This window comes from Flaviaesturariibacter aridisoli, assembly GCF_004343705.1.
Lineage (GTDB): Bacteria > Bacteroidota > Bacteroidia > Chitinophagales > Chitinophagaceae > Flavisolibacter > Flavisolibacter aridisoli.
Window position 1 is genome coordinate 1 of record NZ_SKFH01000029.1, and the last position, 56695, is coordinate 56695.

General features: G+C 59.7%; 53 protein-coding genes and 1 tRNA gene (1 of these 54 cut by a window edge). 24 read left to right on the top strand and 30 right to left on the bottom strand.

What is annotated here, in order from left to right:
* The first annotated feature begins 246 nt into the window (after positions 1–246).
* The 5 genes from E0486_RS19100 (at position 247) to E0486_RS14335 (ending at position 7603) form a co-directional block, all read left to right on the top strand.
* Complete coding sequence (locus tag E0486_RS19100) at positions 247–2034, top strand: polysaccharide lyase (RefSeq protein WP_131852971.1); 1788 nt, start codon at positions 247–249, stop codon at positions 2032–2034.
* Between the two features lie 251 nt (positions 2035–2285).
* Positions 2286–4094, top strand: coding sequence for a polysaccharide lyase (locus E0486_RS14320; RefSeq protein WP_131852973.1), 1809 nt, complete (start codon positions 2286–2288; stop codon positions 4092–4094).
* A 245-nt stretch (positions 4095–4339) separates the two neighbouring features.
* The gene (locus E0486_RS14325) at positions 4340–4852 is read left to right on the top strand and encodes a TOL_0243 family YfiR-like periplasmic protein (RefSeq protein ID WP_165917343.1); all 513 of its coding nucleotides are present in this window, start codon (positions 4340–4342) and stop codon (positions 4850–4852) included.
* Positions 4853–6784, top strand: a complete 1932-nt coding sequence (locus tag E0486_RS14330) for a sensor histidine kinase, YfiR-like protein-associated (RefSeq protein ID WP_131852977.1) — start codon at positions 4853–4855, stop codon at positions 6782–6784.
* Between the two features lie 27 nt (positions 6785–6811).
* Entirely contained in the window at positions 6812–7603 is a 792-nt protein-coding gene (locus E0486_RS14335; RefSeq protein WP_131852979.1) for an RMD1 family protein, read from the top strand.
* Positions 7604–7636: 33 nt separating this feature from the next.
* Here E0486_RS14335 and E0486_RS14340 read toward each other — a convergent pair whose 3' ends face one another.
* A complete protein-coding gene (locus tag E0486_RS14340) occupies positions 7637–8512 on the bottom strand; it encodes an alpha/beta fold hydrolase (protein ID WP_131852981.1) in 876 nt (291 codons plus the stop codon).
* Between the two features lie 145 nt (positions 8513–8657).
* Between E0486_RS14340 and E0486_RS14345 the strand changes: the two genes are divergently transcribed.
* Positions 8658–9089: a hypothetical protein gene (locus tag E0486_RS14345; RefSeq protein ID WP_131852983.1), complete on the top strand. Its 432-nt coding sequence runs from the start codon at positions 8658–8660 to the stop codon at positions 9087–9089.
* A gap of 67 nt (positions 9090–9156) precedes the next feature.
* Here E0486_RS14345 and E0486_RS14350 read toward each other — a convergent pair whose 3' ends face one another.
* Positions 9157–9567, bottom strand: coding sequence for an endonuclease domain-containing protein (locus E0486_RS14350; RefSeq protein ID WP_131852985.1), 411 nt, complete (start codon positions 9565–9567; stop codon positions 9157–9159).
* 165 nt (positions 9568–9732) lie between these two features.
* A complete protein-coding gene (locus E0486_RS14355; protein WP_165917344.1) occupies positions 9733–10488 on the bottom strand; it encodes a transporter in 756 nt (251 codons plus the stop codon).
* A 36-nt stretch (positions 10489–10524) separates the two neighbouring features.
* Here E0486_RS14355 and E0486_RS14360 point away from each other — a divergent pair, with 36 nt between their 5' ends.
* The gene (locus tag E0486_RS14360) at positions 10525–12018 is read left to right on the top strand and encodes an ArnT family glycosyltransferase (RefSeq protein WP_131852989.1); all 1494 of its coding nucleotides are present in this window, start codon (positions 10525–10527) and stop codon (positions 12016–12018) included.
* Between the two features lie 149 nt (positions 12019–12167).
* Here E0486_RS14360 and E0486_RS14365 read toward each other — a convergent pair whose 3' ends face one another.
* The 9 genes from E0486_RS14365 to E0486_RS18975 form a co-directional block, all read right to left on the bottom strand.
* On the bottom strand, positions 12168–12857 hold the full coding sequence (locus tag E0486_RS14365; RefSeq protein WP_131852991.1) for a hypothetical protein: 690 nt from the start codon (positions 12855–12857) through the stop codon (positions 12168–12170).
* 588 nt (positions 12858–13445) lie between these two features.
* Positions 13446–14342: a DMT family transporter gene (locus E0486_RS14370; RefSeq protein WP_131852993.1), complete on the bottom strand. Its 897-nt coding sequence runs from the start codon at positions 14340–14342 to the stop codon at positions 13446–13448.
* Positions 14343–14357: 15 nt separating this feature from the next.
* Entirely contained in the window at positions 14358–15071 is a 714-nt protein-coding gene (locus tag E0486_RS14375; protein WP_131852995.1) for a hypothetical protein, read from the bottom strand.
* A gap of 75 nt (positions 15072–15146) precedes the next feature.
* Entirely contained in the window at positions 15147–15755 is a 609-nt protein-coding gene (locus E0486_RS14380; protein ID WP_131852997.1) for a hypothetical protein, read from the bottom strand.
* A 47-nt stretch (positions 15756–15802) separates the two neighbouring features.
* Positions 15803–17407: a catalase gene (locus tag E0486_RS14385; RefSeq protein ID WP_131852999.1), complete on the bottom strand. Its 1605-nt coding sequence runs from the start codon at positions 17405–17407 to the stop codon at positions 15803–15805.
* 64 nt (positions 17408–17471) lie between these two features.
* Complete coding sequence (locus E0486_RS14390) at positions 17472–18329, bottom strand: alpha/beta fold hydrolase (protein WP_207906265.1); 858 nt, start codon at positions 18327–18329, stop codon at positions 17472–17474.
* Between the two features lie 41 nt (positions 18330–18370).
* Positions 18371–19387, bottom strand: coding sequence for a tetratricopeptide repeat protein (locus tag E0486_RS14395; RefSeq protein WP_165917345.1), 1017 nt, complete (start codon positions 19385–19387; stop codon positions 18371–18373).
* A gap of 94 nt (positions 19388–19481) precedes the next feature.
* Positions 19482–20063, bottom strand: coding sequence for a hypothetical protein (locus tag E0486_RS18970; RefSeq protein WP_165917346.1), 582 nt, complete (start codon positions 20061–20063; stop codon positions 19482–19484).
* A complete protein-coding gene (locus E0486_RS18975; protein WP_165917347.1) occupies positions 20047–20463 on the bottom strand; it encodes a hypothetical protein in 417 nt (138 codons plus the stop codon). Before E0486_RS18975 ends, E0486_RS18970 begins: the two co-directional genes overlap by 17 nt.
* Before the next feature lie 63 nt (positions 20464–20526).
* Here E0486_RS18975 and E0486_RS14400 point away from each other — a divergent pair, with 63 nt between their 5' ends.
* Positions 20527–22131, top strand: a complete 1605-nt coding sequence (locus E0486_RS14400) for an aldehyde dehydrogenase (NADP(+)) (RefSeq protein ID WP_165917348.1) — start codon at positions 20527–20529, stop codon at positions 22129–22131.
* Positions 22132–22343: 212 nt separating this feature from the next.
* Positions 22344–23960, top strand: coding sequence for a bacillithiol biosynthesis cysteine-adding enzyme BshC (gene bshC / locus E0486_RS14405; protein WP_131853005.1), 1617 nt, complete (start codon positions 22344–22346; stop codon positions 23958–23960).
* On the opposite strand, the gene purE is transcribed toward bshC, so the two are convergent.
* The 5 genes from purE to E0486_RS14430 all read right to left on the bottom strand — a co-directional run bounded on the left by purE (position 23914) and on the right by E0486_RS14430 (position 31405).
* Entirely contained in the window at positions 23914–24468 is a 555-nt protein-coding gene (gene purE, locus E0486_RS14410; protein WP_131853007.1) for a 5-(carboxyamino)imidazole ribonucleotide mutase, read from the bottom strand. The two genes, bshC and purE, sit on opposite strands and share 47 nt — an antisense overlap.
* 86 nt (positions 24469–24554) lie before the next feature.
* A complete protein-coding gene (locus E0486_RS14415) occupies positions 24555–25871 on the bottom strand; it encodes a TolC family protein (RefSeq protein ID WP_165917349.1) in 1317 nt (438 codons plus the stop codon).
* 5 nt (positions 25872–25876) lie between these two features.
* Entirely contained in the window at positions 25877–28990 is a 3114-nt protein-coding gene (locus tag E0486_RS14420) for an efflux RND transporter permease subunit (protein WP_131853011.1), read from the bottom strand.
* A 109-nt stretch (positions 28991–29099) separates the two neighbouring features.
* On the bottom strand, positions 29100–30173 hold the full coding sequence (locus E0486_RS14425; protein ID WP_131853013.1) for an efflux RND transporter periplasmic adaptor subunit: 1074 nt from the start codon (positions 30171–30173) through the stop codon (positions 29100–29102).
* Between the two features lie 107 nt (positions 30174–30280).
* Complete coding sequence (locus tag E0486_RS14430; protein ID WP_131853015.1) at positions 30281–31405, bottom strand: 5-(carboxyamino)imidazole ribonucleotide synthase; 1125 nt, start codon at positions 31403–31405, stop codon at positions 30281–30283.
* Positions 31406–31467: 62 nt separating this feature from the next.
* Here E0486_RS14430 and E0486_RS14435 point away from each other — a divergent pair, with 62 nt between their 5' ends.
* Positions 31468–32727: an erythromycin esterase family protein gene (locus E0486_RS14435; protein WP_131853017.1), complete on the top strand. Its 1260-nt coding sequence runs from the start codon at positions 31468–31470 to the stop codon at positions 32725–32727.
* Between the two features lie 242 nt (positions 32728–32969).
* On the opposite strand, the gene hppD is transcribed toward E0486_RS14435, so the two are convergent.
* Complete coding sequence (gene hppD, locus E0486_RS14440) at positions 32970–34103, bottom strand: 4-hydroxyphenylpyruvate dioxygenase (RefSeq protein ID WP_131853019.1); 1134 nt, start codon at positions 34101–34103, stop codon at positions 32970–32972.
* 111 nt (positions 34104–34214) lie between these two features.
* On the opposite strand from hppD, the gene E0486_RS14445 reads away from it, so the two are divergent.
* Entirely contained in the window at positions 34215–35396 is a 1182-nt protein-coding gene (locus E0486_RS14445; protein ID WP_243697447.1) for a L,D-transpeptidase family protein, read from the top strand.
* A 92-nt stretch (positions 35397–35488) separates the two neighbouring features.
* Here E0486_RS14445 and E0486_RS14450 read toward each other — a convergent pair whose 3' ends face one another.
* Positions 35489–36754, bottom strand: a complete 1266-nt coding sequence (locus E0486_RS14450; RefSeq protein ID WP_131853021.1) for an aspartate kinase — start codon at positions 36752–36754, stop codon at positions 35489–35491.
* 145 nt (positions 36755–36899) lie between these two features.
* Positions 36900–37193 carry a GNAT family N-acetyltransferase gene (locus tag E0486_RS14455; RefSeq protein WP_131853023.1) on the bottom strand — a complete coding sequence of 98 codons (294 nt, stop codon included), beginning with the start codon at positions 37191–37193 and terminating at the stop codon, positions 36900–36902.
* A 196-nt stretch (positions 37194–37389) separates the two neighbouring features.
* Here E0486_RS14455 and E0486_RS14460 point away from each other — a divergent pair, with 196 nt between their 5' ends.
* From E0486_RS14460 to trpA, 7 genes are all read left to right on the top strand, one after another.
* On the top strand, positions 37390–38814 hold the full coding sequence (locus E0486_RS14460; RefSeq protein ID WP_131853025.1) for an anthranilate synthase component I family protein: 1425 nt from the start codon (positions 37390–37392) through the stop codon (positions 38812–38814).
* 3 nt (positions 38815–38817) lie between these two features.
* Entirely contained in the window at positions 38818–39405 is a 588-nt protein-coding gene (locus tag E0486_RS14465; protein WP_131853027.1) for an anthranilate synthase component II, read from the top strand.
* Between the two features lie 44 nt (positions 39406–39449).
* Positions 39450–40442, top strand: a complete 993-nt coding sequence (trpD, locus tag E0486_RS14470; RefSeq protein ID WP_131853029.1) for an anthranilate phosphoribosyltransferase — start codon at positions 39450–39452, stop codon at positions 40440–40442.
* The gene (trpC, locus tag E0486_RS14475; RefSeq protein ID WP_131853031.1) at positions 40439–41236 is read left to right on the top strand and encodes an indole-3-glycerol phosphate synthase TrpC; all 798 of its coding nucleotides are present in this window, start codon (positions 40439–40441) and stop codon (positions 41234–41236) included. Before trpD ends, trpC begins: the two co-directional genes overlap by 4 nt.
* On the top strand, positions 41233–41883 hold the full coding sequence (locus tag E0486_RS14480) for a phosphoribosylanthranilate isomerase (protein ID WP_131853033.1): 651 nt from the start codon (positions 41233–41235) through the stop codon (positions 41881–41883). Before trpC ends, E0486_RS14480 begins: the two co-directional genes overlap by 4 nt.
* Positions 41884–41979: 96 nt before the next feature.
* A complete protein-coding gene (gene trpB / locus E0486_RS14485; protein ID WP_131853035.1) occupies positions 41980–43197 on the top strand; it encodes a tryptophan synthase subunit beta in 1218 nt (405 codons plus the stop codon).
* A 330-nt stretch (positions 43198–43527) separates the two neighbouring features.
* Entirely contained in the window at positions 43528–44325 is a 798-nt protein-coding gene (gene trpA, locus E0486_RS14490) for a tryptophan synthase subunit alpha (protein ID WP_243697448.1), read from the top strand.
* 166 nt (positions 44326–44491) lie between these two features.
* Here the strand turns inward: trpA and E0486_RS14495 are convergent.
* Positions 44492–44564: transfer RNA gene (locus E0486_RS14495), tRNA-Gly, on the bottom strand.
* A 128-nt stretch (positions 44565–44692) separates the two neighbouring features.
* Between E0486_RS14495 and hisH the strand changes: the two genes are divergently transcribed.
* The 5 genes from hisH (at position 44693) to E0486_RS14520 (ending at position 48645) form a co-directional block, all read left to right on the top strand.
* Positions 44693–45283 (top strand): imidazole glycerol phosphate synthase subunit HisH, encoded by a 591-nt coding sequence (hisH, locus tag E0486_RS14500; protein WP_131853037.1) that lies wholly within the window; start codon positions 44693–44695, stop codon positions 45281–45283.
* Positions 45283–46002, top strand: a complete 720-nt coding sequence (gene hisA / locus E0486_RS14505) for a 1-(5-phosphoribosyl)-5-[(5-phosphoribosylamino)methylideneamino]imidazole-4-carboxamide isomerase (RefSeq protein WP_131853039.1) — start codon at positions 45283–45285, stop codon at positions 46000–46002. The genes hisH and hisA overlap by 1 nt, the downstream gene beginning before the upstream one ends.
* A 224-nt stretch (positions 46003–46226) precedes the next feature.
* A complete protein-coding gene (hisF, locus tag E0486_RS14510; RefSeq protein WP_131853041.1) occupies positions 46227–46985 on the top strand; it encodes an imidazole glycerol phosphate synthase subunit HisF in 759 nt (252 codons plus the stop codon).
* A 111-nt stretch (positions 46986–47096) separates the two neighbouring features.
* Complete coding sequence (locus tag E0486_RS19105; RefSeq protein WP_207906266.1) at positions 47097–47885, top strand: DUF2452 domain-containing protein; 789 nt, start codon at positions 47097–47099, stop codon at positions 47883–47885.
* Between the two features lie 43 nt (positions 47886–47928).
* Entirely contained in the window at positions 47929–48645 is a 717-nt protein-coding gene (locus E0486_RS14520) for a pyridoxine 5'-phosphate synthase (protein WP_131853043.1), read from the top strand.
* Between the two features lie 51 nt (positions 48646–48696).
* On the opposite strand, the gene E0486_RS14525 is transcribed toward E0486_RS14520, so the two are convergent.
* The 6 genes from E0486_RS14525 to E0486_RS14550 all read right to left on the bottom strand — a co-directional run bounded on the left by E0486_RS14525 (position 48697) and on the right by E0486_RS14550 (position 53410).
* Positions 48697–49734 carry an MBL fold metallo-hydrolase gene (locus E0486_RS14525; RefSeq protein ID WP_131853045.1) on the bottom strand — a complete coding sequence of 346 codons (1038 nt, stop codon included), beginning with the start codon at positions 49732–49734 and terminating at the stop codon, positions 48697–48699.
* A 160-nt stretch (positions 49735–49894) separates the two neighbouring features.
* Positions 49895–50713: an SdiA-regulated domain-containing protein gene (locus E0486_RS14530; RefSeq protein WP_165917350.1), complete on the bottom strand. Its 819-nt coding sequence runs from the start codon at positions 50711–50713 to the stop codon at positions 49895–49897.
* Positions 50714–50763: 50 nt separating this feature from the next.
* Positions 50764–51903 (bottom strand): TlpA disulfide reductase family protein, encoded by a 1140-nt coding sequence (locus E0486_RS14535; protein WP_243697449.1) that lies wholly within the window; start codon positions 51901–51903, stop codon positions 50764–50766.
* A complete protein-coding gene (gene hisIE / locus E0486_RS14540) occupies positions 51903–52517 on the bottom strand; it encodes a bifunctional phosphoribosyl-AMP cyclohydrolase/phosphoribosyl-ATP diphosphatase HisIE (RefSeq protein ID WP_131853049.1) in 615 nt (204 codons plus the stop codon). The genes E0486_RS14535 and hisIE overlap by 1 nt, the downstream gene beginning before the upstream one ends.
* 51 nt (positions 52518–52568) lie before the next feature.
* Positions 52569–53084, bottom strand: coding sequence for a GNAT family N-acetyltransferase (locus tag E0486_RS14545; protein ID WP_131853051.1), 516 nt, complete (start codon positions 53082–53084; stop codon positions 52569–52571).
* A 98-nt stretch (positions 53085–53182) separates the two neighbouring features.
* Positions 53183–53410, bottom strand: coding sequence for a hypothetical protein (locus E0486_RS14550; protein ID WP_131853053.1), 228 nt, complete (start codon positions 53408–53410; stop codon positions 53183–53185).
* A gap of 138 nt (positions 53411–53548) precedes the next feature.
* Between E0486_RS14550 and E0486_RS14555 the strand changes: the two genes are divergently transcribed.
* Positions 53549–54010: a DUF4268 domain-containing protein gene (locus tag E0486_RS14555; RefSeq protein WP_131853093.1), complete on the top strand. Its 462-nt coding sequence runs from the start codon at positions 53549–53551 to the stop codon at positions 54008–54010.
* A gap of 125 nt (positions 54011–54135) precedes the next feature.
* On the opposite strand, the gene E0486_RS14560 is transcribed toward E0486_RS14555, so the two are convergent.
* The 3 genes from E0486_RS14560 to E0486_RS14570 form a co-directional block, all read right to left on the bottom strand.
* Entirely contained in the window at positions 54136–55086 is a 951-nt protein-coding gene (locus E0486_RS14560; RefSeq protein WP_207906268.1) for an NAD(P)/FAD-dependent oxidoreductase, read from the bottom strand.
* Positions 55087–55096: 10 nt separating this feature from the next.
* Positions 55097–56530: an MBL fold metallo-hydrolase RNA specificity domain-containing protein gene (locus E0486_RS14565; RefSeq protein ID WP_131853056.1), complete on the bottom strand. Its 1434-nt coding sequence runs from the start codon at positions 56528–56530 to the stop codon at positions 55097–55099.
* 148 nt (positions 56531–56678) lie between these two features.
* Positions 56679–56695, bottom strand: the end of a protein-coding gene (locus E0486_RS14570) for a hypothetical protein (protein WP_131853057.1). The gene runs 292 nt beyond the window's last position; only the last 17 of its 309 coding nucleotides appear in the window; the start codon falls outside the window, past its right edge — the gene reads right to left on this strand; the stop codon is at positions 56679–56681.

Consider the following 56695-nt stretch of genomic DNA (forward strand, 5'->3'; position numbering starts at 1 on the left):
CGGCTTTTTTTATGCGCATATGCATTGAAACCCTTACTGGGCGCGGGTTGTATCGTTCGTTCTTTTTCCAGGAATGCCCGGCTTCACCCCCGGTATTCCCCATTTGACCCCCGATACAACCCATCCCGTCTATTGTTGACACGGATCACGTTTTGGTGACTATACTTTTACCACATGCCGCAAGGCAGTAACCTAACCTATCACCATTAACCTTTATCTCCGATGAAACAACACCGCGTTTCTAGCATGGCCGTACTATGCCTGGCCCTCAGCTCCACGATCATCAGTTGCCAGAAAGAAGACCTCACGTCGCCCACGGCAACATCCACTCCGGGTACCGGAACAATTGACACAAGTACCGAACCCCTGGCCGCTGGTATGACCGCGACCAATTCGCTCGCCACTACGGCGACGACGACCCCGAACAGCGCCTTTTCGCTGCCGTATTATCGCAGCGTCAATTGGGACAGCCGCAGCAACGGAAATTTCGGTCTGGCGGAATCCAAAGTTGATCTCGGCCCGACAGCCTACTGGAATGTGACCGCCGCCTCGCAGTCGCAGACCTACAACAAAATGCTGCAGACGACCCTGCTGAAGAACACCCTCACCGCAGGTTCTGTGATTTCGAAAGTGGACATTCCCGATGCTCCCACGTACAGCATTTCCTACGACATGCAGTTTGCGCCTGATTTCGATTTCAGTCTTGGCGGGAAGATCGGCTTCGGTCTCCTGCTGGGTGACGGCAACACCGGCGGCGATCCGGGTTGGGACGGCAACGGCGGCTCCCTGCGCCTCGGCTGGGAAAAGAATTCGGCAGGTGCCATCGTGCTTCGTCCCGATGTGTACTACAAAGACCAGCCCGGCTCTTTCGGTAACAACTTCGGCAAGCAATACCCGGCAACCGGCTCGCTCCAGAAAGGTACCTGGTACAAAGTGACCATGAACATCAAGAGCAACACCGGCACGAGCACCAATGGTTCGGTACAGCTCCTGATCAACGGTACCACCGTGCTGGACCAGGCCATCCGCTGGACGACCAACGATGCCAAGCGCCTGATCAACAACATTTGCTTCGAGAACTTCCGCGGCGGATCTACCACGTCGTACCAGTCGACCACCGATGGTAAAGTGTTCTTCGACAACGTCGTTATCAGCTCGAACATTCCCAGCGCTACAGCTCCTGCCCCCGCACCGGCACCTGCTCCCGCACCGGCACCCGCTCCTGCTCCTGCTCCTGCCCCCGCACCGGCACCCGCTCCTGCGCCCGCACCGGCTCCGGCTCCCGCACCCACGACGGGCCTTTCCACCCGCATTGTGAACTGGGACAACCGTGCCAACGGTGCCTACGGTCTGACGCAAGCCGTTGCTGACTTCGGTGCCGCCAACTACTGGCAGCAAAACAGCTCCTCGCAAAGCCAGGTGTACAACGGCATGCTGAAGACCACGCTGCTGGCCAACTCGCTCACGTCGGGCGGTGTGCTTTCGCGCTCCAACATCAGCACCGGCTCGCAGTATGAACTTTCGTTCGACATGCAGTTCGGCTCCAACTTCGACTTCAGCTGGGGTGGTAAAGTAGGCTATGGCCTGTTCCTCGGCGACGGTAACACCGGTGGTGACCCGGGTTGGGACGGCAACGGCGGCTCCGTGCGTTTGATGTGGTACAAGAACACCAGCACCAGCCCTGTGATCCTGAAGCCTTACGTTTACTACAAAGACCAGCCCGGTACCTACGGCAACGACTTCGGCAAAGTGTACCCCGCCGGTGGCGCCTCAATCCAGAAAGGTACCTGGTACCATGTGAAGATGTTTGTAAAGAGCAATACCGGCTCCAACACCGACGGCCGCGTGCAGGTGGTGATCAACGGCACCACGGTATTGGACCAGGCCATCCGCTGGACGACCAACGATGCGAAGCGCCTGATCAACACGCTTTGCTTCGAAACCTTCCGCGGCGGCGCTGAAACCTACTGGCAGTCGTCCACCAACGGCGACATCCTGTTCGACAACGTGAAGCTGGTGAAACTGGCCAATTAGATTAGAATTCCTTAACATAAAAAGCCGCTGCAACCCGCAGCGGCTTTTTTCATGATATCGGTCGAACCCATATCCAGCGCAGGTTTCCGGGGAAACGCGCGTTTTTGAAAAGAGTTCGTCCCGTAAAAAGTCCTTTTGGTCCCGTAATGAGCCCGCCCTGTCTAAAGCCACCGGGAAACCGCTATCGGGCGGTGTAATTTAGTTGTGCCGCAAGGCTATAACCTAACCTTTCACCATTAACCTACCTTCCGATGAAACAACACCGCGTTTCGCGACTGGCCGTTCTTTGCCTGGCCATGAGCACCACTATCATCAGCTGCTCCAAGTCTGACCTTATCGATGGTGCACAGCCGGCTCCTTCTACGACGGACAACAGCGGCAACATCACGCCCGACAGCGGTGTGCTGGTTCAGGGTATGACCTCGGCCAATGCACTTGCGGCCGCTTCGGTTACTACTTCTACGTCGACGCTTCCCACCTTCGCACTTCCTTACGCACTGAGCGTAAACTGGAACAACCGTTCCAACGGCGATTATACACTGGCCCAGGCCAACGCCGATTTTGGCCCTACTGCTTATTGGCAGGGTGCGGCTGTACAAAGCCAGGCCTACACAGGCATGCTGCGCACGACGCTCCTCAAGAACACCCTCGCTTCGGGTGGTGTTTCCTCCCGGATGGATATCCCCGACGCCACGATGTATCGTCTTTCTTTCGACATGATGTTCGCTTCGGATTTTGACTTCAGCCTCGGTGGCAAGGCCGGTTTCGGCCTCCTCGTGGGCAATGGTAATATGGGTGCCACGTCGGGTGCCGACGGCAACGGTGGCTCGTTCCGCCTTACCTGGGGCAAGACGTCCGCCGGCGCGGTGGTGCTGAAGCCCAATGTATACTACAAAGATCAAACGGTAGCCGGGGGCAATGACTTCGGTAAGGTGTTCCCCGCCAGCGGCAGCATCCAGAAGAACGTTTGGTACAAAGTGAGCATGAACGTAACCAGCAACAGCGGCTCCAACACCAATGGTTCTCTGCAGCTGATCATCAACGGGGTAACCGTGCTGAACCAGGCCATCCGCTGGACCACCAACGATGCCAAGCGTTTTGTAAGCGCTGTGGTGCTCGAATCGTACCGCGATGGCGCCAACACGTCTTTCCAGTCGGCCACAGACGGGAATATCCTTTACGACAACGTTGTTGTGAAATCGCTTTCGACGGTTGGACCTACCGTGACGTCGACCACCTCCGGCTCCACTTCGTCGACTTCCCCTGCAGCCCCCCCGCCGGCCCCCGCACCGGCTCCTGCACCTACGCCTACAACTACCACGGGTATCTCCACCCGCACGGTAAACTGGGATGGCCGCGCCAACGGTGCCTACGGTCTGACGCAAGCCGTTGCTGACTTCGGCAACGCCAACTACTGGCAGCAAAACAGCTCCTCGCAGAGCCAGGTGTACAACGGCCTGCTGAAAACGACCCTGCTGGCCAATTCGCTCACATCGGGCGGTGTGCTGACGCGCTCCAACGTAGCCCCGGGTTCGCAGTATGAACTGTCGTTCGACATGCAGTTCGGCTCCAACTTCGACTTCAGCTGGGGTGGTAAAGTAGGCTATGGTCTGTTTATCGGCGAAGGCAACACCGGTGGCGACCCGGGCTGGGACGGCAACGGCGGCTCGGTGCGTTTGATGTGGTACAAGAACACCAGCACCAGCCCTGTGATCCTGAAGCCTTACGTTTACTACAAAGACCAGCCCGGTACCTACGGCAACGACTTCGGCAAGGCCTATCCTGCAGGTGGCGCCTCGATCCAGAAAGGTACCTGGTATCATGTAAAGATGCTCGTGAAAAGCAATACCGGCTCCAACACCGATGGCCGCGTGCAGATCCTCATCAACGGCACTACGGTATTGGACCAGGCCATCCGCTGGACGACCAACGATGCGAAGCGCCTGATCAACACGCTTTGCTTCGAAACCTTCCGCGGCGGCGCTGAAACCTACTGGCAGTCGTCCACCAACGGCGATATTTTCTTCGACAATGTAAAGCTGGTTCAGCTGGCGCTTTAATCAGCTCCACGGATTTTCTATCAAATAGGATTGACTTCTTTTCTGCATAGGTAACAGGCCGCGTCGCAAGACGCGGCTTTTTGCCGCAGCGCCGGGATTCCGGCAAGCCCTTCCGAGAATCCGTGCAGAGCCTTACTTTTACACTAAGCTCGGCGACGATGGCCATGCCGATTTCGGCGCGCAGCAACGGCTGCGTAATTAGGACGCAAAATGCTTTTCCGGATTTGATCGCGAAACAACATATGATGCGGATGCTTAAGGCGGGATGCTACGCCTTGCTGTTGCTGCTGCTGGCGCCGCCGGCGAAAGCACAGACGCGCGAATACCAGGTAAAGGCCCTGTTCCTCTATAATTTCGGGCAGTTCGTGGACTGGCCCGCGGACGCGCCGGGCGGCAATGCGCCCTTCGTGATCGGTGTGGTCGGCAATGATCCCTTCGGCCGCTTCCTCGACGACGTGGTGCGCGAGGAGCAATTCGAAGGCCGCCCGATCGTGGTGCAGCATTATGAACACCCGTCGGAGATCCGCAGCTGCCATATCCTTTTTGTTGGAAGCCATGTGCGCGAATCGTTGGCTGCCGTAGCCGGGCGGCCCGTGCTGACGGTGGGGGAGGGCGACGATTTTATAGAGGCCGGCGGAATGATCCAATTTTTTAACGAGCAAAACCGCATCCGCTTCCTCATACGGCCCTCTGCCGCAAAAGCTGTAAAATTGACCATCAGTTCCAAACTCCTGCGCCTCGCGAAAATCACCGATTAAATGGCCGCTCCGTATACACCCATACAACGAAAGCTGATGCGCGTCATCATGGGCACCTGCGGGTTGATGCTGGTGGTGACGTTTGCGTCCCTTTTTGTCTTTGAATACGTGAGCTACCGCAACATCGCCCGCCGGGAGCTGCAGGAGCTGGCGGAGGTAGTGGCGGCCAATACGGCCTCCTCACTGGCCTTTGATGTGCCCGAAGATGCCGCGCAGGTATTGGGAAGTCTGCGCAAGCAAAAAAGCCTGCAAGCCGCCTGGTTGTATAAAGCCAACGGAACTCTCTTCGCCGGACACGGTCTGAAAGACGGGCTTCCCGCCACCGACCCGGGCATACGCGTCTTCCGGTTCAACGGCCGGTACCTCGAATGCTTCGAGCCGGTGTCGGAAAACGGGCGTCGCCTGGGCACCCTCTACCTCCGCACCGACCTCTCGGTGATGTACAACCGCCTCGCTCTTTACGCCGCCTTCGCCCTGCTGACGACGGGCCTCGCCGCCCTGCTGGCCTTTTTGTTTTCCCGACGCCTGCAGCGCTCGATCTCCCGCCCGATCCTCGACCTGGCGACCACGGCAAGCACCGTGTCGGAGCAGAAGAATTACGCCGTCCGCGCCACCCACCAGGGCAACGACGAAGTGGGACAGTTGACGCATGCATTCAACGGGATGCTCGCCCAGATCGAGGAACAGAACGCCGAGATCAACCAGCTGAACCAAAACCTCGAGCAAAAGGTGGACGAGCGGACCGGGCAGCTACGGCAAAGCAACCGTACGCTGCAGGAGCAGCGGGATTTTATCGACAAGATCATCAACGCCTCTATCGACCTCATTGCGGTGTTCGACAACCAGCTCCGCTACCTGGTGGTCAACGATACGGCTTGCCGCAACTTCGGGCGTGCCCGCAGCGAGATGCTCGGCCGCAGCCTGCGGGAGGTGTTCCCGAACCTCGCCGATGCCCGCGTGGAGCAATTGCTGCAACGGGCGCTCCTCGGTGAGCTTATCCAGGACGACAGTTACCAGTCGCAGGTGTCGGACCGCGTGCTCCAGAATTTTTATATCCCGCTCGCCAACGATGCCGGCCAGGTGGACCGTGTGCTGCTCATCGGCCACGACATTACCGAGGTGATGCGCAGCCAGCGCCAGCTGCAAGCGCTTAACGCCGACCTGGAAAAGTCGAACCGCGACCTGGAGCAATTCGCCTACATCGCCTCGCACGACCTCCAGGAGCCGCTGCGCAAGATCCAGACCTTTGCCGACCTCAGCTTCCGCAACATCCAGCACCCGCAGATACTGGAGCGTTACCTGGGAAAGATCGGCTCCTCCGCGGCCCGGATGAGCAACCTGATCCGCGACGTGCTCAACTTCAGCCGGCTGTCGCGTGCCGGCAGCGACACCTGGGAGCCGGTGGATCTCAATGCCATCCTCGATGGCATCCGCAACGACCTGGAACTGCTGATCGAGGAAAAAGCCGCGGTCATAACGGCAGGCCCGCTGCCGGTGATCATGGGCAACCCGCTGCAGCTGGGCCAGTTGTTCCAGAACCTGCTCACCAACGCACTTAAATTTACCGAGCGTCAGCCCCGCATCTCCATAACCGCTACGACCATTGAGGCACCGGCGCCGAACCCGGCGGTGCACCTGCGGCCCGGCATCGCGTATGCGGAGCTGCGGTTTACCGACAATGGCATCGGCTTCGAGGCCGAATATGCCGACAAGATCTTCGCCGTCTTCCAGCGCCTGCATACGAGCAGCCAGTACGCCGGTACCGGCATCGGGCTCGCCCTGTGCAAAAAGATCGTGGAGAACCACGACGGTGCCATTGCCGTTGAGAGCCTGCTGGGCGCCGGCACCTCCTTCCTGGTCTACCTGCCGCTGAGCCCGGTTGCGGCAACGCCCAGCGCCCCGCCGGCGCAGGGGAAACAAAATGCAGGGTAGTGGTACAATTGTTTAGGCACTACGGGTATGCTATTGCAGGTTCAGGCATACCAGGTAGCCGACAGCATTGATATCAAAGGATTTCGCAGCTTGTTTACGGCCGATTTGCACTACAGCGATGCAGATGAGTTATTCTACCGCCTCGCGGGCAACGAATTCGTATACATATTCAAATATGGCGTCGTGTGCTTCCTGAACTGCGACGCGGTGCGGATCGGGCACCTGCTCCAGCTCGTTCGCGGACTGGCCAAGAATCCGCAGGACGAGCCGCTCAACGAAGATTTTATCGTGGAAACCCACGCTACCGAGAACCGGATCAGCTATAGCAAGATCGAGGTGATGCGTACGGATGTGGAAGTGCTGCGCCTGGTGATGCTCAATGTGTCGCAATCGGTGGCACTCGATTATTTTTCCGACCATACCTCGGCTTTGCTGCGCGAAACGAACCGGCATACGGCACACCTGGAGCAAAAAGGCCGGCTCTTCATTTCGGGCCGTAAGCTCCAACGCTTTATCGCCCGCACGCTGATGCTCCGCAACAACATCGTGGAAAACCTCTACATCTTCGATTCGCCGCCCGAAGTGTGGGAAGACGAGGAGCTCGGCCGCGTGGACGTGGGTCTCAAACGGACCTTCGACCTCCAGGAGCGCTCGCGCTACATCGTGGAAAGCCTGCAGATCGTCAAAGATAACCTCGACCTGTTCCGCGACATCATGAAATACCGCCACAGCAATACGCTGGAATGGATCGTCATCATCCTTATCGCCATCGAGGTGATGCCCTTCATCTGGTCGCTCATTACCGGCGGTGGTCATTAAAAAACGCCGCGGGTGGCGGCGCTTTTTTTCAGGTTACTTCGTTTGTCCTGATGCGGCAGTTAACGCTGGCTCGCCTTGTGCCACGAAGCGCAGCAGGTCGTCGTTGAGGCGGTCCTTGTGGGTGTAGAACAAGCCGTGGGGCGCGCCTTCATACACGATGTATTCGCTATTGTCGATCATCCTGGCCGTGCGCGCGCTGCTTGCATCGATGGGCACTGTTTTGTCGGCGTCGCCATGGATGATGAGGGTCGGCACCGTGATCGCCTTCAGGTCGGCGCGGAAGTCGGTATGCGCAAACGAGAGCGCGCACTGCACCGTAGACCGCTGCGAAGCGTGCGACGCCAACATGCGGTAGTAATCCAGCAGGGGCGTGCTCACGGGGTGGCTCAAAAGTCCCGCTCCGAAAAACTTCTTGCCGAATTCATCGAGGAAGGCGATGCGGTCGCTGCGGATGCCTTCGAGCATTTCGGCGAAAACGCTTTCGGGGACGCCATCGGGGTTATCGGCGCTGCGGCCCAGGTAAGGCGTCACGGCGCTGATCAGCACGAGGCGGCTGACGCGGTCGCTGCCGTAGCGGCCCAGGTAACGCACGGCTTCGCCGCCACCCATGGAAAAGCCCACGAGCGTGACGTCGCGAAGGTCCAGTTCCGTTAATACGGCGTGCAGGTCATCGGTGAGGCTATCATAGTCATAGCTGTCCCAGGGCTTGCTCGACTTACCGAAGCCGCGCCGATCGTATTTGACCACGCGCAGCCCGGCGTTGACCAGCGGGTCGAGCTGGTACTCCCACATTTCCTTGCTTAGGGGCCAGCCGTGCAGCAGCACTACGGGGCGGCCTTTGCCATAATCGCAATAGGAGAGCTGGATTTCTTCACCGGTCTGCTTGTCAGTTGTTTTCAGAAGTTTCATATTCGTATCGTTTAATGAACCTTTTTATTTCCGAAAAACCGTTCCGGTCGCAACTGTATAGACCGTAGCTTGGCGGCAGCCAAAAACCTTGTACAAACACGGATCCACGGAAGGGTCTGTGCGCGGTTTTTGCTACACTGATCCTATGAGGCATTCATTTTTATATCGCACGACGCTGCTGGCCCTGCTGATGGGCCTTGGATTTTCCTGTAAAAAAAGCGACGCGACCGAAGGTCCCGTCAACGTGGGCGGCTACCTTGAATCGGGTAACTGGCGTGTGAGCTCGTTTAGGGACAGCGGCCAGGATGAGACCGCCCACTTTTCGGGCTATACGTTCACCTTCGCGGCCAACGGCGCCGTGGTAGCGACCAATACCGTCACCACGGCCACCGGCTACTGGGGTTCGGGTATCGACGACGGCGTGTCTAAAGTGCACCTCTTTTTCCAGACCCCGCCCGACTTCCAGGACCTCAACGACGACTGGGACGTCCGCAACGCGTCCGTGACGCGCATCGAGCTCGCCGACAGCAGCGGCGGCGGGAGCGGCGTGGATGTGCTGGTGCTGGAGCGGGATTGACCCACCCCCGGCCCCTCCCGAAGGGAGGGGTGCCCCTGCGGTAGATTACTACTGTGTCGATATGTATTTAGGATTGTGGAGTGTGGGGGTTCAGGAGGTGTTTCGTTATTACCTGAAGGACCTGGTGCATTCTCTGTAGCACTTCTTCATTCCTAAATCGGATGACGCGAAAGCCCAGTGCTTCGAGGTCGTCGGCCCGCTCTTTATCGCGTTCCATTTGTTCCAGTGTCAGGTGATAATCGCCATCAACCTCAATAATCAGGCGCCTGTCCAGGCAAACGAAGTCAACGATATACCGGTCGATAATAAATTGCCGGCGGAATGCGCAGCCGCAGATCTTATTGCCTTTTAGTTTCTGCCAAAGCGCTCGTTCTGCCTTGGTTGGTCCTTGCCGATGTTGTTGGGCGAAGGATAATCTTCCGACAAATTGGCTCGCGCTTGCATGATAATAGCCATGACGCTTTTTTGGTGCTTCCATACCACCAAATAAGCGCGGCGCAATGGTACATCCCGGTGAAAAAGACCAGGCAAACGATGTTTTTTCAACCCTTGGAGCCGGTGTTTTCACCAATGAAAACGGTCACCTGGAAGTAGGAATACACCACGGAGGCACCCCTCCCCCTCGGGAGGGGCCGGGGGTGGGTCAGAGCTTCACCGAAAACCCCAGCGCCACGAAATTCACCGGTGCCGCGCTCGTGAGACCCGCGCCGGTGGAGAGGTCTACTTTTCCCTTTTTGCCGATGAAGTAGGAAAGGCCCGCATCCACGCTGTGCTCGGGGAGGGCGCCGCCCTGCACAAAGCCGTACACTTCGGCGAAGGCTTCCCAGTGCTTGCCCAGCGTCACTTCGGGCGAGAGGGTGTACAGCCACTGCGGCTTCGTGTCTTCACCGCTCCATTCGGCGCCGATGTTGTAGTTGAGGCGCCATTGCTGGTTGATCTCGTTTTCGAGCAGCAGGCGGATGCGCGGCTCGGCGTAGGTGGGACGAAAGGCTTCCGAAGCAAATTTCGGGATGCCCACCTGTGTGTACAGCGCCGCTTCGGGGAGGAGCCCTTTGCCTTTCCAGAGGCCGGCTTTGAAGCCCAGCTCGATGGGACGGAGGCCCGTCTCGGTCCTGCCGCCGTCGCGGTGCCGCTCGGTGAGGGGCTGCACTTCGGCGCGCAGCTCGAAGCCTTCGAGCAGGCCATAGCGCAGCACGGTGCGCGGCTCGAAGTAGTCGACGGTTTCGGGATCGGCCACTTCGCGGCGCAGGCCCAGCTCGATCTGGAAGGCGTGGCGGTCCACGGTTTGCGCCGACTGCGATTCGCTCGGACGGTCGGCTTCGAGGTGCTCGTCATCCTGCGCGGTGGCCTGCAAGGTGGTCAGCAGGCAAACGATGGGTATAAATATCCGGGGGCGCATAGGCGTGTTTCCCCGGTCACACACTAATTTCATTCCATGCTTCCTACCGGCTATGCGCGCAAAGCGCTGGCAATGATCCTGGTCCTGGCGCTGTTTCGTCTCTGGCTGGCCTTCGGGCTCGAGCTGGGCAACGACGAATCGTACTACTGGATGTACAGCCGCCAGCTGAAGCCCAATTATTTCGATCACCCGCCGATGGTGGCCCTGCTGATCCGGCTGTGCACCTTCAACGGCTGGCTGCAGTCGCCGGGGGCGCTGCGGCTGGGTGCCGTGCTCAGTGCGGCGGGAGCTGCCTGGCTCTTGTTCCAGGCCGTGCGCACGCTTCACAGCGCCCGCGCCGGCTTCTACGCCTCGGTGCTCTACCAGGCCTCCTTTTATGCCGGCGTCACCGCCGGTGTATACATCATGCCCGACTCGCCGCAGATGCTGTTCTGGACCGGCGCCTTGTGGATGCTCGCGCGCATTTTGCGCAACGAGCGCGACTGGAACAACTGGCTCCTCTTTGCCGTGCTTGCCGGCGCCTCCATCATGAGCAAAGTACACGGCGCTTTTCTCTGCAGCGGCCTCGCGCTCTTCGTGCTGTTCCACCGCCGCTCCTGGCTGCGCCTCCCGCAGCTGTATGTCGCTGCGGCCCTCGTGCTGCTCATCGCCAGCCCCATCCTGGCCTGGAACATCCGCAACGATTTCATCACCTACCGCTTTCACAGCCGCCGCGTGGCGGTGGATCATTTCAACCTGCGCTTCTCCTATGCGTTGAAAGAAGCCATCGGGCAGCTCGTATTCAACAACCCGGTCAACGTGGTGCTGGTGATCGGGGCGCTGCTGCATTGGAAGGCGCTCCCGTCCGAAAGCCGCAGCCGGCTCCCATTGTTCAACTGGATCGCGCTGCCCCATGCGGGCTTCCTGCTGTTCGTGGCCCTCTTCCGCGACACCACGCTGCCGCACTGGAGCGGGCCGGCCTATGTAACGCTGCTGCCGCTGGCCGCCGCCCGCCTCGCCGAAGGGCCACGCCGCCGCTTCCTGCCCCGCGCGGTGGTGGGCGCTGCCACTACCTATGTGCTTACCCTCTTTGCCTGGATGGCCGTCGTGCAGCATTACCCCGGAACCTACGGCAGCAAAGACCCGAAAACCCTCGGAACCGGCGACATCTCACTCGATCTCTATGGCTGGCAGGAAGCAAGTGTTGCCTTCAACCGGCTGTACGAGCAGGAGCTGCGGGCGGGCCGTATTTCTACGGGCACACCCATCGTCGCTTCCTACTGGTGGGGCGCCCACGTGGAGTATTATTTCTGCCGTCCCAACGCCATTCCCTTCCGCGCGGTGGGGCCGGTGCGCGATATCCGCGAATACTACTGGCGCCCCGAAAGCAGCGGCCCCTTGCCGGCGGCCGCCTTCTGCATCCTCGCCTCCGACGAGCACTATGAATTACCGTTGGAAGGGTTCTCCCAAAAGAAGATCGCCTACCGGATCACCGTCACCCGCAGCGGTAAGCCGGCCCATACGTTTGTGGTGTGGAAGCTTTTCCGGTAGGGGGGTCTTAAGGTTTTTAGGGTTTTTAGGGTTCTGAAGGTTTTGCGAGGATTGGAGAGATGGCAACCGGATGCTGACAGTTGCACTGACGCCAAAAGGCGCCGCGCAAGCGACGCCTTTTGGCGTAAACCACAAACTCCAACCTGCTCTCATCCCTCCGCCGCCTCCGGCTCCTTCTTCTTCCGTCCTGGTGCATACAGCAGGTCGAACGAAAAGAAAGCCCCGGCAGCACCGGCGTCGGCGGGGTAGCGGGCGCCCACTTCGTGGAGGGTTTTGCAGAGCGCCACTTCGAGCACCCGGCGCGCGGCGCGCAGGGCGGCGGCTTTGTCGTCGGCGCTGCCGGATTGTCCCTGTTGCTGGCCGCGCACGCGGAGCCAGCCTTGCGGGAAGGCGATGAGCTCGTCCGAAAGGTCCGCGCCGAGCAGGTCGGCGTGTTGGGCCGCCGCTACTGCCGATAATTGCATCAGGGCGTGCGCATTGCCGCGGTTGATGTCGTTATAGCCGTCGAGCCCCTGCGGGAAGAACTCCAGGTACACCGGGTGTCCTTTCCGGATCTTCTTCGAACCCAGCGTGTCCTCCGTTTGCCGGATCGTGTCGAGGTAGGCGTCAGTATAATCATCCACCGATACGGTGCGGCCTTTCAGCACGGCGCGGGCGGTCACCACGCCACCCAGCAGGTCGCGGTACGATTCCACGGGCAGGTTCAGTGCCGAAGCAATTTCGGGCAGGGCCTCCCTCAGGGCGGCCAGCGTGGCCTCGCCGAAAAGGAGCATGCGGTAATTGGAGATGTTCGGGTCGTTGAAAAAGTTTCCGAATAATTTAATTGGATTGATAATCATAACGAATGTTTTTTGAAGTGGTCAATGAATGGAAAAGCGGTTCGTTGCAGGATGATCGGCCGGGCAGGTACGGTCCCGGGACGGCTTCACAGTTTTGTGAGGAGGGCTGCGGGGCGGCGGAATGCCGGTCACAGTTTTGTTAAGGACATAGTTCCGTCGCCGGATGCCGGTCACAATTTTTCGAGTGCCGTGGATCGCTTGCCGAATGCCGCTCACAGTTTTGTGAGGGGCATGGATCGGCACCGTGATGCCGGTCACAATTCTGTGAACACTATGGATCCTTTGCCGGATGCCTGTCACAGTTTTGTGAGTGGCGCAACCCGGTGGCGGAAGACCCCTCACAATTTTGTGAGTACCCCGGTCGCATGCTGATGGAGTTAATGGGTAAAAGCACGTGTGAAAATTTGTGTGCAGCGCCATAGATACCGTTTTGCTTGGGCGGTGCTTTTCGTGGGGCGGCTAGCAGCTGGTTTTCGAAGGAAGCTGGAGAAAGCTTAAAAGTAGCGGCCCGTTTCCGGGAAAACAATAGAGGAAATACGGAGATTGGCAGGGTAGAAATACGGTGGGCGGGTTTAGCGGGTTAGGGGTTCAGGTGGTTTTGGCCGGCCGGTTGGCCCACAGCAACCCGGTCCCGATCAGGGCAAAGGCCACGGCCGTTGGCGGCGTGATCCGCTCGCCCAGCAGCCATACCGCTTCCAGCGCGCTGAGTACCGGGATGCCGTTGCCGAACAGCGCCGTACGCGCGGGCCCGACGCGCCGGATGGATTCGTTCCAGAGCAGGAAGGCCAGCACGGACGCGCACAGCGCGAGGTAGGCAATGGAGCCGGCGGTTACCGGCGTGAGCGCAAACGGACCCGTCTTTTGGTATTCCCAGAGATAGGCGGGCAGCAACAGCAGCGTACCGGTAGCAAACAGCAGCAGCAGGTAGGCACGCGCGGAAAGGCCCTGTGGCCGGCGGCGCACCTGCAACGTATACAGCGCGAACGAAAATCCGGCTGCGAGGATCCAGGCGTCGCCGCGGCTAAGCTGCAAGGCGGCGAGTGTGCGGAGCTGGCCCTGCGTGATCAGCACGAGCAGGCCCGCCAGGCAAAGCGCCGCCCCCGCCCAAAGGCGGGGCGCCGGCCGCTCGCGGAGGATCAGCGCCGAGAGCAGCAGCACGAAGAGGGGCGCCGCCGTAGTGCCGATAAGGGCCAGGTGGATGGCCGGCACTTCGTGCCCCGCGATGTAAATGAAGGTGTTGAAGAGCGTGATGCCCGTGAGCGCCGTTCCGAGCACGTGGAGGGCGCGGCCCCGCAGCGCCGCCCGCTCGCGCCACAGCGGGCCCAGGGCCACCGGGAGCAGCAGGAGGGTGGCCAGCAGCCAGCGCCAGAAGGCCAGCGCTACCGGCGGTACCGACGCATGCAGCGCCCGGGCGATGATGAAGTTGCCCGACCAGAGCAGCACGGCTGCCAGCGCACAGAGGATGCCGCGTTGCACGGAGGTCATGCGGTGAAAGTAGCGTCAATCGGCAAAAGCCTGCCCGTAAAAAAGGACGAAGCGCTTTTTGGAAGCGTCCCAGGCCAGGCATTCCCAGTCGTTGTACACGAGGCCGGTGGCCAGCGCCAGCACCGGCTTGCTGATGAAATTCCGCCCGTCGGGATAAAGGGAGAAGCAGCCTTCGCGGGGCAGCAGGTTTTCATTTTTTCGGAACGGCCCCACCTGGAGGAAGTCGTATTCGCCGAGCCCGGCGGGCTCTTTGAGCAGCGATTCTTTCAGGTAGGCCAGTTCGCCCGACAACCGGTCGTCGATGCTTTCGGCGGCGGAGTAGCGGCAGTGGGCGGCCGTGAGCGCATTAAATACCGGGAAGTCGTTGTACAGCCAGCCGTAGCGGCGGTCGGCGCCGGAGTAGAGCAGGTAGCCGAGGCGCTCCTCCTTGCCGTCGTAGACCACGAAGGCGGCATCACCGGCGTGGCCAAACAGGGGGCCGGCGGCCGATTCGAGCACGCGCAGGCCGGGGCGAACGAGAAACCAGGCGCGGTGCGCCGGTGCCAGCAGCTTCAGGGTTCGTTGTTGCGCCCTTGCAAAGACACCGGCGCTGTCGAGGGTGCGCAGCGTTCGCTTCAGGGCGGCGCGCGACTCCTGGGCGGCCTTGCCGGTGGCGGCAAGCTGCTGCGCGCCCGCGCGCGGGGCTGCTGCGAGCAGGAGGAGAAACAGGATTGGGGTTATTCGGGGCATGGCATCGGGTTACGTGGGTACTGAGCAGCGAAAGGCAAGCCAAAGTTAACCCGCAACGGGCAGCAACGGGCCCTGTTACCACAGGAGCTTGCGGAGGTCCACCACCCGGTGATCGCCGCCGGGGTCAACGGCAAAGGGGCCGGCGGCAACGGTCGCCTGTGTAAACGGTGCGCTGCGGCGGAAAAGGTAGCTCCATTCGAGGTACATCCGCTCGTGGTGCCCATCGGCTTTGCCGTTGAGCCGTATTTCTACCGGCTCGCCGGGGCGAAGCTTGCACAACGAAAAGGCCGTTCGCTTCGGCTTCACGTAGGTCGGCGGGATCAGCAGCACGGTCCATTCGTCCGGCAGGTCGGCACGGAAGACGTCGAGCTTGAAGGAGCGCGCGCCGGTATGGGCTTCAAAGCCGGCGGGGTAGAAGGTACGCTGGTTGGTGGAAGGGTGGTCGGATACGAGCAGGAGCAGCCGGGTGGTTTGCGGGTCGATAGCGGCGGACACCTCGGTGCCGATGACCAGTCCCCCCGGCGCCGCGGTGCCGAACGGCGATTCGAAGGGTGTCCACTCCACCTCCCCGCGCCGCTCGCTCAGCGGCACTTCGTTCTTTCGGTACAGCCGCGTGCTGCGCCATACTTCCAGTACTTCTACGGGTTTGCGGAAGAGGATTGTCTGGGATTGGATACGCGCCATAAAAAATCCCGGCGCTGCTGCCGGGATTCAAATATCCGATGTTTGGATCAATAAGGCTTCGCTTGCTGGCTGGCCTGCTGGGCCTGCTCCAGGGCGTCTTCGGCACCGACCACGCCGATCGGGCCTTTCTGCGGATTGCGGGCCTGCTGCAGCCCTTCCGACACGCGGCGCCCGTAGTCGGCGTCGCACTGGGAGAGGAGTTCCACCATGCGGTCCTGGATGATCTGCTTGCAGGGCGCGAGCGTGGTCACCAGGTTTTTGACCAGCTCGTCGCGCTCCCAGTCTTCGAAGGCGCGGTAGCGCTCGCCGGCCTGCCCGAAGTTGTTCTGCTTCTGGATCTTTTGCCGCACGAGGTGGGCGTTGTAATGGGGGGTGTGCTCCTTGCCGGCGCGCTTCGCCTCGGTCAGCGTGTTCTGCGAGGAAGGCTCGTAGTTCACGTGCGGGTTGCTGCCCTCCACGATATCCTGGCGATAGGCCATCTGCCCGTCGCGCTGGTTGGTGGCCACTTTCACCCGCGGCGCGTTGATGGGCAGCTGCAGGTAGTTGGTGCCCACGCGGTAACGCTGGGTGTCGCTGTACGAAAAGGTGCGTCCCTGGAGCAGCTTGTCGTCGGAGAAGTCGAGGCCGTCCACGAGTACGCCTGTACCGAAAGCGGCCTGTTCCACCTCTGCGAAATAGTTCACCGGGTTGCGGTCGAGCACCATGCGGCCCACGGGCAGGAAGGGAAACTGGTCCACGGGCCAGATCTTGGTGGCGTCGAGCGGGTCGAAGTCGAGCTCGGGATGATCGTCGTCGCTCATGATCTGCACGCAGAGCTCCCACTCGGGAAATTCGCCGCGCTCTATGGCCCGGTAGAGGTCCTGCGTGGCGTGGTTGAAGCTCTTGGCCTGGATGGCCTGCGCTTCCTCCTGTGTGAGATTCTTTATGCCCTGCTTCGGCTCCCAGTGGTATTTGATGAGAACGGCGTCGCCATCGGCGTTCACCCACTTGTAGGTATTCACCCCAGAGCCCTGCATCTGGCGGTAGGAGGCCGGGATGCCCCAGGGTGAGAAGAGGAAGGTGATCATGTGCATCGCCTCGGGTGTGTTGGAAATGAAGTCGAAGATGCGCTCGCCGTCCTGCTGGTTGAATACCGGGTCGGGCTTGAAGGCGTGTACCACGTCGGGGAACTTCATCGCGTCGCGGATAAAGAAGATCTTGAGGTTGTTGCCTACGAGGTCCCAGTTGCCGTCTTCGGTATAAAACTTCACGGCGAAGCCACGCGGGTCGCGGAGCGTTTCGGGCGAATGGCCCCCGTGGATGACGGTGGAGAACCGTACAAATACGGGTGTGCGCTTGCCTTTTTCCTGGAACAGTTTCGCCCGGGTATACTTAGCTACCGGATCGTTGCCGACTGTGCCGTACGCCTCGAAGTAGCCGTGGGCGCCGGCGCCGCGGGCGTGCACCACGCGTTCGGGGATGCGTTCGCGGTCGAAGTGCGAGATCTTTTCCAGCAGGTGGTAGTTCTCCAGCGTCATTGGTCCGCGGGGCCCGATGGTACGGGTGTTCTGGTTGTCGGATACCGGGTGGCCCTGGCGGGTGGTGAGGTTGGATGGCTGCGAATAACCATCGCCGTTGCCGGTGCCGTTTCCGGGCTTTTGTTCGTTGCTCATGGTAAAGGGTTTGTCCAACTAAATATAACGCGCCGCCAGACGCCGGGCAAGCGCTGAGGTTGGCTTATTGGAAGCGTTGTTCCCGTTCAATGGCACGCCAGGGCTTCCGGAAGAACCCGTCAACGACCTCGTTGAACAGGTCGTGGTAAACAACCGGGGTGGAATGCCCCGAGGCGGGTAGGATCCAGAGGTAGGCGCGGGGGATGGACCGGGCGATCAGCAGCGTGTGTTCGGTGCGGATCACGTCGTGGTCGCCGCCGATCACCAGCGTCGGGCAGCGGACGCCTGCAAGGGCGGCCGGATCGATCCGGGGTTCTTCCGCCAGCAGGCGTGCCAGCTTGCGGCCGGTGCGCACTTCGGGTGATTCTTTCTGCATGCGCAGTCCTTCCTGGTACTGTTGGGCCCAGCGCCATACCCAGGGGTCAACGGCGCTGCTGTCGGGCTGCAGGTTTGCGCCGGTGATGGCCAGCTTCTTTACTTTTTCCGGGTGACGCAGGGCAAGCAGTAATCCATTGATGCCGCCATCGCTCCAGCCTATGACGTAACAGGAGTCGAGCTGGAGCTTGTCGAGCAGCGCGGCGAGGTCGTCGGCCATCATTTCGTAGCTGAGCGAGTCGCCCGGGTCGGCTGTTTTGCCCTGTGCGCGGCTGTCGGCCAGGATCACCCGGTAGTGCTTTTCGAAATAGGGAATCTGGCACAGGAAGTTGTTGATCGATCCGCCGTTGCCATGTATGATCAGCAAGGGAGCGCCGGTGCCGTAGGTTTCATAATACATGCGCAGGCCCCGGATGTCGGCATAGTGGCCGGCTTTCGGATTGCGGCCATAGATCGTACTGTCGAAGGGCGATTGGGCGTGAAGGGCAGCGGGTAAGCCGAGCAGGAGCAGGAGCAGCAGGAGCAGGCGGGTAAGCATACGTGTCATTTGGGTGCAGCAACAAGGTACGCCCAATCGCCGTTCGGTTGCTACTTGTCCGGCGTCAGCTGGTAGCGCGCCAGGATCCTGTCGAATTCGGCTTCCTGCCCGGCGCTTTTCATCGACCGGTAGGCCTGGCTGATGAGGCTTTCGGCATCGCTCCGGTAGGGCGACTTCATCTTGATGTACAGCAGGTAGGCCTGGCACAGGTTGTCGAGCGCGGCGGGATAGTCTTTCTTGATGGTGAGCAGGATCTGCCCGATGCCGTAGTAGGCTTCCGGGTCGCCGGGATAGCGGGAGAGCAGGAGCTGGTAGGCGGCGACGGCTTCATCGGCGCGGCCCAGGAGGCCGAGGGCAACCGGGAGATTCATCAGTGGCGTGCGGCCCATCGAATCTACCTTGATCGAGGTGCGGTAGGCGTTGACCGCTTTCTCCAGCTTATTGCTGCGGCGGTAGCAAAGACCCAGGTTGTCCCAGGCGAAGGCAAACTCTGGGTCGGTCTGGACGGCTTTTTCCAGCCACTTGATGGCCTCCGGGTAATTCTGCGCCTCCATGAAGCCCGTTCCCTTCGTATAAGCCTCGCGGGATTTCTTGTTGTTGGAATAGGAGCTTTCACTGGTCACATCGTCATTCGTCACCAGCAGTCTTTTGAGCGAAGCGCATTCGTTGCGCGTCCTGTTCTCGACGATGTAATAATAGGTGCGGAAGCCGGGATCGTTGGGGTCGGTGCTGACGATGATCTCTTTGCCCGGCTGCTCCATCGAATGGTACACCTTCATGGCGCCCTGGTAGCCGATCGAGGCCTGTGCGAGGCAGGAGTGGATCGCATTGAGCAGTTCCTGCTTTTGCTTGCCCAGCTTCGCTACCGAGTCGACGCAGGTGCAGGCCCCGGCAGCGGATTCATTGAGAAACCGGGCGGTGTCGATCTTCAGCTGCGCCAGGATCTGTTTCGTTGCAGCTTCATCGAGGGTGTAGGAAGTATCGCTTGTAGTAACGGTGGCCGTGGTTTGGGCGCCGACGGCACAAGAGGCGCCGAGTAGCGCCAGCAGGAGCAGCTGTTTTCTCATTACATGCAGTTTAGATGGAAAAGATAATTCATTCCGGCCATTCCTGAAGCGCAGGCCGTGCTGCTTATTGTATTCGCTGATTGCTGCGGATGGCCTACCAGCGGGCTGATGCGCCCCCGCCTTGCCGGGGCCGGCGGGTCCGTCGCTGTTGCTGCCGGTATTCGATGATGCGCTCTTGCTGCGCCCCGGCGCACCAGGGATCTTCGGCGGCGGTAGGTCCCCACTCGCTGCCGGTGTAATGATCTTGCTCGTAGTGATCGTGGTAGTACTTGCTGCCGATGCCGTAGTACACGCCGTTGCGGGTATGCATCTCGCGGTAGCGTTTTTTATAAACGGCGGCCCAGAGGCAGAACCCGGCCGCGCCGCCAAAGATGACGATGCGGGCGAGCAGCCACATGCGGTCGTTGTAGCGCTTTTCACCGGGCGTAAAGCCGTCCGCATCGCGGGGCTCTTCCTTTTGGCTTACAGCGATCACGGTCCCGACGCCGGTTCCTTCGGGTGTCGGAATGGTGTCGCTACCTTCGGTGACCACGTTTTCCCAGCCTTCCGGGTGCTCACCCGCCATCACCTGGTCGATGACGCGGTTGAGGGAGTCGTTGCTGATGGAGGATTGCGCGCGGGTATTCGCCGCGTAAAGCAGCAGCAGGAGCAGGATGGCGTTACGAAGGAAGGTCATGCGGGTTGGTTTTCGGCCGGAGCATCCAGTAGTGCCGCCACATGCGCAGCGCCACGGCCAGGCTAAAGATAGCCGAAAGGATCCCAGCCTGCGCAAAGGGGTTCCCGGAAAGATACACGCCGAAAAGCCGCAGCACGGCCCCGATAAGAAAGGCCGCGATGAGGATCATCGGGGGCATGATGACCAGGTATTCGGTGGCTACCTTGCCGGTTACGAAGTGCTGCAGGATAAAGAAGAGATAGGTGGCCAGCAGGGTGCCGCCGATCAGGTTGCGCATCGTATAGCCGAGGGCATCAGGACTGTCCTCGGGCGTGTTGGTGGCGTAGCGGACGAGGAAGTACAGCGCGATGGCGTAGGCGGCGCAAAGCAGGAAAAAGAAGAGGGTTCGGGCTCCTTTCATGGGCGCAAGGTACGCAAAGCGGGGCAGGCCTGTTCCGGCAGCATCTTTGCACAAATCCCCGCCATGAACAACGGCCAACCCGCGACTGATATCAATGCCGTGCTCGAAGCTTCTTTTGCGGCCTTCGGAGCCTACCGTGAGCGCAGCCTCGCCGACCGCGCCGCCTTTCTGGAAGGCATCGCCGGAGAGCTGGAGCGCGCTGCGGATGCCATAATCGAGACGGCCGCCCGCGAAACGCACCTGGCGCCGGAGCGCCTGCGTACCGAGCTGCAGCGGACGCAGTGGCAATTGTATTCCTACGGCCAGGCCTGTAAGGAAGGTGCCTGGCTGGATATCCGCATCGATACACCAGGAAGAGGTGCCGGTTTCCGGTCTCCGGTTTCCAGTTCAGAAACGACAAAGACCAACGCCAAAAATGTGAAGCCGGAATCCGGAAACCAGCAACCCGAAACCGACGATCGGAAACCGGAAACCGCAAGCTGGAAACAGCATGCCCGCCAGAACGACCTGCGCAAGATGCTCGTGCCCCTGGGTCCGGTTGTGGTCTTTGGCGCTTCGAACTTTCCTTTCGCTTACAGTACTGCCGGTGGCGACACGGCCTGCGCGCTGGCGGCGGGCTGCCCCGTGATCGTAAAGGCCCACCCGGCACATGCGGCCACCTCGCGGCTCGTGGCCGAAGCGGTGGTCCGCGCCGCCCGCATGCAGGGCCTGCCCGAAGCGGTATTCCAGCACGTGGCGGGCGACCTTGCCGAAGGGCAGGCGCTCGTGCAGCACCCGCTCACCCGCGCTGTGGGTTTTACCGGCTCGCTGGCGGGCGGTCGTGCCCTGTTCGACCTCGCCAACGCCCGTCCGGAGCCCATCCCCGTGTTCGCGGAAATGGGCTCGGTCAACCCCGTATTTCTACTGCCCGGCTACGTGGCGGAAAATACCGAAGCGCTCGCGAAGCAGCTGGTGGCGTCGTTCACCGCGTCGGTGGGCCAGATGTGCACCAACCCGGGTCTGCTGATCGGGATCGAAGGGGAGTCGCTCAGCGCCCTGCAAAAGGCCATGGTTCACGAACTGGCCGTGGTGCCGCCGGCGGAAATGCTCCACCCCGGCATCGCCAAAGCCTTTCAGCACAAGCGCGCTGGCGCCCTCGATGTACAAGGTGTGAAAGTAGCCGGCACGCTTTCCTGCCCCGTCGGGCGCAACGAAAGCATCCCGACGCTGGCTACCGTGTCGGGCGACGACTTCCTGGCCAACCCGCTGTTGCAGGAAGAAGTGTTCGGTCCCTATTCGCTGCTGGTGCGCTGCCGCGACGAGGCGCAGTTGCTGGAAGTGGCACGTAGCCTCAAAGGGCAACTCACGACCACCATCATCGCCACGGAAAACGAACTGGCTGCCTGCGCCGGGCTCTTGCCGCTGTTGCATGAGCGCTGCGGCCGGCTGGTGCGCAACGGAGTGCCGACGGGTGTGGAAGTAGTGCCGGCCATGATGCATGGCGGGCCCTATCCCGCCACAACCGACAGCCGCTTTACCGCCGTGGGTGCCGATGGTATCCGCCGCTTTGCGCGGCCACTGTGCTACCAGAACTGGGAAGAGGCTTTGCTGCCACGAGAGCTGCAGTCCGCCAACCCGCTGGGCCTGTGGCGCACCGTGAACGGCGTGCAGACCCGAGATGCGGTTTAGAAAAAGAAAACCGCTTACAGCGGGGCAGGCTTCGGACCGGCAAGCGGGAGCCGCAGGTGGTTATGGTTTCTTATGATTTTGCGGACGCACGCTTGGCTCGAGTAGCTCACCATGAGGTTTGTGGCTTGAGCGAAGTCGAAGGCTGCGTTAATCTTAAGAATCATATCAGATCTGCTTTCTTTCTCTCTCCTGTTCCTGTTTACTTTTGGGCCATGTTTACTGCCGATACGGTTGCTTACGCCGCTACAAACCAGTTTTCCCGCATCGTGACGGATTACCTTGCCGGCGCCGAAACCCTGGCGCCTTTTTACACGCACCGTCCGGACGTGGAGGGGCTGAAAGCCGCCCTGGAAGCGCGCAAGGCGGCACCCGGGCATCGCGCGGTACTCGTGGAAGCCCTGCGCCGCCAGTATGCATCAACGTTTTCCAAAGAGGCCGTGTCGGCCAACATCGAAGCCCTGCTCGACGAGCGCACGTTTACCGTGACCACGGCGCACCAGCCCAACCTGCTCAGCGGGCCCCTGTACTTCGTGTACAAGATCCTGCACGCCATCCGGCTCGCTACGCAGCTGGAAAAAGACCTTCCCGGTCATCGCTTTGTGCCGGTATTCTATATGGGCTCCGAAGACGCCGACCTGGCCGAGCTCAATCATTTCACGGTGCAGGGCAAACGCTATGTGTGGAATACACAGCAAACCGGCGCCGTAGGCCGCATGCGGATTGACAAGCAGTTGCTGTCGTTGCTCACGGAGCTCGAAGGGCAGCTCGCTGTGGCCCCGAAAGGAGCGGAGCTGATGGCGCTGTTGCGCCGCTGCTATACCGAAGGACGCAGCATCCAGGACGCTACGTTTGCATGGGTGCACGAACTGTTCGGACGCTACGGCCTCGTAGTGCTGATTGCCGACGATCCATCGCTCAAGGCGCTGATGAAGCCTGTGTTCGAGGCCGACCTGTTCCGGCAGGAAGCCGCGGGCATCGTAGCCGCCACTTCGGAGCGCCTGCAGGCACATTACAACGTGCAGGCGCATCCGCGTGAGATCAACCTGTTTTACCTGAAAGACGATATCCGTGCCCGCATTGAACAGCGTGGCGACGAGTTCTTTGTTGTCGGCACCGACATCCGGTTTTCCGCAACGGAAATGCTTGCCGAGCTCGAAAGCCATCCTGAACGCTTCAGCCCGAACGTGATCCTGCGCGGGCTCTACCAGGAAACGATCCTGCCAAACGTGGCCTTTATCGGCGGCGGCGGCGAGCTCGCTTACTGGCTGCAGCTGAAAGAGCTCTTTGCCCATTACGCGGTTCCTTTCCCGGCACTGGTGCTGCGCAATTCCTTCCTGCTCCTCGACGAGCGGCAGCAGGAACTGGCCGCGTCGCTGCAACTTGATACGGAATCCTTGTTTCAATCGGAGCTGGATCTTATGAATCGCCACCTCAAGCTCCAGGGGCGCAAGCCGGAGCTGAATGGCGAAGTGTCGGAGCTCCGGCAGCTTTATGAAAAGCTGGCGGGCGGAGCGGTACAGATCGACGTCACGCTCGGGCGCCATGTGGCTGCCCTGCAGGCGCGCGCGCTGAACCAGCTCGAGGCGCTGGAGAAGAAAATGCAACGGGCCGCGCGCAAAAAGGAAGATGCCACCGCGCGGCAACTGCACAAGCTGAAGGAGCAGCTGTTTCCGAAAAACGGCTTGCAGGAACGCGTGGAGAATGTAAGCTCCTGGTACGCGCAGGAAGGGCCCGCATTCATCGAGGCTTTATTGGAACATTCGGGTGCGCTGGAGCAGCGCTTTACCGTGCTGTATCGAAGCCATTCGGCCAGCGGCCTTGCAGGGTAGCCACCTTCTGATTTACCTCCGCTTCGAGCTGCAGCTTGTACTCGGCCATCCTGTTTCCGACCGTTTCATCGAAGGCGCCGATCAGCTGCGCGGCAAGTATGCCGGCATTCTTGGCCGCGTTGAGCGCCACCGTGGCCACAGGCACCCCGTTGGGCATTTGCAGAATGGAGAGCACCGAGTCCCACCCGTCGATTGAATTGGAAGATTTGATCGGCACGCCGATCACCGGGAGCGGCGTGAGGGAGGCCACCATCCCGGGCAGGTGCGCGGCGCCACCGGCCCCTGCGATGATCACCTTCAATCCGCGCCCACGCGCACCCTGCGCATATTGAAACATGCGCTGTGGCGTCCGGTGCGCCGATACGACCGTCAGCTCAAAGTCGATCCCGAATTGCTGCAGGATGTCCGCCGCTGCCTGCATTACCGGCAGGTCGGAGTCGGAACCCATGATGATGCCAACGAGGGCCGTTTGTTGCTGGTGGTTTGTAGTTGGTGGTTGGGTGTTCATATTCGATCAGGTTGACTGGTGCCTAAACTTCCTGCAAGATCGATCGAAAGAACTACAAACCACACACTTCGAACTACAAACTTGTTCTACCGGACAATGTCTCCACGCAGCTGCATCAGTTGGATCTCCGACAGCTTCGTGTTGTAGCGGGCCTGGATGATGCGGAATTGCGCGTCGGAAAGGTTTTGCTCTGCCGTGCGCAGCTCAATGAAGTTGGTCACACCAAGACGGTAGCGCTCGCGCACGATGCCGAGGTTTTCGCGCACGAGGGCCATGTTCTGCTCTTCGAGCTTCAGGGTGCGGCGCGCGGCGTCATAGGTAACGTAGGCGGCGCTGATACCGGCCTGTATGTTCGACAGGTCGCGCTGGTAGGTAAGCTGTTGGTAGTCCATCTCGGCCTGTGCCAGCTGGATGTTGCGGCGTACGGAAAAGCCGTTGAACAGGGGAATGGTGGCGGTCAGTCCGTAGTTGAGCCCGGAGTTGCGGTTCAGCACCGGCTGGGTGATTTCGTTGACCACCGAGCCGCTTTTGGCGCGGTTGAAGTTATAGGCTGACGTGAAGGAAACCGTGGGCCAGCGGCTGGCGCGGGCATCGCGAAGCGTGAGCTCCGCGAGGCGGATGTTGGCACGGCCCAGCTGCAGGCGCGGGTTCACCTGGTCGAGCCCGCTGCGGGCGGAATCGAGGAGGATGTTTTCGTTGAACGTGATCACCGTATCGGCCACCTGCACGGGCGCCGGCTGGCCGTTGTTGAACAGGTAACCGAGCTGCGCGCGGTACACGTCGAGCTGGCCCTGCTGCGCCAGCAGGTTGCTGCGCTGGGCATTGACGTCGATCTGCGCCTGCAGCACGTCGGGCTTTACGCCGGTGCCGATGTCGAATTTGTACTGGGAAATGCGCAGGCGGTCGCTGGCCAGTGCGATGCTTTCCTGGAGCGCCTTGATCTGTTCCTGCTGGCGCACGATGCCATAGTAATTGCGCATCACGTCGGCCACGGTGCTGACCACCTGGTTGCGGATCTGCAACTCGCCCACGCGCAGCAATTCATTCACCCGGTCGTGGGCAATGAACATGCGGAAGCCGTCGAACAGCGTCCAGTTCAGGTTGACGGAGGTATTGAGCGTAGTCTGCTGCACCTTGCCGCCGCGTGTTTGCCCGTTTTTAAGCTCCTGCAGCTGCCGCGCGTTGTTTACGATGAGGCTGCCCTGGGCGTTGACCGTGGGCAGGAAGGAATATTTGACGTACGACTGGTTGATGGCGGCCACGGTGGAGTCGTTCCGTGACAGCTGGATGTCGTAGTTGTTCTGCAGGGCGATGGCGATGGCCTCTTCGAGGGTCAAAGGGTGCTCCTGGCCGAAGGCCGCGCCGCCGCTGCACAGGAAAAGGGCTACAATCAGTTTCTTCATAGTCATCAATGCACGGTTTGAGTCGTCGCTTTCTTTTGCGCTTCTTCGTCCATCAGGTCGAGGGTGTTGCGCTTTTTCTCGCTGGAAAGGAAGGTATAAATCGCAGGCACCACGAAGAGGGTGAAGATGAGGGAGATCATGATGCCGCCTACGATCACGATGCCCAGCGGGATGCGGCTCGTGGCGGCGGCGCCCAGCGACAGGGCGATGGGCAATGCGCCCAGCGCCATGGCCAGGCTCGTCATCAGGATCGGGCGCAGGCGCTGCTGGGCGGCGTGGATGGCCGCTTCCAGTTTGTTCATACCTGCCAGGCGGCTTTGGTTGGCGAATTCGACGATCAGGATACCGTTCTTCACCACCAGGCCAATGAGCATGATGATGCCGATCTGCGAGAAGATGTTGATCGTTTGCCCGAAGATCCACAACGACAACAGGGCGCCGGCGCCGGCCAGCGGGATCGTGGTCATGATCGTGAGCGGGTCGATGAAGCTCTCGAACTGCGCCGCAAGGATGAGGAAGATGAGGCCCACGGCCAGCAGCAGCGCAAAGCCGATACCGCCGGAGCTTTCCACGTAGTCGCGCGAAGTGCCGCTCAGTGCCGTCTGGAACGTCGGGTCGAGCAGGTGGCCGGCGATGCGCTGCATTTCCTTGATGCCGTCGCCAAGGGTTTGCCCCGGTGCCAGTCCCGCCGAAATGGTGGCCGACTTAAAACGGTTGAAGTGGTAGATGGTCGAAGGTGTGGTGGCTTCTTCGATGCTTACCAGGTTGTCGAGCGAGACCATCTGGCCGCTTTTGCTCCGGACAAACAGGTTGCGCAGGTCGCTGGGATCGTCGCGGTCGGCGCGCTCCACCTGGCCCATCACCTGGTATTGCTTGCCGCGCATCGTGAAATAACCGAGGCGCTGGTTGGAAAGCGCGAGCTGCAGGGTGCGCGATACGTCTTCCACGCTTACCCCTAATTCATTCGCCTTGAGTCGGTCTACGGTGATGCGGAGCTCCGGTTTATTGAACTTCAGGTCGGCGTCCACCTGCTGCAGGACCGTGCTTTTATTGGCTTCCTCCAGGAAACGCGGGAGAACCTGCGCCAGCTTGTCGAAGTCGTTGTTCTGGACCACGAACTGCACCGGCTGTCCGCCGCGGCGGTTCACGGCAATGGTTTGCTCTTCGATGGCCACCACGCGGCCTTCATTGAATTTGCCGAGATTTTTATTCACCATCGCCACGATCTCCTTCTGCGAACGCGAGCGATCGGTCGGGTCTACCAGCGCCACGCGCACGAAGCCCGAGTTGGTGGCGCCGCTGGCGAAGCCGGGAGCCGTCAGCGACAGGATCGTGTTCTTTTCCGGAACGGAGTCGAGCATGAAGTCGCTGAGACGGTTGATATAGCGGTCCATGTAATCGTACGAGGTGCCTTCGGGGGCGGACACCTGGAGGCGAAACTGGCTGCGGTCTTCCATCGGCGCCAGCTCGGAGGGAAGGGTCATCCAGAGCCAGACCGCGATACCCGCGGCGGCTGCTACGATGAACCAGGCCACAAAGCGCACGCGGATAAAACCGCGTACGGCGCGGCCGTAGCTGCGCTCCATCCACTGGAAGAAAGGTTCCGTTTTACGGTAAAACCAGCCGTGGTTGTGGAGCGTGTCGGCACGGGTCAGCTTGACGTTGAGCACGGGTGTCAGCGTCAGCGATACGAACGCGGATATCAGCACGGCGCCCGCCACTACGATGCCGAACTCCCGGAAGAGACGGCCCACAAAACCTTGGATGAAGATGATCGGGAGAAACACAAACGCGAGCGTGATGGAGGTGGAGATCACCGCGAAGTAGATCTCCTTGGAGCCCTCCAGTGCCGCACGCCACTTGTCCATACCCTGCTCCATCTTCTTAAAAATGTTTTCCGTCACCACGATGCCGTCATCCACCACGAGGCCCGTGGCCAGCACGATGCCGAGCAGCGTCAGCACGTTGATGGTAAAGCCGCAGACGTACATGATAAAGAAGGCGCCGATGAGCGATACGGGTATGTCGATCAGCGGGCGGAAGGCGATGGCCCAGCTGCGGAAGAAGAAGTAGATAATGAGGATCACGAGGCCCAGCGAGATGAGCAGCGTTTCTTCCACCTCGGATATGGAGCGCTTGATAAACTTCGTCTGGTCGAGGGCGATGTTGAGCGTGATATCGGCCGGCATGTCGGCCTTCAGCTGGTCGTAGCGTTTGTAGAATTCGTTTGAGATTGCCACGTAGTTGGAGCCGGGCTGGGGGATGATGGCCAGGGCGATCATCGGGATGCCGCTCTCGCGCAGCTGCGATTCTTCGTTCTCCGGGCCCAGCTGCGCTTCGGCCACGTCGGCGAGGCGCACCACCGAATTGGAATCGCTTTTCACCACTACATTGTTGAAATCCTCTTCTGTGTTGAGGCGTCCGAAAGTGCGCACCGTGAGCTCTGTGGCATTGCCCGAGATCTTACCCGAAGGCAGCTCCACGTTCTCGCGCGACAGGGCCTGCGAGACGTCGGTGGGCGTGAGGCCGTACGAGGCAAGGCGGTCGGGCTTCAGCCAGATGCGCATCGCGTAGCGCTTTTCGCCCCAGATCTGGATGGCGGATACGCCGGGGATCGTTTGCAGGCGCTCCACCAACACGTTGTTGGCCCACTCGGAGATCTCCAGCTGGTTGCGGGTATTGCTCTGCACCGTCATGGAGATGATCGGGTCGGAGGAGGCGTCGGCCTTGCTCACTACCGGAGGCGCGTCGAGGTCGGCGGGCAGCTGGCGGGTGGCCTGCGACACTTTGTCGCGCACGTCGTTGGCAGCTGCTTCAAGGTCGATGCCCAGCTCGAATTCCACGTTGATATTGGAGGAGCCCGCATTGGACGAAGAGGTGATGTTCTTGATGCCCGCGATTCCGTTGATGGCCTTCTCGAGCGGCTCGGTGATCTGCGTTTCGATGATATCGGGGTTGGCGCCGCCGTAGGAGGTGCGCACGTTAATGTTGGGCGGATCGATGGCGGGGTAGTCGCGCACGCCCAGCGACTGGAAGCCGATGATGCCGAACACCACGATGATGATGTTGAGCACGATGGCCAGCACGGGACGCCGTAGCGACAGTTCACTGATGTTCATGGTATCCGTTTAAGGGTTGGGTGTTGTCGAAGGTTTTTAAAGTTCTTAGGGTTCTTAAGGTTTTGAAGGTTGTATTCCGACCACAAAAACCCTGAAAACGTTCAGAACCTCAAGAACCTTTTTTTTCCGGCCGGTTGACCACTTTTCGCACAAAGGCCTTTGCATTCGGCTTCAGCCCGAGGATGCCGGTTATGGCCACCGTATCGCCGGGTTTGAGCCCGGAGGTGATCTCTACGAAGCTGGAGTCGCGGATGCCGGTGCTGACGTCTACAAAGCGCACCTTGTTGCTGTCGATGAGGTATACTTTCTTGCCACGGGCCTGGGGCACGATCGCCTGCGTGGGGATCATCAGGGCGTTGGGGTTCGGCTCGAAGGCGATCCGGATGCGGGCAAAGGATCCCGGTACGAGGCCGGCTTCCACGCCGCGCACTGCGGCGCGCATCGTGAGCGTGCGGGTGGCGCCGGTGATGCCCGATTCGGTGGCGATCACCTGGGCGGCGTAGCTGCGCTCGCTGTTCTCCGTATGAAACTGTACGAAAGAGCCCGCTTTCACCCGGCTGATGTATTGCTCGGGGAGGTTGAAGTCCACGCGCATACCGGTGGTCTTTTGTATCGTGGTGAGTACCGACTGCTGCGTTACGAAAGCGCCGGGGCTGACCATCTTGAGGCCCAGTTTGCCGGTAAAGGGTGCCCGGATCTCGGTTTTGCGGATGTTGGTGCTGAGCACGGCCAGGTCGGCCTGGGCGTTGGAGATCTGCAGGCGGGCCACATCGAGGTCCTGCTTGCTGATGCCGCCGATCTTTTCGAGGGCCGCGTAGCGGTTGACGGTGGTCTGGGCCTGCTGGAGCTGCACCTGCAGCTTGCGGCGCTGGGCCAACAGGTCGGCGTCGTCGAGCTTGGCAATGAGGGCGCCCTGCTGCACGATCGCGCCTTCACGGATATTGAGGTGAACGATACGGCCGGTCACTTCGGGATGGATCTCGGTAGATTCACCGGCTACAAGGGTGCCGGGCACCTCGATGTTTTCACTGACCGTCCGGGTTTCTACCAGGAAGGCGTCCACGCGGGCGGGGGGACGGGCACCGGCTTTTTGCTGGGCCGAGGCGTCTTTTTTGCGTTCCGAACTGCAGGCGCCCAGCAGCAGGAAGGCGGCCAGGGGCAGGAACAGCGACTGTTTTTTCAAGGGGATCAATGGTTTATGCGTAAGGCTAAAGTAATTCAGGCTGCAATCTACGTTGGAACACCGGCCTGAGGACGCCGTTTAACCTTAATTAACGGCCACCGGGAGCTTTAACGGCTGACGACGCGTAAAGTTTGACGCACCTTGTTGGCTTTGTGGATGAGGTCCTGTTTTTCATCGCTCAGCACCGTCACGTGGCCCATTTTCCGGCCCGGGCGCGTTTCGCTTTTTCCATACAGGTGCACAAAGGCGTTGTCGATCTTCAGCACTTCTTCCAGCCCTTCGTACACGGCGGGACCGCTGTGCCCGTCGGCGCCGATCAGGTTGATCATTACCGAAGGCAGGATCGCCTTGGTGTTGCCCAGGGGATAGCCCAGGAGGATGCGCCACAGCATGTCGAACTGCGAGCTGTAGTGCCCCTCGATGCTGTGGTGGCCGCTGTTGTGCACCCGCGGTGCCGTTTCGTTTACCAGCACCTCGTTGTGGTCGTCTACCAGCAGCTCCACGGCGAAGAGCCCGGGCGAGGCCAGGTGGCGCACCAGCGACAGGGAGATCGCTTCGATCTTCCAGAGCACTTCGGTAGGAATGTCGGCCGGCGACAATTGATAATCGAGCAGGTTGAGGTCGGGGTTGAACACCATTTCCACGGGCGGGTAAAGGGCGGTCTTGCCCTGGCTGTCGACGGCCACCAGCTGGGCAATCTCCTTGCGGATCTTTACCATTTTTTCCAATACGCCCGGAGCGTCGAAGCCAAGTGGGAGGTCCTTCTTTTCGTGGAGCAGCTGCACGCCCTTGCCGTCGTAGCCGCCTTCGCCGATCTTATGCACCGCCGGCAGAAAGGCGTGCTGTGCCTCCAGCGCCGCCCGGTTTTCCGTGATGACGAATGCGGCGGTCGGGATGCCGTGCTCAGCATAGAACTGCTTTTGCCGGATCTTATTCTTGATGATGCGCAGCACTGAAGGCTTCGGGATGACGCGAACGCCTTCCGCTTCCAGCCGCTCGAGTGCTTCGATATTGACGTTCTCCATCTCGATGGTGATGGCGTCGAGGCCCAGGCCGAAGGCGTATACATCGTCGAAATTGCGGATATCGCCCTGCCGGAAGTGGTGACAAAGGTGTGCCGATGGACAATCCGGGTCGGATTCGAGTACAAAGGTTTCTACGGGATAGTTTGCGGCTGCCTGCAACAACATGCGGCCGAGTTGTCCGCCGCCGAGAATGCCCACTTTCTGCATGGAGCGAAGATACGCGGCGACGGGGTTCAGGGATAGGTCTGGATTTTGCGGCATTGTTCAACATGCACCCCTTGAACACCTCCAAGGACTTCAACGCCCTGCTGGCCGATGCCGACGACCGCCCTGTAGTGATGCTCGGCGAGGCCAGTCACGGCACCCATGAATACTATACCTGGCGCACGGCCCTGTCGAAGCGGCTTATTGAAGAGAAGGGTTTTCGCTTTATCGCCGTCGAGGGCGACTGGCCCGATTGCTACAAGATCAACCGCTATGTGAAAGGCTACCCGGATGCCGGCGACAGCATTCACGCCGTGCTCCGCAGTTTCGACCGCTGGCCGACCTGGATGTGGGCCAACTGGGAGGTGGCGGCCCTTGCCGAATGGCTCCGCGACTGGAACAGCCACCGGCCCATGGAGCAGCGGGTGGGGTTTTATGGGCTCGACGTGTATAGCCTCTGGGATTCGATGCGCATCCTGCAGGAGTACCTGGAAGGCGAGGACCCGGCGCTGGCGAAGGCGATCCGCGGCGCGTTGGGTTGCTTCCAGCCTTATGAAGACAACGAGCACGCCTATGCGCGTGCTTCCCTGACGAAGCACAGTTGCCGCGACCGCGTGCTGGAACTACTGCGCGAAGTGCGCGAAAAGGCACTGCAATACAGCGAGGACGCAGAGGCGGCCTTCAGCGCCGAGCAGAATGCGCTCATTGCCGTCAATGCCGAAAGCTACTATCGGAGCATGATGAGTTTTGACAACGAAAGCTGGAACGTGCGCGACCGGCATATGATGGAAACGCTCCGCCGGCTGATGGACTTCCACGGGCCCGAAGCGAAGGGCATTGTGTGGGAGCACAACACCCATATCGGCGATGCCCGCGCCACGAGCATGCGCCAGGCCGGGATGATCAACATCGGGCAGCTGGCGCGCGAGGAATACGGCTTGAACCGCGTCTACCTGTGCGGCTTCGGTTGCTATGAAGGCAGCGTGGTGGCAGGAGAGGAGTGGGGCGCGCCGCACGAAGTGATGCCCGTGCCCGAGGCACGTGAAGGCTCCATCGAACACTGGCTGCACCGGGAAAGCACGCAGTCGCGCTACCTCCTTTTCAACACGGAAGACATCCGGGCGCTGTACGACCAGTCGGTGCAGCACCGCGCCATCGGCGTTGTGTACGATCCCGACCGTGAGCGCTATGGCAACTACGTGCCCACTGTGATGGCCGAACGCTACGATGCGTTCATTTTCATCGACCGCACCGAAGCGCTGCATCCGCTGCATACCCATGATGCGGCGAACAAGATCCCCGATACCTACCCGTTTGGCCTTTGAGCAAAAAGGACCGCCGGGCGGTCACGTAGTCACACTGAGCGAAGCGAAGTGTCCGTGCCAACGACCGAAAACGATCTCCACCATTGCGGTGTTCCTTAAAAACAGCAATCGTCCGCCTTATTCGACCAGTCCTAACAGCGTAATTCAATGACTCCTCGCTTCGCTTAGCGTGACAAAGGCCGCGCGGAGCGCGGCCTTTGTGCCTTCGATATTCAAAGTTCCTTGTTGCTGGTTCGGTAATCCTAGAGATTGCCGCGGGCTTCCTGCTCGCGCTCGATCGCTTCGAAGAGCGCCTTGAAGTTGCCCTTGCCGAAGCTCTTGGCACCTTTGCGCTGGATGATCTCGAAGAAAAGCGTGGGACGGTCCTGCACCGGCTTGCTGAACAGTTGCAGCAGGTAGCCTTCGTTGTCGCGGTCCACCAGGATGCCGAGCTCTTTGAGGGGTTCGAGGTCTTCATCGATGTGGCCCACGCGGTCGATCAGGTCGTCGTAGTAGGAGCTGGGCACTTTGAGGAATTCCACGCCGCGGCTCATGAGGTCGCGCACGGTGGTCACAATGTCGGCCGTGGCCAGGGCCACGTGCTGCACGCCTTCGCCGTCGAAGAACTCGAGGTATTCTTCCACCTGCGACTTCTTCTTGCCTTCCGCTGGCTCGTTGATCGGGAATTTTACAAAGCCATTGCCGCTGCTCATCACCTTGCTCATGAGCGCCGAATATTCGGTGGAGATGTCTTCGTCGTCAAAGGAGAGAATGTTCTTGAAGCCCATGACTTCCTCATAGAATTTAACCCAGGGGTTCATCTGGTTCCAACCCACGTTGCCCACGCAGTGATCCACGTAAAGGAGGCCGGTGTCGGTGGGGGCGAAGTGCGGGTTGCTCCAGGGGCGAAAGCCCGGCATAAAAGCACCGTTATAGTTGCGGCGCTCTACAAATAAATGCACCGTATCGCCGTAGGTATGAATGCCGCTCAGTACTACCTCGCCATGCTCGTCCTGCAGGCGCTGGGGCTCGAGGTAGCTTCTGCCGCCCCGCTTCGTGGTTTCTTGCCAGGCGGCGGTGGCATCGTCCACCCGGAGGGCCAGGTATTTAACGCCGTCGCCGTGCTTGTACACGTGGTCGGCGATAACATTGTTGGCACGGATGGGCGTGGTGAGAACGAAGGTGAGCTTGTGTTGGCGCACCACGTAGGAGGCGCGGTCTTTCACACCCGTTTCGGGACCGGCATAAGCCACGGCCTGGAAGCCGAAGGCGCTCATGTAGTAGTGGGCGGCCTGCTTGGCATTGCCCACGTAAAATTCCACATAGTCCGTACCCTGCAGGGGCAGGAAATCCGTTGTGGCAGCGGCGGCTGCCTGAGGCGCGGTAGCAATCGACATGATCGTTTGTATTTACTGACGCAAAGTTAGCATCTTTGCGGCCGCGAAGATTTTGGACTTTTCTTTGCATTTGAAATGGGAACTTGCTTCCTCATCGAGCCTAGGTACCGCATGCGTAAACTATTCCTGATCCTGACCGCCGTGATGGGCGCGCTGCTGGCGCAGGCCCAGGGCGATGTGCTGCCGGCCGTTCGCGCCGAAAGCTTCTCGTTCATCAACTACCAGAAAGGCTTTGCCCGCCCCGCGCAAGCGCTCAAGAACAAGCTCGACACGCTCCAGAAGCAATTCAACGCCAAGGGCCTTGCCTGGCCGGCGAAATACGTCTATATCCGCTCCTTTAAATACGACAGCCAACTGGAAGTGTGGGTGAAGAACGATCGCAAGGATGCGTTCAAGCTCTTCAAGACCTACCGCGTCTGCGCCCTTGCCGGCTCGCTCGGGCCGAAGCGGATGCAGGGCGATTACCAGGTACCCGAAGGCTTTTACTACATCAACGAATTCAATCCCAACAGCAACTATTACCTGTCGCTCGGCCTCAATTACCCGAATGCGTCCGACCGTGTGCTCAGCGATTCGCTGCAGCCCGGGGGGGATATTTACATTCACGGCTCCTGCGTGACCGTGGGCTGTATCCCGGTGACCGACACCTATATCGAAGAACTCTATGTGCTCGCCTCCTTCGCCCGCGATGCCGGCCAGGAATACATCCCGGTGCACATCTACCCGATTCGCTACAACAACCGGAAAAGTGCCGAGTACCTCGCCTCGCTGACAAAGACAGACGCCGAACTCAAGCGTTTTGCCGATAACCTCGAAAAGGTCTACGACCACTTCGAAGCCACGCACCAGCTGCCGGTGATCATGACCAACGACAAGGGCGAATACATTTACAGCTCGCTGTCGAAGAAAACAGTGCCCCCGCCGCCGGTGAAAAAGATTCACCCGCCCCGCCGCACCCGCAACATCACGGCACTGGCCGATGCCGTGCACGAATGGCCGCAGTTCCCGGGCGGAAATAATGTATTTCTGGACTACCTGAAAAAAGTAGGTTTCGTATTGTCCGATGGATTGCCGGCAGGGCAGAAGAAAGCCTATGTGCAAGTCGAGTTCATCGTGGATGCCGACGGCGCCGCGGTCAATTTCCGGGTAACGAAGGGGGTGAACGCTGAATTCAACGAGGAGATCATCACCCTGCTGGAGAAGATGCCCTATTGGAAACCCGCTCTGCTCGACGGCCATGCGGTAGCGAAAAAGATCGTGCAGGGCTTCGCCATCGAGCCTCCGGGCCAATAACCCGGCACCAGCCGCTCTCCATGGAAAGCGAATGAAAAGCCCGGATCGAAAAGGATCCGGGCTTTTTGTTTGGTCTGTTCACAACCGCCTGCTTACAACGCCTGCGAGCTGCTCAGGAGCACCTGGATCGTTTCGGGCGTTTGTTGTTTGAGGATGATGCTGCTGTCGCCGCAAAGCTCGCCGATGAGCCCGTCGTTGTAATGGCGGATCGTCAGCAGCGTGAGGCCGCGCGTGAGCTGTACGTCGAAAGTCTGTGCGGCGCGATGGGCAAGCGCTTCCACCTTTTCTGGGTGTTCGTCGATGACGCAGAGGAAGCTCACCGCACCATTCTGGGTGAGGTTGGGCCGAAACTTCAGCTCTTCGAAAATGCGGTACACTTCGGCCGTGCCGCCTTCGCCGACGAAAGAGAAGTCTTTCGTGGCCAGTTCCACGAGCACCTGCTGGCGCTTGTAAACGATGATGGGCGGCAGCTCGCGGATGGGACTGTTGTGAATGATGGTGCCTTCGCCCGCGGGGTCGATAAAAGATTTGACGTAGAGCGGGATGCTCTTATTCTGCAGCGGCTTAATGGTCTTGGGATGAATCACCTGCGCACCGTAGTAGGCCATCTCGATCACCTCGCGGTAATTCAGCTCCCGGATCCATTGAGCATGCTCGTATTGCTTCGGGTCGGCATTCATCACGCCCTGCACGTCTTTCCAGATCGTCTGACCCTCGGCGCCGAGCAGGTTGGCAAAAACAGCGGCGGTGTAATCCGAACCTTCGCGGCCGAGCGTGGTGCTCTCGTTGCCGTCGGTAGAGCCAATAAAGCCCTGGGTGAGTACAATTCGATTTTGCTGCAGCGCGGGCAATACGAGCTCCTGCACTTTCTGGCCGGTGTAGTTCCAGTCAATCTGCGCGTCGCGGAAGTTGTCGTCGGTGCGGAGTATGTCGCGCACATCGAGCCATTGGTTGCCGACACCGTTGTCGTTCAGGTAGCGGCTGACAATAGCGGTAGACAACAGCTCGCCGACGCAAACTACCTGGTCGTAGTAATAGTCGTAGTCGCGTACGGGCTTGTCGTGCAGCAGCCACTCCACTTCGGTAAAGAAGTCGTTGAGGTAGGTCGTGTCTTCCTGTCCCAATGCAATCGCCATACTGCGGTGTTCGTCCTTTATACCTTCAAACAGTTGCAGGGCCTCGTCCTTATTGCCGGCGAAGAAGGCCTCGGTCACTTTTTCAAGCGCGTTGGTGGTCTTGCCCATGGCCGAGATCACCACCAGCAGTGTGTCCGTTGGATAGCGGCCCAGAATGGCACCCACGTTGCGCACCCGCTCGGGCGTGGACACAGAGGCTCCACCGAATTTGAAGACGTTCATTCAGGAAAAGTTTGTGCAAAGAAAGGGAGAGAACGTTTGTTGTTTGTCGTTTGTGGTCGGCCTACGGCTATACCCTGTTGTCGGCTATCGTAGCCCGGCGTCGCATTTTCGAACTACAAACCGCAAACTGCAAACAATAAACTGCTTACAGCTGCTCCTCTTTCAGCACATCCTGATAATCCGCCTTCTTCTGGAACACCGCCGCGGCGAACATGCAGACCGGCACGATCTTCAGTTGGTGCTGCCGCGCATATTCCACCGCAGCTTCCACGAGTTGATACCCGACATTCTGCCCGCGAAAGTCTTCGTCCACTTCGGTGTGGTCGATAATGATGGTCGTCGGATCATGGCGGATGTAGGTCATTTCGGCCAACACCTCCTCACCGTCGGGAAGAAAGAAAAGGCCGCGCTGTCCGTCTTGCTTATGCTGGATGATCATAGTGTTCTGTTTTTTTACCAAATATTTTTTTGGGCAAATGCCGTACCCGTCCCATATTTGTGCCTGATGAAAACCGTAATCAACAACAGCTGGTGGTGGCATACAAACTCTTCGGGGGTTCTGTAGCCGTTTGCCGTGTTGGTAACCATATTATTCAGAGCCCCGCATTGTCGGGGCTTTTTTATTGTCTCAAACCATGAAGAAGATCCGGATCCACACCAAGGTCACCCGCAGCCTCGCCGACGTTCACACGTCGGTGGGCATCTACCTGCGCCTGCGCGACCGCTTCCGCGACACCATCCTGCTGGAGAGCACCGACAGCCACGCTGCGGAAAACAGCTGGTCCTTTATCGGCATCAATGCCATCGCCGGCATCGAAGTGCTGGATGCCCGCCAGGCCGAGCTGAAGGTGCCCGGCGGCGACCCGGAGCGCGTGCCCCTGAGCGGGCAGGAGCGCCTGCCGGATGTGCTGGGCCGCTTCCTGGACCGCTTCGACCCTGTGGCCGACGATGCAGCTGCCCGCTTTGCGCAAGGACTCTACGGCTACTTCACCTTCGATGCCGTACAGCTCTTCGAGCAGATATCTTTCAAAAAAGGAACCGACGACCCCGCCTGGATTCCGCCGGCCCGGTACCGCCTCTACCAATACGTCATCGCCATCAACCATCACCGCGACGAGCTGCTGCTCTGCGAAAACGAAGTGGCCGGCATTCCCAGCGAACGCGCCGTGCTGGAGTCGCTGCTCTTCAGCAAAGACGTGCCCGTGTTTCCCTTTGCGCGGAAAGCGGGGGAGGCGAGCAATATGGACGACGAAGCCTACCGCACCCTCGTTCGTGCCGGCATCGGCCACTGCCACCGCGGGGATGTGTTCCAGATCGTGCTGAGCCGCCGCTTTGCGCAGGCCTTCCGCGGAGATGAGTTCAACGTATACCGGGCCCTGCGACACATTAATCCGTCGCCCTACCTGTTCTTTTTCGACTACGGGGATTACCGGCTGATGGGCTCTTCCCCCGAGGCACAGCTGGTGCTGCAAAAGGGACGTGCCGTAATGCATCCCATCGCCGGCACCTTCCGCCGCAGTGGCAATGATGCCGAAGACGCCCGGCGCGCCGAAGCGCTGCTGCAGGACCCGAAAGAAAATGCCGAGCACGTGATGCTCGTGGACCTCGCCCGCAACGATCTCAGCACAGTATGCAGCCACGTGGAAGTAACGCGCTACCGCCAGGTACAGTATTATTCGCACGTGATCCACCTCGTGAGTGAAGTGAGTGGCCAGGTGGAGGCTGGTGCTAACCCTTTCGAAGTCTTGTTCAGGACCTTTCCCGCCGGAACGCTCAGCGGCGCTCCGAAATACCGCGCCCTGCAACTGATCGACGGGCTGGAGCCCACGCCCCGCAGCTACTACGGCGGCGCCATCGGCTTCGTGGGTTTCGACGGCTCCTGCAACCACGCCATCATGATCCGCACCTTCCTCAGCCGAGGTAATACCTTGTACTACCAGGCCGGCGCCGGCGTGGTCGCCGCTTCCGATCCCGACAGCGAGCGCCAGGAAGTGGCCAACAAACTCAACGCCCTCCGCACCGCCCTGGAGCTGGCCGAAACCATCAACCCCAATTCCTGACCCATGAAAATACTCGTCTTCGATAACTACGATTCTTTTACGTACAACCTCGTGCACCTCGTGCGCACCCTCACCGATGCCCCGCTCGAAGTGCACCGCAACGACCGCATCCCGCTCGAAAAGGTCGCGGAATTCGACAAGATCATTCTCTCACCCGGGCCGGGCATCCCGTCCGAAGCCGGCCTGCTGCTGCCCCTGGTGCGCGAATATGCCGCCAGCAAATCGATCCTTGGCGTTTGCCTCGGCCACCAGGCCATCGGTGAAGCCTTCGGCGGCAGGATCGTGAACCTGGCCTCGGTGTTTCACGGGGTGGCAACACCGGCGCAGGTCGTGAGCCGTGAGCCGTCAGCTGGGAGCGGTATGAGTCTTTTCAACGACCTGCCCGACGTGTTCGAGGTGGGACGATATCACAGCTGGGTAGTAGACCAGGAGCGGCTGCCTGCTGACCTGCAAGTGACTGCAATCGATGAGGAGGGCTACATTATGGCGATGCAGCACAGGAAGTACGATGTGCAGGGTGTGCAATTTCATCCCGAAAGTGTGCTCACACCCAACGGAAGTACGATCATCAAAAACTGGTTAACCCAATAAAAGTTGCCGCGAACCTGCTCATGGTTCACGGCTCACGGCTTACGATGAAAAAGATCCTTCAATACCTCTTCGAACACAAGACCCTGCCGCGCACCGAGGCCCGCGAGGTGATGCTGGGCATTGCCGAGGGGCGCTACAACGAGGCCGAGCTGGCCGCGTTCATCACGGTGTTCCTGATGCGCACCATCACCATCGACGAGCTGCAGGGCTTCCGCGACGGGCTGCTTTCGCTGGCCCTGCCGGTGAACCTGTCGGCCTACGCCCCGATCGACATCGTGGGCACCGGCGGCGACGGCAAGAACACCTTCAACATCTCCACGCTCGCCTGCCTCGTGGTGGCCGGTGCGGGGGTAAAGGTGGCCAAGCACGGCAACTACGGCGCCTCGTCCATCAGCGGCGCTTCCAACGTGATGGAGTCGCTGGGCTACCGCTTCCGGAACGATCCGCAGCAGCTTGAGCGCGAGCTGGCGACCACCGGCTTCACCTTCCTCCACGCCCCGCTCTTTCACCCGGCGCTGAAGGCCGTAGCCGGCATCCGGCGCCACCTCGGCTTCCGCACGTTCTTCAACATGCTCGGCCCGCTGGTCAACCCGGCGCAGCCGGCGTATCAACTTATCGGCGTTTACAGTCCCGAGCTGTTGCGGATCTATACCTACCTGCTGCAGCAACAAGACACGCCGTTCACGCTCATCCACGGCCTGGATGGCTACGATGAAGTATCGCTTACCAACGATACGAAGGTCATCACCCAGGCCGGGGAGCAGGTGCTGTCCGCTTTCGAGCTGGGCAAGCGCACGGTGCAGCCGGCCGACATCAGCGGGGGCGCTACCGTTGCCGAAGCGGCCCGCATTTTCCGGAAAATCCTCGACGGCGAAGGCACCTGGGCGCAAAACGCGGTGGTGCTGGCCAATGCGGCCCTCTCTTTGCATGGACGCGGTGGATATTCCAGCTACGACGATGCCTATGGCGCCGCCGTGGAAAGCCTGGAAAGCGGCCGCGCCCGACAGGTTTTGACCCAGTTAATCCGCCTGCAATGAGCATATTGGAACAGATCATCGCCCGCAAACGCGACGAAGTAGCCGAACGAAAGTTCACCGCAACACCCACCGAGCTGCGCGAGCAGCCGCTGTACGAAGCCAGGCGCCGCTCCATGGCTTACGCGATCGAATTGCCCGGGAGTACCGGGCTAATCGCCGAGTTCAAGCGGAGGTCGCCATCCAAGGGCGCCTTCGTGCACGAGCTGGCTACGCCGGGCCTCGTGGTCAAAGCCTACGACGAATACGGGGCGGCCGGCATCTCGGTGCTCACCGACGGCCCCTTCTTCGGCGGGTCGCTGCAGGACCTGGCCGACACGCGGGCCCTCGTGGAAGCGCCGCTGCTGCGTAAAGACTTCATTATCGACCGCTACCAGCTCACTGAAGCCCGTGCCTGGGGCGCCGACGTGGTGCTGCTCATCGCCGCGGTGCTGAGCCCGCAGCAAGTGCAGGAGCTGGCAGCAGAAGCCCGCGAGCTCGGTTTGGAAGTGTTGCTCGAACTGCACCGGGAGTCGGAGCTGGGTCATATCTGTCACGACGTGACGATGGTGGGTGTGAACAACCGCAACCTGGCCGACTTCAGCGTGGATCTCGACCATTCCGTGCGCCTGGCGCAGGGTATACCCGCGGGAAAGATCAAGGTAGCCGAAAGCGGCATCCAGACGCCCGAAGACGTACGGTACCTCCGCGAGCGGGGCTTCGAAGCCTTTCTGATCGGGGAACGGTTTATGAAGGACCCCGACCCGGCCGGTGCATTTGCCGCCTTTGCCGGCGCTCTCAAAAAAGAAACCTTATGAAACTGAAAGTTTGCGGTCTGACCTCCACCGACCAGATGCAGGAAGCCTACGAAATGGGCGTCGATTACGTGGGGCTCGTGCTCTATCCCGGGTCGAAGCGCTCGGCTTTGCCGCTGGTAGAGCGGGAGCGCACCCGGATCCGGGACCTCCAGGTGCCGAAGATCGGCGTGTTCGTCAACGAAACCTACGACAACGTGCTCCGACTGACCGAGGAGCTCGACCTGACGGCCGTGCAGCTCCACGGCAACGAAACGCCGGAGTTCTGCCACGGACTGCAGGAGCGCGTCAACATCATCAAGGCCTTCCAGATTTCGGCTGATACCGATATCGACACGCTTGTGAAGCCCTACCAGAAGCTATGCAACTACTACCTGTTCGATACTGCCTCGGCAGGCTGGGGCGGCAGCGGAACCGGCTTCGACTGGAATATTCTGGAGACGGCGCTCGTGGACAAGCTCTTTTTCCTCAGCGGCGGTATTGGTCCCGAAGACCCGAACCGCATCCGGGAATTTTACCATCCCTTCCATTACGGGATCGATATCAACAGTCGTTTCGAAACGGCGCCGGGCACCAAAGACATGAAGCTGGTGCAGCAGTTTCTCAGCGACCTCAACGCCAACGAACCCGGGCGTGTCCAGGAAACCTGACGCCCGTACAGACGCACCATGTGCGTCTCCCTGTAAAGACGCACTATGTGCGTCTCCCTTTAAGACGCACTATGTGCGTCTCCTAAAACCACCACCATGAACACCGAACTGAACCCGCTTTGTTCTCCTTTTCCCGACGAGCACGGTTACTATGGCCGCTTCGGCGGCGCTTATGTGCCCGAAATGCTTTTTCCGAACGTGGAGGAGTTGCGCAGCCGGTACGTAGAAATACTGGAAGACGAATCGTTCCGCAAAGAGCTCGGCGCGCTGCTGCGCGATTATGTGGGACGACCCACGCCGCTCTTTTACGCAGCGCGGCTCAGCGCGAAGCTGGGCACGCAGGTATACCTGAAGCGCGAAGACCTTTGCCACACCGGCGCCCACAAGATCAACAACACGGTGGGACAGATCCTGCTGGCGCAGCGGCTCGGCAAAAAGCGCATCATTGCCGAGACCGGCGCGGGGCAGCACGGCGTGGCCACGGCCACGGTGTGTGCGCTCACCGGGCTGGAATGTATCGTGTATATGGGGGAAAAAGACATTGCCCGCCAGGCCCCCAACGTAGCCCGGATGCGGATGCTCGGCGCAACCGTTGTGCCCGCTACCAGCGGCTCCAAAACACTCAAGGATGCCACTAATGAAGCGATCCGCGACTGGATCAATCATCCCACCGACACGCATTATATCATCGGCAGCGTAGTGGGGCCGCATCCGTACCCCGACCTCGTGGCGCGTTTCCAGAGCGTGATCAGCGAAGAGATGCGGGTACAGCTGAAAGAACACAGCGGCTCGGAGCTGCCCACGCACGTGGTGGCCTGCGTGGGCGGCGGCTCCAATGCCGCGGGTGCGTTTTACCATTTTATCGGCGAGCCGGCGGTTGCGCTGGTGGCCGTGGAAGCGGCCGGTCACGGGGTGCGCAGCGGCAAAAGCGCCGCCACCACGCAGCTGGGCCGCGAAGGCATCCTGCACGGAAGCCGCAGCCTCGTGATGCAGACCGAAGACGGGCAGGTGGTGGAGCCGCACAGCATTTCCGCCGGCCTGGATTATCCGGGCATCGGCCCGCTGCACGCCCACCTGTTCCAGAGTGGCCGCGGGCAGTTCCTGAGCGCTACCGACGAAGAAGCGTTGCAGGCATCCTTCGAAGTGGCGCGCCTCGAAGGCATCATCCCGGCGCTGGAAACCGGGCACGCGTTCGCGGTTCTTCCGAAGCTGGGTTTGACCGAAAGCCATTGCGTCGTCGTATGCCTCAGCGGCCGCGGCGACAAGGACCTGGCTACCTACATGGAAGCAATGGAAGCATCGGTCAAAGGATAGTTTGTTTGAAATACAGGTTGCCACGCGGCGGTTTAACGATGACGCGCAAGCGATTTACGACCAAAAGCAAGCCTTAAACGATGGCGCGCAAGGTCCGGGTGTTGACGCGCAGCTCTTTAACGACCATGGACAAGGGCAAAATGCCCGTTTCAGATCGATTGTCGTTCATCAACGCTGCCTTAATGGCAATTTACACCGCCTTAATGTCAATTTACAGGGCCTTAATGACCATTTACGAGGCCTTATCGATCGTGCGCAGGGCATTAATGCCCGTAAACGGCTTCGAATAGCCGGCTGTTATGATATGTAAGTAATTGGAAACGAATTTAAATGACTATGTCCAGGCTGAAAGACCTATTTGAGCAGAAGCAAAACCGCATCCTGAACGTCTATTGCACGGCCGGCTATCCCGAATTGGAAAGCACCGTGCCTGTGCTGCGCGCCCTGCAGGAAAACGGGGCCGACATCATCGAGCTGGGCATGCCCTACAGCGACCCGCTGGCCGACGGTCCGGTGATCCAGGCCAGCAGCGCGCGGGCCCTGGCCAACGGCATGAGCATCGAAACGCTTTTCCGGCAACTCGAAGGCGTCCGCGCGGAGCTGTCGGTGCCGGTAGTGCTGATGGGCTACCTCAACCCGCTGCTGCAATACGGCTTCGAGGCCTTTTGCGCCCGCGCGGCCGCCTGCGGGGTGGACGGGCTGATCATTCCCGACATACCGCTGCACGCCTTTGAGCGCGAGTACCGCGACGTGGTCAAAAAGCACGGGCTGGACTTCATCTTCCTCGTGACCCCGGAAACACCCGAGGCCCGCGTGCGGAAGCTCGATGCGGCCAGCAGCGGCTTCCTGTACGCCGTGTCTTCCTCTTCGGTCACCGGTTCGGCAAAAGATTTCCCGGCGGTGGAGCGCTACCTCGAGCGCCTGCAGCAACTGCGGCTCAGCAACCCCGTGCTCGTGGGCTTCGGCATCCACGACCGCGACACGTTCAACAGCGCCTGCCGCCATGCCAACGGGGCCATTATCGGCAGCGCTTATATCCGCGCACTTGCCGGGGCGGGTTCGGTGGAGGAGGGGACGAAGCGATTTTTGGAAGGAGTGCTGGGGAGAGGCGTGAATTCGAGTACTTGATTATTCGAATACATGAGTACATGAGGATAGAGGTATTGTTCCCCTCAGGTAAACTAGTAGTCATGTACGCTAATAATCAAGTAATCCCTCTCAGCCTGGGACACCTCCAGCGGCGGGGCTGCCAGGTGAGCTGGAAATAAAAAAGGAACCTTGTAGGTTCCTTTCGAGCGGAAGACGGGACTCGAACCCGCTACCTACAGCTTGGGAAGCTGTCGCTCTACCAGGTGAGCTACTTCCGCTTATTTTTTTAAGTACCTACAGCTTGGGACCCCGCCAGCGGCGGGGCTACCAGGTGAGCTACTTTCTCCGGCCGACGAAGCCTTGGCGCAGGCGGCCGCAAACGAGTAATAACTTTGAGCAAATTAACATGAATCTCGCAATAATCAAATACAACGCCGGCAATATCCAATCCGTGCTGAATGCGCTGGAGCGGCTTGGTGCGCCGGCCACCGTTACCGACGATGCGGAAGCGCTGCGCCGCGCCGATAAAGTGATCTTTCCCGGCGTGGGGGAGGCCAGCACTGCCATGGCCAGCCTGCGCGCCAATGGCCTCGACGGCGTGTTGCGCGAGTTGCAGCAACCGGTGCTTGGCATCTGCGTGGGCATGCAGCTGCTCTGCACCCATTCTGAAGAGGCCGATACGGAAGCGCTGGGCATCATCCCCGTAAACGTTCGCCGCTTCCCGGCCGGCGCGCCCGGCGAGAAGGTGCCGCAGGTAGGCTGGAACACCATCCACGACCTGCGCTCGCCGCTTTTTAAGGGACTGCCCGAGGAGAGCTATGTATACAACGTGCACAGCTACTATGCGGAAGACAGTGCCTACACCATCGCCCGCTGCCACTACATCCTGGACTATGCCGCCGCCGTGCAGAAAGGCAATTTTTACGGCGTGCAATTTCACACAGAGAAAAGCGCCGCCACCGGCGACCGCATTCTTCAAAACTTTTTAGACCTCTGATGCAACTGATCCCTGCCATAGACATCATCGACGGAAAATGCGTGCGGCTGACGCACGGCGATTACAACCAGAAAACCGTATACAACGAGCATCCGCTGGAAGTGGCGCGGCAATTCGAAGATGCCGGCCTGCAGCGCCTGCACCTCGTGGACCTCGATGGCGCCAAAGCCGGCGCCGTGCGCAACTGGAAAGTGCTGGAAACACTCGCCGGCAAAACAGGCCTCGTGATCGATTTCGGTGGCGGCATCAAGTCGGAGCGCGACGTGCGCATCGTGTTTGAAAGCGGCGCCAGGCTGGCCACCGTAGGCAGCGTGGCGGTGAAGGATGAAAGTGAATTCCTGCTATGGCTGGAGCGCTACGGTCCGGAAGCCTTCCTGCTCGGCGCTGATGTGCGTGATGAAAAGATCACCGTAAGCGGATGGCTGGAAAAGACCGATATCTGGATCTACGACTTCCTGCAGCAGTACATCGACCGCGGCATCCGGCAGGCATTCTGCACCGATGTGTCGAAGGACGGCGCCCTGCAGGGTCCGGCGCTGGAGCTTTACAAGAACATCGTGGCAAAATTCCCCGAGCTGCACTTTATCGCCTCCGGCGGTGTGGCCTCCCTCGACGACCTGCACCGCTTGCAGGAAGCAGGGTGTAAAGGCGCCATCATTGGTAAGGCGATCTACGAGGGGCGCATCACGCTGAAGCAACTGGCTGCTTTCCACAAATAGAGGCATTCGGATGAAGAGAAAGAACGCAGATTTTATACGATTGGTAGGATATACACAGATAGAATGGCAGGTGGGAAGCATGCCTTTTTGAAACACCCTTTAGCTCAGTAGTGGATAAGATAGAAAATACGATTTACAAAATCTCCGCCGCGTACTAATTACCAATAGACCAGTAGACCAAAACCAATTAACGAATCAACCAGATAACTAATTAACTATTTCCCATGCTCGCCAAACGCATCATACCCTGTCTTGATATCAAAGACGGACGCACCGTAAAGGGAACGCACTTCGTAAACCTGCGTGATGCCGGCGACCCCGTGGAGCTGGCGGCGGAGTATGCCCGGCAGGGAGCGGACGAATTGGTGTTCCTTGACATCACGGCGACGGTGGAAAAACGGAAAACGCTGGCGGAGCTCGTGCTGCGTGTGGCCAGGGCCGTCAATATTCCATTCACCGTTGGTGGAGGCGTGCGCAGCACCGACGACGTGGCCGTATTACTACAGTCGGGCGCCGACAAGGTGTCGATCAACACCGCGGCGTATAACGATCCGCAGCTCATTGCGGACATCGCGCGGATGGCAGGCTCACAGTGCGTGGTGCTGGCCATCGACACCCGCCAGGAAGACGATGGCGAATGGTACGTGTACCTCCACGGCGGTCGCACCCGCACCGATACCCGGTGCATCGACTGGGCGCGGCGCGCCGTGAGCCTGGGCGCCGGCGAGATCCTGCTCACCTCGATGAACCATGATGGCACCAAGGCCGGCTTTGCGCTGGATATCACCCGGCGCCTATCCGATGAACTGCCCGTTCCCATCATTGCTTCCGGTGGCGGCGGCACGATGCAGCATTTCGCCGATGCATTTACCGAAGGCCATGCCGATGCCGCGCTGGCTGCCAGTGTTTTCCATTTCAAGGAAATCGAGATCCCAGCGCTTAAAGACTTTCTTTCCCGGAAGGGCATCGTCGTGCGCAAATAGCGGAGGCTCATTAGCCCATTCTTCAATCACCCCATCCTTCGGCTATGCTCAGGATGACAGGAAAGCCAATTGTCTTGCTGAGCGCAGTCGAAGCACCATTAAATTTGCGCTATGGTTCAAGCCTATAATTTCCTGGGCAGCTGGCAGCTCTTTCCCGAAAAGGGTACCTACGAGTCGGGCAGCCGGCCCAGGAGCGGCATCTACAAAGTGGAAAGCCCTGAGGGCACCCGCGAGCTCCTCATCACGCACAGCTGGGTGTCGCTCGAAAACGAGGCGTTCACCGCATCCTACCGCGCTATCGCCGACGGCGACCTGCACCCCTTTCCCGACCGTACCCTGGCCGACGAAGCGCAGGTGACCTTTCCCGATTCCATCAGCTTCGAGCTACATTTTTACCGGGGCGGCCAGGTACTGTTGCACATCGTGCACGAGATACAGCCCAACGGCTACCTGAAGCTGACGGTGCAGGGTTTCAACAGCGACGGATCGCCCTACACGAACGTAGAGGTCTTTCACCGGCAGATGAGCGTACTGCCTTACTCGGCTTCGGTGGCCGGCGCGCTGGTGAAGCCCAACGAAGAAGGCGTCATCCGGCACAAGGCGCTGACGGCAATGGAGGAGCAGACCAACATGCAGTTGGAGCAGATCCGCAAGCAGATCGAATTGCTGGCCCTGCAGGCGCAGGAGATCCACCAGCGCAAAGAGCTTTCGATGATGATCTACAACGCGAAGATCTCCTTCAAGCCCGAGATCGGCCAGGTGTATCACCTGTACGAAAAGGTGGACGGCAGCCACATCATCTCGCTCATTTCCCCTAAAGAATGGGGCGCGGGCATGCCGTATAAAAGCAGCGTGGCCGCCGTGCAGTTATTAGCCGATCACACCTGGAAAGAATTGTAAACGATAGCTTCAACTTATTACTCATTATTCATTATTCATCTCCATGACCAAGCTCTCGGTTAACATCAACAAGATCGCCACGCTGCGCAACAGCCGCGGGGGCAATAACCCCGACGTGGTGCAGGCCGCCATCGACGTGCAGGCCTTTGGCGCCGACGGCGTTACCGTGCATCCGCGTCCCGATGAACGCCACATCCGCTATGCCGACGTGCGGGCCATCAAGCCGATCATAACCACCGAATTCAACATCGAGGGTAATTCGCGCGAGCAAAAGTTCGTAGACCTGGTGCTGGAAGTGAAGCCCGACCAGGTGACGCTGGTGCCCGACGAGCTCGGACAGCTGACCTCGGATCATGGATGGGACACGGTGAAGCACCGCGAATACCTACGGGAGATCATCGGCGTGTTCAAAAAAGCCGGTATCCGTGTGTCCATCTTCGTCGACCCGGTAGTAGCAATGGTGGAAGGCGCCGCAAAGACGGGCACTGACCGCATCGAATTATATACCGAAGGTTACGCGCACCAGTATGCGCAGAACCGCGAAGCGGCTGTGGCGCCCTATGTAGCTGCCGCCCGGCGCGCTGCCGAACTGGGCCTGGGCATCAACGCGGGGCACGACCTCGACCGGAAAAACCTGCGCTTCCTGAAAGAATCACTCCCGCAGTTGGATGAAGTCAGCATCGGCCACGCGCTTATTTCCGATGCGTTGTACCTGGGGCTGGAGAACACGATACAGATTTACAAGCGACAGGTACAATAAAACGGGGCAGCAAAGCTGCCCCGTTCTGTCTCAGGATCCGCTACCAACGATTCACGACGCCTGCCAATCGTTCAGTTGCTTCTCGATATATTTCGACCAGCGTTTTTTCTTACTCTGTTGGCGCAGGAACAGCACGCCCAGCGTGATGGCAGCGGCGGCTACGCCGACCGCGGCGATAAAGGTATAGTTCGCCCGTGCCGGCGGCACGTAGGTTACGCCCGTTTCATTGGTCAGCGCCGGCTCATGCACGTAGCGGCCGTCTTCGGGCATGGCCAGGTCCCAGAAGTGGCGGGTGAGCTTATTGAGCGACTTGCGGGCCTCGGCGCCGTACATGCTTTGGCCGTGGCCGGTGGCGATCACCTGGGGCTGCAACTGCGCCAGCAGCCGCACCGAGCGGGCCGCTGCACCCCAGTCGATGGTGAAATAGCGCGGTGGGCCTTGCAGCTCTTTTTTCTGCGTCATCACCGACAATGCAGAATTCTGGTTCGTTGTCGTCACGGCATCGCCGGCCACGAGCACGCCGTCGTGCTCGCGGTACAGGCTCACGTGGCCCGGTGCATGGCCGGGCGTATGCAGCCAGCGCCATTCGGGCATACCGGGCACGGTGCCGTCCTCATCGAGAAACTGCAGGTGATCTTCGGCGTTAATCGGCCCCCGCGGATAGGTAAACGACAGGTACGACATCAGTCCACCGCCCACGCTCGGATCGGCCGGCGGGTATTGCGAGCGGCCGGTGAGGTAGGGGCCTTCGAGCTTATGGCAATAAATGGGACAGCCCCATTCGCGCGCCAGCTCCAGCAGCGAACCTACATGGTCGAAATGCCCGTGGGTGAGCACGATCGCCGAGGGTCGGCTGTTGCGGCCGCCAAAAACGTTTTCCGCCAGCGACTTGATTTTGGCGGCGGAAGACTTCAGGCCTGCATCCACGAGGATCCAGTTGTTGGTGCCCCCGGTGTTCTGCAAGATGAAGCAATTGACAAATGTATCTTTCACGCGCCACACGCCCGGCGCCACCACGAACTGGTTTTTACCGATCTCGTGCTCTTCCGTTGCGGTTACAACGCGGTTTTGAATGGCCGTTCTGTTCATATGATTGTTTTCGTTATGGGATCAAATAACATACCACTGCACCGTTTCCCGCTTTGGCCTCCGCGCCGATCGCCACGCCTGCCGGGAACGAGGCGACCAGTATCAACGAAAAAGTAGCCAAACCGCGCAAGGACTCTTTGTGGGCGTCTCCTCGCTAAGCTCAGGGCGCCGGCGCAAAGGCCAGCACCCGGGCAGGTTGCCCTTTGCGCGCCTCTGTGCTGATGTACAGGGTGCCGTCGGAGGCAAAGCAAAGGCCTTCGGGTTGTGGCAACAGCCGCGGATCAATGACCTGGAACCCGCGCAGCTTCCCGCTTTGATCGAATACTGCCAGGCCCTTGGTGTCGCGCGTGGAAAGAACGAAGTAGAAACCACTCTGCGGGTGCACGGCTATGGCCGAAGGGTAAAAGCCGGCTTTGCTGCCGATGGCCTTTTTCAATTCCTTGTGATCGATCACGAGCACCGGGTCGGGCAGCAATTGCTTGCGAGCCGGGTCGAAGGCATAGATACTACGGGTGGATTTCTTCGCATCTTCCAGGCCGGAAGCATTCTTGCAGGCAATAAGCAAATGCCCCGTCCTCGAATCGAAGCAAAGGCCTTCGGTATTGTTTTTCTTACTGAGCCGTGTGTCGAGCTCTTCGGTCTGCGGGGCGTTGCGCCAGTTGTGTATGGCAAACAGGTCGCCATGGCTCCAGAGCACATAAGCCGTGCCGTTGACGAGGGCGACGTCCTCCACGTCGAATTTGGAGGTGCCGCTTTTTCGGAACGTAATGCGACGCTCGATGACCGGCTTTCCGGACAGGTTGAGCACATAAAGAGTCGGGGTCAGGTCCTCGATAGCCAACAGGTGCGTATTGTCGATAAAGCTGATACCCGAAATTTCATCGAGGGAAGCGGGAAGATCCCAGCTGGCCTTGGGCCGATCGAGCCGGTAGCCGGTCTGGGCGCCCACGGAAAGGGACACACACAGGAGCAGGGCCATAAAAAAACGCGCAGGATTCATGCGCGTTTTCCTACAATACTCGTTCCGGTCTAATTACAACCGAGCAGCTCACACAGCTTCCGCTCCAGTTCCTCACCGCGCAGGTTTTTGCCCACGATGCGGCCGTTGGGGTCGATCAGGAAGTTCTGCGGAATGCCCTGCACGCCATACAGGCGGGCCACGGCGTTGTTCCACTGCTGCAGGTCGCTCACATGCGTCCATGTAAGCCCATCGTTATGGATCGCATTGATCCAGGCGTCCTTATTCTGGTCGAGGGACACGCCGAGGATCGTGAAGTTCTTATTCTGGAACTTTTGATAGGCCCGCACCACGTTGGGATTTTCAGCGCGGCAGGGGCGGCACCACGACGCCCAGAAATCGAGCAGCACGTATTTGCCGCGCAGCGACGACAGCGCCACGGGCTTGCCCGTTGTGTCGGCCTGGGTAAATTCGATTGCTTCCGAGCCGACGGTGCCCACCAGGTTTTGGGCAATGTAGGCGCTTAAGTTCCTGCCGATGGCCGAATGCTGAACGCTGCTGTCGAGGCGGCGGAAGCGCTGGTCGAGCACGACCGGGTTGTCGAGCAGCTGGGCCGTATTGCCGAGCACGAACGGGGATACAAAGGAGCGGGGCTTTGCGGTGATATAGGAATCCACCAGGCCATCAACGATCCGCTTCACCGAATCGAAGGAGCGCACGAGCCGGTCGCGTTCCACCGGGTCTGCGGTCTGGTTTGCCTTCGTTACATACTGGTTGATCTGGTTGAACAGGGGCATGAACGCATTCTGGAACTGCACAAAATCCACCTGCGATTGCGAGCCGTCCACCTTCAGTTTCGAGTAGTCGGGTTCGACACGGACCTTTTTCGTCTTTGCAGCCGGGGTCTTCACCTTGGTCTTTTCCTCCATCGCGGGCGCGCTGAGCGTGATGGCGGAATTTTCTACGTAGAGGTACAGCGGGTCTTTCTGCCCGATGTTCAGCAGCACCAGCTGGGGCTCGGTCAGCTGGCCCACGAGCTCAAACTGTCCTTTGCTGCTGACGGCCGAAGCCAGCGTCGCATTGTTCTGGGTGTTGAGGCGAACAACGGTGCTGTCTTTCAGCCCCTGTATGTTGCCTTTGATGCGAAAGCCCTGTTGCGACCAGGCAAGCGATGGCAACAGGAGCAGGACGGTAAAAATGCGTTTTATCATCATTCAGGTTGGTGTCGTTTCTGTAAGACGTCTACAACGTCTGCCAAGGTACAATCCTTTGCTTGGATTAAGATCAGGTAGTGGAAAAGCAGGTCGGCGGCCTCGCCCAAAAATAACGCCCTGTTAACGTCCTTCGCCTCGATCACGAGTTCCACGGCTTCCTCGCCCACCTTCTGCGCGATCTTGTTGATGCCTTTCGAGCAAAGCTTCCGGACATACGAATTTTCGTCGGTACCGTTGCGGCGCAGCTCGATGATGTGCTCAAGGTAATAGAGGAAGTCGGCGCGGCTGTTCTTTTCGGTCCAGCAGGTGTCCGCACCTGTGTGGCAAACGGGACCGGTGGGGTCGGCCTTGATCAGCAGGCTGTCGCGGTCGCAGTCCACCAGGATCTGGCGCAGCTTGAGGTGAGTGCCGCTTTCCTCGCCTTTGGTCCAGAGGCGGTCTTTGGAGCGGCTCCAGAAAGTCACCAGCCCGGTCTGTTCCGTCAGCTGCAGGGCCTCTGCGTTCATGAAGCCAAGCATCAGCACCTTCTGGGTCTGGTAGTCCTGCACCACGGCCGGGATGAGGCCGTCTGCGTATTTGGAGAAATCAAGATTCTCGAGGGCTGTGTTCATGGAGGCAAAGGTATTGAAGCGGAAGAAGGTTTTTCGGTTACGAACCTTTTTCTACTTCAGCTCCTTTCTCAACCACTTGAAGAACAGCGGCTGCCGCGGCCTGCCGAAGCGCGGATCATCCGGGAAGGGCTCTTCGGCGCCGGTTTCGGTATAGCCGTGCCGTTTGTACCAGGCAAGCAGCTCGGTGCGCACGGAAATGACGGTCATGACGATAGCGGTACAGCCAACGCTGCGGGCATGGTCTTCGGCTGCGTACAGCAATTGCTTGCCGATGCCGGCGCCCTGTAGGGTAGGGTCTACCGACAACATGCCGAGGTACAGGTCCGCGCCTTGCTTTTCGAGGTACACGCAGCCATGGATTGTGCCGTCGTCGGCAAGCGCGGTCAGCAGCATTGCGTTCGCCGTGCGGATCTTGTGCTCCAGTTCGCCCGTGTCGGTGCGTTGCTCGCCTTCGATGAGGTCGGCCTCATGGGTCCAGCCCGTGCGCGCATCGTTGCCTCGATAGGCGCGGTTGAGCAATCGGAGCAGGGCGGGAATGTCGGCTTCAGTAGCGGGGAGAAATCGCAATGCTTTGCTGTTTTGTTCGGCGCAAAAATACGGCAGCCGGCACCAAAAGAAGAAGCCCTCAGTGAGGGCTTAATAAGGTTCCACTGCATAGCGAACTGCTAAGCGTAGCTGTTCAGCAGGATATAGAAACTGACACCCCAAAATGCCAGGAACAGAACGATCATCATGATCGTGGTACCCAGGTGAAACCCTTCATGGGATTCGTTTACCGCACTCATTCGTTTCATCACGTCTTTCATAACATAGGTTTTTAATACACGTCGTTCTTCTTCTGTAAGAGGAAAAACGTGCCAATCCGTTTTCGGGTGATTTCGCTGGTTTTTCATGATAAAATGTTTTAATAAGTGTGGAGGGCGAACCACAGGGAAATCTCAGATTCCGGGATCTCTGATTTCAGATTCATTCGTAGCCAAGATAGTCGGGCATTGCCGGGTTTGCAAGAGGGGAACCCCGTATTTTTGATCGTGTTTTCCCGCAAAGAAGCATCGGAACTTCGCCAGGCTTTCTGGACCACCTTCGGACAATACCTGCAGCCTGTGCTGTCGGCCGAGGGCGCGCGCATCAACTGGGTCAACTACAAGACGGGCGAAAAGGACATCAGTTTCCGCATGGAAACGGGCAACAGCGCCGCACAGATCGGCATTGTGCTCGCCCATAAGGACGCCGGCCTGCGCCAGTTGTACTACGAGCAGTTCGTACAATTACGGTCCGCCCTGGAGAATCATACCGGGGAAGAATGGAACTGGCAGCCGGAATACTACGATGAGTACGGCGGGCTAACGAGCCGCATTTACATCGAGCAGGAAGACCTGCTGGTGCTGCGCCGCTCGGATTGGCCGGAGCTGATCTCCTTTTTTAAACCACGGATCATTGCGCTGGATGCGTTCTGGAGCGAAGCAAAATATTTTTTTGAAGCGTTACGCTAGCAGCAGGAGTCGTGAAGCGTGAAGCGTGAAAGGCAGACGCTTGCAAAGAGAACGGATGCCGCAGGCACCCGATCTTGCTTCCGCGCATCGCGGTTTCACGATTGACGCTTCACGCTTCACGACCGCTACGCCGCCATCTCTCCCTTATCCGCTTTTAGCTTCGTGCGCTTTTTTTCCGCCAGCTCCTTGATCAACTCTTTGTTGATGTTCACCGCCGCCTTCGCGCCTTCAGCCGCTGCTACCACCACGAAGTGCATGTCGCGCGAGGCGTCGCCGGCCACGTAAAGGCCCGTGATGTTGGTCTGCTGCGACCGGTTGGTGATCACGGCCCCCTTGCGGCCCACATCGCAGCCGAAGGCTTCGGCGAGGTTGCATTGCTGCGTGAACCCGTTGACGAAGAACAGCGCATCCATCGGTACCAGTTCCCCGTTGTTCAGGCGTACGCCCTGCAGCAAGCCGTCTGCCCCTTCCAGGCCCTGCAGGCTTTCCGTAATAATACGGATGCCGCTTGCTTCGAGATACTCGCGGGTGGACGGCTTGATGCGCGTATTGCCATCGGTGAAATAGGTCACGTCCTCGCTCCAGGTGTTTTTCAGTGCAAGGCAAAGCTCGGAGCCGTCTTTCGTTTTCGCGTATACGGCCAGCCGCTGGTCGCGCCACTCCCAGCCGTCGCAGTAGGGGCAGTGGTGCACCGATTTTCCATAGAGCTCCTCGAAGCCCGGAAGCGTGGGCAGGTTGTCTTTGAGTCCCGTGGCTACCAGCAGCTTGCGCGACAGGTAGCAGGTGCCTTCGCTGTCGAATGCCTCGAAGAGACCTCCTTCGTTGCGGGCCGCGCGGACAATTGTTTTTCGCACTACGCGTACCCCGTATTTTTCCAATTCCGGGGCGCACAGCTTCAGGAATTCCGCGGGTGGAATATGGTCGCGGGTGAGGTAGTTGTGCATACCGTGCGACCAGCGGTTGCGGTAGTGGCCGGTGTCGAACACGAGCACGCTGCGGCGGCAGCGGCCCAGAACGACGGCGGCATTGAGTCCCGCGGGGCCGCCGCCGATAATGAGGCAATCGAGTACATCCATAATTCCAGTCTTAAGCAGCTTCGGCTTCCCCGGTTTCCGTCGTGCCGAGTTCGGCTTCCTGGTGCTGCGCCGGGATCACTACGTTTTTGAATCCTTTCAGTTCGAGCTTGGCGGCAAGGGCTTTCTGGGCACCGCCTTCGCCGTGCACGAGGTATACGGCCCGCACCTTGTCGGCTTCCTGCCCGCTCACGAAGCGACAGAGGTCGTCGCAATCGCCGTGGGCGCTCATCCCCGGCAGCTGGCCGATCTCGGCTTTCACCGGCACCGGGTCGGAAAAGATCTCGACCTCCCGCTCGCCGCCGATCAATTGGCCGCCCAGCGATTTGGCGCTGCAGTAGCCTACCAGCAACACTCCGTTCTTCGCGTCGGCGAGGATGTTGTTGATATGGTGCCGCACACGCCCGGCATCCGCGGTGCCGCTGGCGGAGATGATCACGCAGGGTTCTTCGTATTCCACCAGCTTGCGGCTGTCTTCCACCGACTCCACGTAGGAGAGGCCCGGGAAGTCGAAGGGATCGTCGTCTACCGCCAGCACCTGCTGCAGGCGCTCGTTGAACTGGTGGGTGTATTGCTTGATCGTTTGGGTCGCTTTCAGGCTCAGCGGGCTATCCACGAAGTACCGGATTTCGGGCAGGCGTTTTTCCAGCGAGAGCTGGTTCAGCGCGTACAGCACTTCCTGCGTGCGCCCGACGCTGAATGCCGGGATCACCAGTTGTCCGCCGCGCTCCACACATACCTTCTTGATCCAGGCCTGCAGGTTCTCGATCGTGTTGAAGCGGATGTCGTGGTGCTTGTCGCCATAAGTGCTTTCGAGGATGATGTAATCGGCGGGATGCGGCTCGGCCGGCGGTGGCAGCAGCACGGAGCGCTGGCGGCCTACATCTCCGCTGAAGAGGATACGGGTTGTTTCGCCCTCGTCTTCCACAACGAGGTTGATGGCGGCACTGCCAATGAGGTGGCCAGCGTCGGTAAAGCAGGCCTTCACGCCGCGCCCGACGGTGAACCATTCGTTGTAGTCGAACGTAAGGAAGCGCTCGAGGGCGGCCTTTACGTCGTCGGGGCCATACAGCGGCTCGTAGGGCGGCTGCCCGCGCCGCGCGCGGCGCTTGTTGATCCATTCCGTTTCGTAGGTCTGTATCTCGGCGCTATCGAAGAGCAGGATCTCCGCCAGGTCTTTCGTAGCTGCGGTGCAAAAAATGGGACCGCTGAATCCTTCCTTCACCAGGCGTGGGATGAGACCGGAGTGGTCGATGTGGGCATGCGATAGCACGAGGGCTTCAATGGCTGACGCGTCAAATCCGAAATCGTGGTTGAGGTCGTCGGTGTCGCGGCCCAGCCCCTGGAAGAGCCCGCAATCGAGCAGGAACTGCCGCCCGTCGCTCAGGGTGATCTTGTGCTTGGTGCCGGTTACGGTGCCGGCTGCACCGTGGAAGGTTAGTTTCATGCTGGACTATATCCAATATCCATACCCAAGTAAGGAATCTCAGATCTCAGAGTTAGGATGCCTGATTTGCTATAAAGCTTACCATAAAAAAACGGATCGCATCGCGATCCGTTTTAATTCAGACATCTGAAATCAGACATCCGAGATCCTAATCCATGTCGTTCT

Bases quoted from the DNA above. Each gene is read 5' to 3' on its own strand.
- E0486_RS19100 (WP_131852971.1), top strand. From the start codon at position 247: ATGGCCGTACTATGCCTGGCCCTCAGCTCCACGATCATCAGTTGCCAG.
- E0486_RS14320 (WP_131852973.1), top strand. From the start codon at position 2,286: ATGAAACAACACCGCGTTTCGCGACTGGCCGTTCTTTGCCTGGCCATG.
- E0486_RS14325 (WP_165917343.1), top strand. From the start codon at position 4,340: ATGCGGATGCTTAAGGCGGGATGCTACGCCTTGCTGTTGCTGCTGCTG.
- E0486_RS14330 (WP_131852977.1), top strand. From the start codon at position 4,853: ATGGCCGCTCCGTATACACCCATACAACGAAAGCTGATGCGCGTCATC.
- E0486_RS14335 (WP_131852979.1), top strand. From the start codon at position 6,812: ATGCTATTGCAGGTTCAGGCATACCAGGTAGCCGACAGCATTGATATC.
- E0486_RS14340 (WP_131852981.1), bottom strand. From the start codon at position 8,512: ATGAAACTTCTGAAAACAACTGACAAGCAGACCGGTGAAGAAATCCAG.
- E0486_RS14345 (WP_131852983.1), top strand. From the start codon at position 8,658: ATGAGGCATTCATTTTTATATCGCACGACGCTGCTGGCCCTGCTGATG.
- E0486_RS14350 (WP_131852985.1), bottom strand. From the start codon at position 9,567: ATGGAAGCACCAAAAAAGCGTCATGGCTATTATCATGCAAGCGCGAGC.
- E0486_RS14355 (WP_165917344.1), bottom strand. From the start codon at position 10,488: ATGCGCCCCCGGATATTTATACCCATCGTTTGCCTGCTGACCACCTTG.
- E0486_RS14360 (WP_131852989.1), top strand. From the start codon at position 10,525: ATGCTTCCTACCGGCTATGCGCGCAAAGCGCTGGCAATGATCCTGGTC.
- E0486_RS14365 (WP_131852991.1), bottom strand. From the start codon at position 12,857: ATGATTATCAATCCAATTAAATTATTCGGAAACTTTTTCAACGACCCG.
- E0486_RS14370 (WP_131852993.1), bottom strand. From the start codon at position 14,342: ATGACCTCCGTGCAACGCGGCATCCTCTGTGCGCTGGCAGCCGTGCTG.
- E0486_RS14375 (WP_131852995.1), bottom strand. From the start codon at position 15,071: ATGCCCCGAATAACCCCAATCCTGTTTCTCCTCCTGCTCGCAGCAGCC.
- E0486_RS14380 (WP_131852997.1), bottom strand. From the start codon at position 15,755: ATGGCGCGTATCCAATCCCAGACAATCCTCTTCCGCAAACCCGTAGAA.
- E0486_RS14385 (WP_131852999.1), bottom strand. From the start codon at position 17,407: ATGAGCAACGAACAAAAGCCCGGAAACGGCACCGGCAACGGCGATGGT.
- E0486_RS14390 (WP_207906265.1), bottom strand. From the start codon at position 18,329: ATGACACGTATGCTTACCCGCCTGCTCCTGCTGCTCCTGCTCCTGCTC.
- E0486_RS14395 (WP_165917345.1), bottom strand. From the start codon at position 19,387: ATGAGAAAACAGCTGCTCCTGCTGGCGCTACTCGGCGCCTCTTGTGCC.
- E0486_RS18970 (WP_165917346.1), bottom strand. From the start codon at position 20,063: ATGACCTTCCTTCGTAACGCCATCCTGCTCCTGCTGCTGCTTTACGCG.
- E0486_RS18975 (WP_165917347.1), bottom strand. From the start codon at position 20,463: ATGAAAGGAGCCCGAACCCTCTTCTTTTTCCTGCTTTGCGCCGCCTAC.
- E0486_RS14400 (WP_165917348.1), top strand. From the start codon at position 20,527: ATGAACAACGGCCAACCCGCGACTGATATCAATGCCGTGCTCGAAGCT.
- bshC (WP_131853005.1), top strand. From the start codon at position 22,344: ATGTTTACTGCCGATACGGTTGCTTACGCCGCTACAAACCAGTTTTCC.
- purE (WP_131853007.1), bottom strand. From the start codon at position 24,468: ATGAACACCCAACCACCAACTACAAACCACCAGCAACAAACGGCCCTC.
- E0486_RS14415 (WP_165917349.1), bottom strand. From the start codon at position 25,871: ATGAAGAAACTGATTGTAGCCCTTTTCCTGTGCAGCGGCGGCGCGGCC.
- E0486_RS14420 (WP_131853011.1), bottom strand. From the start codon at position 28,990: ATGAACATCAGTGAACTGTCGCTACGGCGTCCCGTGCTGGCCATCGTG.
- E0486_RS14430 (WP_131853015.1), bottom strand. From the start codon at position 31,405: ATGCAGAAAGTGGGCATTCTCGGCGGCGGACAACTCGGCCGCATGTTG.
- E0486_RS14435 (WP_131853017.1), top strand. From the start codon at position 31,468: ATGCACCCCTTGAACACCTCCAAGGACTTCAACGCCCTGCTGGCCGAT.
- hppD (WP_131853019.1), bottom strand. From the start codon at position 34,103: ATGTCGATTGCTACCGCGCCTCAGGCAGCCGCCGCTGCCACAACGGAT.
- E0486_RS14445 (WP_243697447.1), top strand. From the start codon at position 34,215: ATGCGTAAACTATTCCTGATCCTGACCGCCGTGATGGGCGCGCTGCTG.
- E0486_RS14450 (WP_131853021.1), bottom strand. From the start codon at position 36,754: ATGAACGTCTTCAAATTCGGTGGAGCCTCTGTGTCCACGCCCGAGCGG.
- E0486_RS14455 (WP_131853023.1), bottom strand. From the start codon at position 37,193: ATGATCATCCAGCATAAGCAAGACGGACAGCGCGGCCTTTTCTTTCTT.
- E0486_RS14460 (WP_131853025.1), top strand. From the start codon at position 37,390: ATGAAGAAGATCCGGATCCACACCAAGGTCACCCGCAGCCTCGCCGAC.
- E0486_RS14465 (WP_131853027.1), top strand. From the start codon at position 38,818: ATGAAAATACTCGTCTTCGATAACTACGATTCTTTTACGTACAACCTC.
- trpD (WP_131853029.1), top strand. From the start codon at position 39,450: ATGAAAAAGATCCTTCAATACCTCTTCGAACACAAGACCCTGCCGCGC.
- trpC (WP_131853031.1), top strand. From the start codon at position 40,439: ATGAGCATATTGGAACAGATCATCGCCCGCAAACGCGACGAAGTAGCC.
- E0486_RS14480 (WP_131853033.1), top strand. From the start codon at position 41,233: ATGAAACTGAAAGTTTGCGGTCTGACCTCCACCGACCAGATGCAGGAA.
- trpB (WP_131853035.1), top strand. From the start codon at position 41,980: ATGAACACCGAACTGAACCCGCTTTGTTCTCCTTTTCCCGACGAGCAC.
- trpA (WP_243697448.1), top strand. From the start codon at position 43,528: ATGACTATGTCCAGGCTGAAAGACCTATTTGAGCAGAAGCAAAACCGC.
- hisH (WP_131853037.1), top strand. From the start codon at position 44,693: ATGAATCTCGCAATAATCAAATACAACGCCGGCAATATCCAATCCGTG.
- hisA (WP_131853039.1), top strand. From the start codon at position 45,283: ATGCAACTGATCCCTGCCATAGACATCATCGACGGAAAATGCGTGCGG.
- hisF (WP_131853041.1), top strand. From the start codon at position 46,227: ATGCTCGCCAAACGCATCATACCCTGTCTTGATATCAAAGACGGACGC.
- E0486_RS19105 (WP_207906266.1), top strand. From the start codon at position 47,097: ATGGTTCAAGCCTATAATTTCCTGGGCAGCTGGCAGCTCTTTCCCGAA.
- E0486_RS14520 (WP_131853043.1), top strand. From the start codon at position 47,929: ATGACCAAGCTCTCGGTTAACATCAACAAGATCGCCACGCTGCGCAAC.
- E0486_RS14525 (WP_131853045.1), bottom strand. From the start codon at position 49,734: ATGAACAGAACGGCCATTCAAAACCGCGTTGTAACCGCAACGGAAGAG.
- E0486_RS14530 (WP_165917350.1), bottom strand. From the start codon at position 50,713: ATGGCCCTGCTCCTGTGTGTGTCCCTTTCCGTGGGCGCCCAGACCGGC.
- E0486_RS14535 (WP_243697449.1), bottom strand. From the start codon at position 51,903: ATGATAAAACGCATTTTTACCGTCCTGCTCCTGTTGCCATCGCTTGCC.
- hisIE (WP_131853049.1), bottom strand. From the start codon at position 52,517: ATGAACACAGCCCTCGAGAATCTTGATTTCTCCAAATACGCAGACGGC.
- E0486_RS14550 (WP_131853053.1), bottom strand. From the start codon at position 53,410: ATGAAAAACCAGCGAAATCACCCGAAAACGGATTGGCACGTTTTTCCT.
- E0486_RS14560 (WP_207906268.1), bottom strand. From the start codon at position 55,086: ATGGATGTACTCGATTGCCTCATTATCGGCGGCGGCCCCGCGGGACTC.
- E0486_RS14565 (WP_131853056.1), bottom strand. From the start codon at position 56,530: ATGAAACTAACCTTCCACGGTGCAGCCGGCACCGTAACCGGCACCAAG.